Genomic DNA, 52418 nt, shown 5'->3' on the forward strand with positions numbered 1-52418 from the left:
TGATCCACCCGATCGCGATGGACGAAGGCCTGCGCTTCGCGATCCGCGAGGGCGGCCGCACCGTCGGCGCCGGCGTGGTGGCCAAGATCATCAAGTAAGACCTGGGCGGCGGCCTCCCCGAGGCCGCCGCCTTCGCCTCCGTGCTGGCTTTGGCGCGGGGTGGCTGCTACACTAGCCAGCTTGTTGACGGCCCGATGTTGCCCGGGGCCGATACCGCGAAATGAGGTACGGGACGTGCTTCGAGTTCGCAGGCCTGGATGGCCCTCGCAACGCAGCCTTCGGTCGCAGACGACGTTCTGTTGACCTTCGGCGGTCGCGCGACTTATAATTTCCTGTCTAGGCGAGCCGTTTGTGCTCGCCTAGCTTTTTCGCTCGGTGCGCAGGTCGTGCCGGCAGCTTCAAAAACGGTTGTGCGGGGCGGTGAGAAGCCACCCCGGTTCACAGAATTGTTCTTTCGATAACAGGACACGGTTTTATGGCGAACCAGAAGATTCGCATCCGGCTCAAGGCGTTCGATCATCGCCTGATCGACCGCTCCGCCAGCGAGATCGTCGAGACGGCCAAGCGCACCGGCGCTACGGTGCTCGGCCCGATCCCGCTGCCGACCAAGATCGAGCGCTACACCATCCTGGTCTCGCCGCACGTCGACAAGGACGCGCGCGACCAGTACGAGACCCGTACGCACAAGCGCGTGCTCGATATCGTCGACCCCAACGACAAGACCGTGGACGCGCTCATGAAGCTTGACCTCGCCGCTGGCGTGGACGTCCAGATCAAGCTCGGCTGAGCGATAGACAGGATACGAAGATGAGTATCGGACTGGTTGGCCGCAAGTGCGGCATGAGCCGGCTCTTCACTGAAGACGGACGCTCGATTCCGGTGACGCTGATTGAGGCGACCCCGAACCGCGTCACCCAGCTGAAGACCGAAGACAACGACGGCTACAGCGCGATCCAGGTCACCGCGGGCGTCAAGCGCGCCTCGCTGCTGACCCAGCCGCTGAAGGGCCACTACGCCAAGGCCAAGGTCGAGCCGGGGCGTGGCCTGTGGGAATTCCGCGTCGCTGCCGAGGACCTCGGCAAGTACAGCGTCGGCGCCGAGATCAAGGCGGACGAGGTCTTCTCGGTCGGCCAGATCGTCGACGTCGCCGGCGTCTCGAAGGGCAAGGGCTTCCAGGGCACCATCAAGCGCCACAACTTCTCGATGGGCGACGCGACCCACGGTAACTCGCTGTCGCACCGCGCGCCGGGTTCGATCGGTCAGCGCCAGACGCCGGGCCGCGTGTTCCCGGGCAAGAAGATGGCCGGCCACATGGGTGCGGTCAACCGCACGCAGCAGGGTCTGGAAGTGGTCAAGGTCGACGCCGAGCGTCACCTGATCGCGGTCAAGGGCGCGGTGCCGGGTGCGACCGGCGGCGACGTCGTGATCCGCCCGACCACCAAGGGTTGAGGAGAGACGCCATGGAACTCAATGTCATTGGCGCCAAGCCGCTCAGCGTGTCCGACGAAGTGTTCGGCGCCGAGTTCAAGCAGGCCCTGATCCACCAGGTGGTGGTTGCGTACCAGGCCGGCGGTCGCGCCGGCACCAAGGCGCAGCTGTCGCGCGGTGAGATGTCGGGCACCACCAAGAAGTTCAAGAAGCAGAAGGGCGGCGGCGCCCGTCACGGCGACTACCGCGCCCCGATCTTCGTCGGCGGCGGTGTCACGTTCGCTGCCAAGCCCCGCAGCTTCGAGCAGAAGGTCAACCGCAAGGCCTACCGCGTGGCGATCCGCTCGATCCTGTCCGAGCTGAACCGCCAGGGCCGCCTGAAGGTGGTCGAAGGCTTCGGCATCGAGGAGCCCAAGACCAAGGCGATGGTCGCCAAGCTGGCCGAGCTGCAGGTATCCGGCCGGGTGCTGCTGGTCAGCGAGGACGCCTCCGAGGCGCTGTTCCTGGCCGCACGCAACATCCCGTACCTGCACGTGGTCGACGTGATGGCGCTCAACCCGGTCAGCCTGGTCGGTTCCGACCACGTCGTGCTGACCGCCGAGGCGGTGAAGAAGATCGAGGAGTGGCTGGCATGAGCACCGAACGCATTTTGAACACGCTGCGTGCGCCGCACATCTCCGAGAAGTCCGCGCGCCTGGCCGAGAACAACCAGTACGTATTCGTGGTCGCCGCCGAGGCGACCAAGGCCGACGTCCGTGCGGCGGTGGAGCAGATGTTCGACGTCAAGGTCGAGCAGGTGAACATCGTCAACGCCAAGGGCAAGGTCAAGTCCTTCCGTTTCCGCGCTGGCAGCCGCCAGGGCAAGCGCAAGGCCTACGTCCGCCTCGCCGATGGCCAGACCATCGACGTCTCGGCCCAGGCCTGAGCTCAAGGAGTTGAATTGAGATGGCACTGATCACTCACAAGCCGACCTCGCCGGGCCGCCGCGATGCGGTCAGCGTCCGCACCGAGGGCCTGCACAAGGGCGCGCCGTACGCGGCGTTGACCGAGTCGCAGTCCAAGACGGGTGGCCGCAACCACTTCGGTCGCATCACCACGCGTCATCGCGGTGGCGGCCACAAGCAGGCCTACCGCATCATCGACTTCAAGCGCGACAAGGAAGGCATCGCCGCCAAGGTCGAGCGGATCGAGTACGACCCGAACCGCACCGCGCACATCGCACTGCTGTGCTACGCCGACGGCGAGCGCCGCTACATCATCGCGCCCAAGGGCGTGCAGGTGGGGGACCGCCTGGTGTCCGGTTCCGACGCGCCGATCAAGGCCGGCAACAGCCTGCCGCTGCGCAACATCCCGGTCGGCTCGACCATTCACTGCATCGAGATGAAGGCGGGCAAGGGCGCGCAGATCGCGCGCAGCGCCGGCGCCTCGGTACAGCTGGTCGCCCGCGAGTCCGGCTACGCCACGCTGCGTCTGCGCTCCGGCGAGATGCGCCGCGTGCCGGTCGACTGCCGCGCGACGATCGGTGAAGTGGGCAACTCCGAGCACAGCCTGAAGAAGCTGGGCAAGGCCGGCGCCAAGCGCTGGAAGGGCATCCGCCCGACCGTGCGCGGCGTGGTCATGAACCCGGTCGACCATCCGCACGGCGGTGGCGAGGGCCGTACCTCCGGTGGCCGTCACCCGGTCAGCCCGTGGGGCACGCCGACCAAGGGCTACAAGACCCGCAACAACAAGCGCACCCAGCAGTTCATCGTGCGTCGTCGCAAGTAACAGGAAACCGTCATGCCGCGTTCTTTGAAGAAAGGTCCGTTCGTCGACCTTCACCTGATCAAGAAGGTGGAAGCTGCGGTTTCCACCAACAACAAGCGCCCGATCAAGACCTGGTCGCGTCGCTCGATGATCCTGCCGGAAATGGTGGGTCTCACCATCGCCATCCACAACGGTCGCCAGCACGTGCCGGTGCTCGTCAACGAGAACATGGTCGGGCACAAGCTCGGCGAGTTCGCGGTGACCCGCACCTTCAAGGGCCACGGCGGCGACAAGAAGGGCAAGTAAGATGAGCACCGAAGCCAAAGCGATCCTGCGCAGCGCCCGCATCTCGGCGCAGAAGGCACGCCTGGTGGCTGACCTGGTCCGCGGCATGCCCGTCGGCCGCGCCAGCGACGTGCTCCAGTTCACCAACAAGAAGGCCGCCCACCTGGTCCGCAAGGTGCTGCTCTCGGCCGTCGCCAACGCCGAGAACAACCTGGGCGCCGACGTCGACGAACTGAAGGTCTCGCGCATCTTCGTGGACGAAGGTCCGGCGATGAAGCGCATGTATGCCCGCGCCAAGGGCCGCGGTTCGCGCATCCTGAAGCGCACCAGCCACATCACCGTGGTCGTCGGCGACTAAGAGGAAGAAGACGATGGGTCATAAAGTTCATCCCACCGGTATCCGCCTCGGCATCGCCAAGGACTGGAATTCGAAGTGGTACGCCAACAAGGGCGAGTACGCCCAGTACCTCGCGGCCGACCTCAAGGTCCGTGAGATGCTGCGCAAGAAGCTGGCGCAGGCCGGCATCTCCAAGATCCAGATCGAGCGTCCGGCCAAGACCGCCCGCGTGACGATCCACACCGCCCGTCCGGGCGTGGTGATCGGCAAGAAGGGCGAGGACATCGAGAAGCTGCGCAAGGAAGTCTCCGACCTGATGGGCGTCCCGGCGCACATCAACGTCAACGAGGTGCGCAAGCCCGAAATCGACGCGCAGCTGGTGGCCGAGTCGATCGCCCAGCAGCTGGAGCGCCGCATCATGTTCCGCCGCGCCATGAAGCGCGCGGTCGGCAACGCGATGCGCCTGGGTGCCCTGGGCATCAAGATCAACGTGTCCGGCCGCCTCAACGGCGCCGAGATCGCCCGCTCCGAGTGGAGCCGCGAGGGTCGCGTGCCGCTGCACACGCTGCGCGCCGACATCGATTACGGCTTCGCCGAGGCGAACACCACCTACGGTGTCATCGGCATCAAGGTGTGGATCTACAAGGGCGAGATCTTCGACCTGGCGGCCGCTTCCTCGGCCGAGTCGAAGGACGAGCAGTCGCAGCCGCGCCGCGAAGGTGGCGAGGGCCGTCGTGAAGCGCGTCGCGAGGGCGGTGAAGGCCGCCGCGAGCGGACGGCGAAGTAAGGAGAGTTGCCATGCTGCAACCCAAGCGAACCAAGTACCGCAAGCAGTTCAAGGGCCGCAACGACGGCCTGGCGCACAGCGCCAACCTCGTCAGCTTCGGCGAGTACGGCCTGAAGGCGACCACGCACGGCCAGCTGACCGCGCGCCAGATCGAGGCCGCGCGTCGTTGCATCACCCGCTTCGTCAAGCGCGGCGGCAAGCTGTGGATCCGCGTGTTCCCCGACAAGCCGATCACCAAGAAGCCGATCGAAGTGCGTATGGGTGCCGGTAAGGGTGGCGTCGAGTTCTGGGTCGCCCCGATCCAGCCGGGCCGCATGCTGTACGAAATCGAGGGCGTCGACGAGACCACGGCGCGCGAAGCGTTCCGCCTGGCCGCCGCCAAGCTCTCGGTGCAGACCCAATTTGTGACCCGGGCGGTGATGTGATGGCCACCAACGATCTCAACAACAAGTCGGCCGACGAGCTGAAGCAGCACTTGCTGGACCTGCGCAAGGAGCAGTTCAACCTGCGCATGCAGAAGGGCACCGGCCAGCTCAGCCAGCCGCACCAGCTGCGCCGCGTCCGGCGCGACATCGCCCGCACGAAGTTCGTGCTCGGCACGAAGAAGTAAGGGACCGCCGACATGAGCGACAACCAGAAGCAGGCGCGCACCCTCGAGGGTCGCGTCATCAGCAACAAGATGAACAAGACGGTCACCGTCCTGATCGAGCGCCAGGTGCAGCACGGCCTGCTGGGCAAGATCATCCGCCGGTCGACCAAGCTGCACGCGCAGGACGACCTGGGCGCGAACGAGGGCGATGTGGTCCGCATCGCCGAGTGCCGTCCGCTGTCCAAGACCAAGCACCATCGCGTGGTCGAAATCGTCACCCGCGCGGCCGTTTGAGGAGGGTGCAGACATGATCCAGATGCAGAGCACGCTTTCCGCGGCCGACAACAGCGGCGCGAAGGAACTGATGTGCATCAAGGTGCTCGGCGGCTCCAAGCGCCGTTACGCCGCGATCGGTGACGTGATCAAGGTCACCGTGAAGGATGCGATCCCTCGCGGCAAGGTGAAGAAGGGCGAGGTCTACAACGCCGTGGTGGTGCGTACCGCCAAGGGCGTGCGCCGCGCCGACGGCTCGCTGATCCGTTTCGACGGGAACGCGGCCGTGCTCCTCAACAACAAGCTCGAGCCGATCGGCACCCGTATCTTCGGGCCGGTCACGCGTGAGCTGCGCGGCGAGAAGTTCATGAAGATCGTCTCCCTCGCGCCCGAAGTGCTTTGAGCGGAGAAAAGAACCATGAACCGTATCCGCAAGGGTGATCAGGTCATCGTGATCGCCGGCAAGAACAAGGGGCAGCGCGGCGACGTGCTGCGCGTGGATGGCGACCGCGTGTTCGTCTCCAACGTGAACCTGGTCAAGCGCCACACCAAGCCGAATCCGCAGGCCAACCAGGCCGGCGGCATCGTCGAGCGCGAGGCCTCGATCCACATCTCCAATGTGCAGCCGTTCAACCCCGCCACCGGCAAGGGTGAGCGCGTGGGTGCCAAGACGCTCTCCGATGGGCGCAAGGTCCGCGTGTTCCGCTCCAGTGGCGAACAGCTGGACGCGTAAGGAATCCATGTCATGACGCGCCTTGAGAAGATTTACAAAGAGCAAGTCGTTCCGAAGCTCACCGAGCGGTTCGGCTACGAGAACGTGATGCAGGTTCCGCGCATCACCAAGATCACCCTGAACATGGGTGTGGGCGAAGCCGCCGGCAACAAGAAGATCCTTGAGAATGCCGTGGCCGACATGACCAAGATCGCCGGTCAGAAGCCGATCACGACCAAGGCGCGCGTGTCCGTGGCCTCGTTCAAGATCCGCGACGGCTGGCCGATCGGCTGCAAGGTCACCCTGCGCCGCGCCAACATGTGGGAGTTCCTGGATCGCCTGATCAACATCTCGCTGCCGCGCACCCGCGACTTCCGCGGCGTGTCCGGTCGCGCCTTCGATGGCCGGGGCAACTACAACTTCGGCATCAAGGAACAGATCATCTTCCCGGAAATCGACTTCGACGCGATCGACGCGATGCGTGGCATGGACATCTCCATCACCACCACCGCCAAGACCGACGAAGAGGCCAAGGCGCTGCTGGAAGCCTTCAACTTCCCGTTTAGGAACTGAGCGATCATCCTTGATCAACCCGGCCATCCATGGCCGGACTCTTCAAAGAGAGCAGTGAAAAATTATGGCTAAGACCTCGATGGTCAACCGCGACATCAAGCGGACCAAGCTCGTCAAGAAGTACGCCGCCAGGCGCGCCGAACTGAAGGCGATCGTGCTGAGCCCCGCCGCCTCCTACGAGGAGAAGATGGACGCCCAGGCCAAGCTGCAGAAGCTGCCGCGCGACGCCAGTCCGGTGCGCCAGCGCAATCGCTGCGAGCTGTCCGGCCGTCCGCGTGGCGTGTACCGCAAGTTCGGCCTGGGCCGCAACAAGCTGCGCGAAGCGACCATGCGCGGCGACGTGCCGGGCCTGCGCAAGGCCAGCTGGTAAGACCCGAAGGGCGGGCGCCTCGGGCGCCCGTCGCATCCCGGGCAGGCCCACGTGGGCCTGCCGGTGCTTTTTCGGCACGGTATTCGCTACACCCGGAAAAAGCTGCTATAGTCGTCCGTCTGCGCAAAGCAGACCGGCGGTGAAAGGCCGCCTCACAACTTAGAAGATTTCCGGTTACTCGGATATCGGTGCACTCTGAAGGATGTTTTCATGAGCATGACTGATCCCATCGCCGATCTGTTTACGCGCATCCGCAATGCCCAGCTCACGGGCAAGCAGGCCGTAAGCATGCCGTCGTCGAAGCTGAAGTTGGCGATCGCCAACCTCCTCAAGAACGAGGGCTACATCCTCGACGCCAAGACTTCCGACCAGGAAGGCAAGCCGGTGCTCGAGATCAAGCTCAAGTATTTCGAAGGCCGCCCGGCCATCGAGAGCATTTCCCGTGTGTCCCGCTCGGGCCTGCGCGTGTATCGCGGCAAGGACGAGCTGCCGAAGGTGCTCGGCGGCATGGGTATCTCGATCATTTCGACTTCCGCCGGTCTGATGACCGATGCGCAGGCCCGCGCCCGCGGCCTGGGTGGCGAAGTCATCGGCCAAGTGGCGTAAGGAGTTCCCATGTCCCGCGTTGCCAAGAAACCGATCAACCTGCCCAAGGGCGTGGAGCTGAAGTCCGACGCCAACGGCATCTCCGTCAAGGGCCCGAAGGGCACGCTGTCGCTCCATGCCCTGCCGGGCGTGTCGATCGCGGTGGACAATGGCGTGGCCAACATTGCGCTGGCCGACGGCGCCGACGACAAGTTCGGCGGTACCGCGCGCGCGCTGCTGGCGAACATGATCAAGGGCGTGTCCGAGGGCTACGAGCGCAAGCTGGAGCTGGTCGGCGTGGGTTACCGCGCTTCGATGGCCGGCAAGGCGCTGAACCTCAGCCTCGGCTTCTCGCACCCGGTCGTGTTCAACGCGCCGGAAGGCATCACGCTCGAGACGCCGTCGCAGACCGAGATCCTGATCAAGGGCTCGGACAAGCAGCGCGTCGGCGAAGTCGCCGCCAAGATCCGCGCGTTCCGTCCGCCGGAGCCCTACAAGGGCAAGGGCGTGCGCTATGCCGGCGAGAAGATCACCCTGAAGGAAGCCAAGAAGGCCTGAGTACGCTTTCCCTGCGTGTGGAAGCGGCCATCCATGGCCGCACTACTCACAAGAGCACTGCGTAACTACCGCCGATCCGCTTTCGAGGAACAGAGAGATGAACAAGAACGAATCCCGCCTGCGCCGCGCCAAGGCCACGCGCGCCCACATCCGCAAGCTCGCGGTGCCGCGCCTGTCGGTGCACCGCACCGGCCAGCACATCTACGCCCAGGTGTTCGACGCCTCCGGCGACAAGGTGGTGGCGGCTGCGTCCACCGTGCAGAAGTCGGTGGCCGAAGGCCTGAAGGGCACCAAGAACCTGGCTGCCGCCGCGGCGGTGGGCAAGGCGGTGGCCGAGCGTGCGCTCGCCGCCGGCGTCGAGGCGGTCGCCTTCGACCGCTCCGGCTTCCGCTACCACGGTCGCATCAAGGCGCTGGCCGATGCGGCGCGCGAGGCGGGCCTGAAGTTCTGAGAACCGGGAGCCAGGCTCCCGGTCCATTGCAAGCACAACAACAAGCGGCCAAGCCGCAAGCAAAAGTCCCGGATGGTCCGGGCATACGGAAACTAGCTAATGTCTTCTACCGATCGCGAAAATTCCGACGGCCTGCTCGAGAAGCTGATCGCCGTCAACCGCGTGGCCAAGACCGTCAAGGGTGGCCGCCAGATGAGCTTCACCGCGCTGACCGTGGTCGGCGACGGCGAGGGCAAGGTCGGCTTCGGTTACGGCAAGGCGCGCGAAGTGCCGGTCGCCATCTCCAAGGCGATGGACCGTGCCCGCCGCAACATGGTGAGCATCGACCTGAACAACGGCACCCTGTGGTACGCCGTCAAGGCCAACCACGGCGCCGCACGCGTGTTCATGCAGCCGGCCGCCGAAGGTACCGGCGTGATCGCCGGTGGCGCCATGCGTGCCGTGCTGGAAGTGGTCGGCGTCAAGAACGTGCTGGCCAAGGCGGTCGGCTCGCGCAACCCGATCAACCTGGTGCGCGCCACCATCAAGGGCCTGCAGGCGATCGCCTCGCCCAAGCGCATCGCCGCCAAGCGCGGCAAGACCGTCGAAGAGGTGCTCGGCCATGGCTAACAACGAGAAAACCGTGCGCGTGCGCCTGGTCAAGGGCCTGCGCGGCGTGCAGCAGCGTCACCGCCTCAGCGTCAAGGCGCTGGGCCTGAACAAGACCAACGACGTGCGCGAGCTGAAGGACAGCCCGCAGGTGCGTGGCCTGATCAACACGGTCTACTACCTGGTCCGGGTCGAGGAGTAATCATCATGCGTCTCAACGACATCAAGCCGGCTGCCGGTGCGCGCAAGACGCGCCTGCGCGTCGGTCGCGGCATCGGCTCGGGCCTGGGCAAGACGGCCGGCCGTGGTCACAAGGGTCAGCACGCCCGCGCCGGCGGCACCCACAAGTTCGGCTTCGAAGGCGGCCAGATGCCGCTGCAGCGCCGCCTGCCGAAGGTCGGCTTCCGCTCGAAGAAGAAGGCCGAGAGCCAGGAAGTCTTCCTGTACCAGCTCGCCAACCTGAAGGCGGACGTGATCGATCCGATCGCGCTGCACCAGGCCGGCCTGGTCGACAGCCGCGCCAAGAAGATCAAGGTCGTCGCCAAGGGCGAGATCGGCCGCGCGGTCAAGCTCTCCGGCGTGCTCGCCACGGCCGGCGCCAAGGCGGCCATCGAGGCTGCCGGCGGCAGCGTGGAGTAAGACGGTGGCGCAAGCCCAGGGCAATGCGCTCGGCGCGCTCGGCAAGCTGACGGAGCTGCGTCAGCGCATCTTCTTCGTGATCGGTGCGCTGATCGTCTTCCGGCTCGGCTCGTTCATCCCGGTGCCCGGTGTCAACCCGGAAGCCATGGCGCGCCTGATCGAGCAGCAGGGCGGCGGCCTGCTGAGCATGTTCAACATGTTCTCCGGCGGTTCGCTCTCGCGCATGTCGGTGTTCGCGCTCGGCGTGGTGCCGTACATCTCGGCCTCGATCGTGGTGCAGATGATGGGTTCGGTGGTCCCGAGCCTGCAGGCCTTGCGCAAGGAGGGCGAGTCCGGCCGGCGCACGATGACGATGTACACGCGCATCGGCACCGTGGGACTGGCCGCCTTCCAGGCCTTCGGCATCGCGGTGGCGCTGCAGACGCAGACGGCCGCGGCCGGCGTGCCGGTGGTCTACACGCCGGGCTTCGGCTTCATCCTGTCCTCCGTGGTGGGTCTGACGGCCGGCTCGATGTTCCTGATGTGGCTGGGCGAGCAGATCACCGAGCGCGGCATCGGCAACGGCATCTCGCTGCTGATCTTCGCCGGCATCGTGGCCGGTCTGCCGGGCGCGGTGGCCAACACGCTGAACATGGCCAGCAACGGCGAGCTTTCGGTGCTGCGCCTGATCATGGTGGTGGGCCTGGTGCTGGCGGTGACCGCCTTCGTGGTGTTCATGGAGCGCGCCCAGCGGCGCATCACCGTGAACTACGCGCGGCGCTCCGGCGGCCAGCGGGCCTACATGAACCAGACCTCGCACCTGCCGCTGAAGATCAACATGTCGGGCGTGATCCCGCCGATCTTCGCCTCGAGCCTGCTGATGTTCCCGGCCACGGCGATGAGCTGGTTCGGCCAGGGCCACCAGGCGCGCTGGCTGCAGAGCTTCACCCAGGCGCTGAGCCCGGGGAGCCCGCTGTACGAGATCGTCTATGCGGTGCTGGTGATCGTGTTCGCCTTCTTCTACACGGCGATCGTCTTCAACTCGCAGGAAACGGCCGACAACCTCAAGCGGTCGGGCGCGCTGATCCCGGGCATCCGCCCCGGCCGGGCCACCGGCGAGTACATCGACGGTGTGATGACGCGACTGACCGGCGTGGGCGCGATCTACCTGGTGCTGGTGTGCCTGGTGCCCACGTTCATGCAGAACTACTGGCACGTTCCGTTCTATTTCGGCGGCACTTCGCTGCTGATCATCGTGGTGGTGGTCATGGACTTCACGTCCCAGGTGCAGGCGCATCTGGTCAGCCACCAGTACGAAAGTCTGCTCAAGAAGGCCAATCTCCGCCGCAGCTAGAGGCTGCTGGGGCGGCGGAGGCGGGTCAATGGGGGAAAGCGACGGCACGGTGCCGCGGGGCTTTCCTGACAGGGTAATTCAGGTTAAAATTGCGCGTTTACCGCGCAAGAAACGCATCGGAGAAAGTACATCATGGCGCGCATCGCGGGTGTCAATTTGCCGGTCCACAAGCACGTGTGGGTCGGCCTGCAGAGCATCTACGGCATCGGCCGCAGCCGGGCCAAGAAGGTCTGCGCGGATGCCGGGGTGGTTCCGACCACGCCGATCAAGTCCCTCAGCGAGGGCGAGGTGGAGAAGCTCCGCCACGAAATCGGCAAGTACGTCGTCGAAGGCGACCTGCGCCGTGAGGTGGGTATCGCCATCAAGCGCCTGATGGACCTGGGTTGCTATCGCGGCCTGCGCCACCGTCGTGGCCTGCCGGTGCGCGGTCAGCGCACGCGTACCAATGCGCGCACCCGCAAGGGCCCGCGTCGCGCGATCAAGAAGTAACGGATTCCTATCATGGCCAAGCCTGTCAAGACCAAGAAGAAGATCAAGCGCGTCGTCACGGATGCCGTGGCCCACGTGCAGGCCTCCTTCAACAACACCATCGTCACCATCACCGACCGCCAGGGCAACGCGCTGTCGTGGGCGACTGCCGGCGGCGCGGGTTTCCGCGGTTCGCGCAAGTCCACCCCGTTCGCTGCCCAGGTCGCCGCCGAGAAGGCCGGCCGCGCGGCCGGCGACTATGGCGTGAAGACCGTGGAAGTGCGTATCAAGGGCCCCGGCCCGGGCCGCGAGTCGGCCGTGCGTTCGCTGAACGCGCTGGGCTACAAGGTCCTCAACATCATCGACGTCACGCCGATCCCGCATAACGGCTGCCGTCCCCCCAAGAAGCGTCGAGTCTAAGGAGTAACCCCATGGCCCGTTATCGTGGAGCTACCTGCAAGCTCGCCCGCCGCGAGGGTGCGGATCTCAGCCTGAAGAGCCCGGCCCGTGCGCTGGATTCCAAGTGCAAGCTGGAGAACAAGCCCGGCCAGCATGGCGCCAACAAGCGCATGCGCATGTCCGACTATGCCGTCCAGCTGCGCGAGAAGCAGAAGGTCAAGCGCATCTACGGCGTGCTCGAGCGTCAGTTCAGCAACTACTACGCCAAGGCGTCGACCCTCAAGGGCAACACCGGCGAGAACCTGCTGCGCCTGCTCGAGAGCCGCCTGGACAACGTCGTCTACCGCATGGGCTTCGCGGTCACCCGCGCCCAGGCGCGCCAGCTGGTCGCCCACAAGGCGGTGCTGGTGAACGGCAAGAAGGTCAACATCCCGTCCTACCAGGTCAAGCCGGGCGACGAGATCGCGCTGACCGAGCGTGCGCGCACCCAGCTGCGCGTGCAGGAAGCGGCGACCGTGTTCGACACCATGGACCTGCGTCCGATCTGGGTTGAAGTGGATTCCAAGAAGTTCGCCGGCACCTTCAAGTCGGTGCCCGATCGCGGCGATCTGCCCTCGGACATCAACGAAGCCCTGATCGTCGAGCTGTATTCGAAGTAATTACCGGAGCCTTGCATGGCAGTTTCGTCAACTAGCGTGCTGCGGCCTCGTGGCCTCAGCGTCGAGCAGCTCGGCCCGAATCGCGCCAAGGTCGTGGTGGAGCCGCTCGAGCGTGGCTTCGGCCACACCCTGGGCAACGCGCTGCGCCGCGTGCTGCTCTCTTCGATCCCGGGCAGCGCCATCGTCGAGGTGGAAATCGACGGCGTGCTGCACGAGTACACCACCCTCGAGGGCCTGCAGGAGGACATCATCGAAGTCCTGCTCAACCTCAAGGACGTGGCGATCCGCCAGCACTCCGGCGACGAGGTCACCCTGACCCTGTCGAAGAAGGGCAAGGGCGTGGTCACGGCCGGCGACATCGTCGTCGACCACTCGGTGGAGATCGTCAACCCCGAGCACGTGATCTGCCACCTGACCAAGGACATCGCGCTCAACATGCGCCTGAAGGTGCGTCGCGGCGTCGGCTACCAGCCGGCCAGCGCGCGCCAGCACCCGGACGACGAAGCGCGTCCGATCGGCCGCCTGCAGCTCGATGCCTCCTTCGCGCCGGTGCTGCGCGTGGCCTACGAGGTCGACGCCGCCCGCGTGGAGCAGCGCACCAACCTCGACAAGCTGGTGCTCGACATCGAGACCAACGGTACCATCGGTGCAGAAGACGCGGTCCGCAAGGCCGCCGAGATCCTCAACGACCAGCTGTCCGTGTTCGGCGACTTCTCGCGTCGCGAGAGCGCCGCCGACAAGGCGGAGAAGGGCGGGTTCGATCCGCTGCTGCTGCGCCCGATCGACGACCTGGAGCTGACCGTGCGTTCGGCCAACTGCCTGAAGGCCGAGAGCATCTACTACATCGGCGACCTGGTGCAGAAGACCGAGGTCGAGCTGCTCAAGACGCCGAACCTGGGCAAGAAGTCGCTTACCGAGATCAAGGACGTGCTCGGTTCGCGTGGCCTGGCCCTCGGCATGAAGCTGGAGAACTGGCCGCCGCCGGGTCTCTCGCATGGCATGCAGCTGGGCTGATTTGCCAGCGGCGGCGATCCTCGATCGCCGCCGTCCTTCCATGCCGGAAGGCCGCCCGGGTGGCCTTTCGTGCGAGGCGGCCCTAGGCTGCCATGCTTTTTGGAGCGGCCGATTTTGGCTGCCCTCCGTTGACCCGATGGGTCCATCGCGGTCGTTGCGACCGCCACAGCAATAGACGGCCATTGATGGTCGCACTTCTCACGAAGGCCCGTTTCGAAAGGGCCGGAACAGCGGGTAACCGCGGAAAGCCGGACTGAATTGCCGGCTTTTCATAACAACAGACAGAGAGAGTTCCTCCCATGCGCCACCAGAAATCGGGCCGCAAGCTCAACCGCACCAGTTCGCATCGCGAAGCCATGTTCAAGAACATGGCAGCCTCGCTGATCAAGCACGAGCTGATCCGTACCACCCTGCCGAAGGCCAAGGAACTGCGCCGCGTCGCCGAGCCGCTGATCACGCTGGCCAAGGTCGACGGCGTGGCCAACCGCCGCCTCGCCTTCTCGCGCCTGCGCGACAAGGAGGCCGTGGGCAAGCTGTTCGTCGAGCTGGGCCCGCGTTACCGCGAGCGTCCCGGCGGCTACCTGCGCATCCTCAAGTGCGGCTTCCGGCCCGGCGACAACGCGCCGATGGCTTACGTCGAACTGGTGGACCGTCCGCAGACCGCCGCCGCGATCGACGCCGAGTAATCTCACGACGTACGGGCGTCCAGACGTCCAAACGATGAAACCTCGGCCGGGTGACCTGCCGGGGTTTTTCGTTTTTCCGCACCTTGCTGACAGCGGCCCGGCAAGCAGGTAATGTCGGCTTTCCGCAACGCAACATGCCGCCATGAACCCTCTGCACTGGTCGTATCGCGTCAGCTTCCTCGTGGGCTTCCTGGTCTGCGCGGCGCTGCTCGGTTTTGCGCTCTACACCGAGTACGCCTGGGGGCTGGTCCCCTGTCCGCTGTGCATCTTCCAGCGCATCGGCTTCCTGGTGATGGCGGTGTTCTTCCTGGTCGGCGCGCTGCATGCGCCGCGACGCGGCGGACGTTGGGTGTACACCGGCGGCGTGCTGCTGGGCGCCCTGTGGGGTATCGCCGTGGCCGCCCGACACCTGTGGATCCAGTCATTGCCGGCCGACCAGGTACCTTCCTGCGGCCCGCCCCTGGACTACATGTTCGACGCCTTCCCGTTTGCCCAGGTGCTGCGCATGGTGTTCACCGGCTCCGGCGAGTGCGCCAAGGTCGAGCCGGTGCTGGGCTTGCCGATGCCCGCCTGGACCCTGCTGTGGTTCGCCGTGCTGGCGGTGTTTGCCGTGGTGGCGACGCTGCGCCGGCGTCCCTCCTCATCCCCCGGAATGCCATGAACGATCGACCCACCCTCGCGCCCGCCGACTGGACGCCCGCCTCCTGGCAGCGACGCGTGGCGCTGCAGCAGCCCCACTACGAGGACGCCGCCGAACTGGCGCGTGCCACCGCGCAGCTGGCGGCGCTGCCGCCGCTGGTCACCTCCTGGGAGGTGCTCGCGCTGAAGCAGGCCCTGGCCGAGGCGCAGGAAGGCCAGCGTTTCCTGCTCCAGGGCGGCGATTGCGCGGAAAGCTTCGCCGACTGCACCAGCCCGATCATCTCGAACCGGCTCAAGGTGCTGCTGCAGATGAGCCTGGTGCTGGTGCACGGCCTGAAGAAGCCGGTGCTGCGCGTGGGCCGCTTCGCGGGGCAGTACGCCAAGCCCCGGTCGGCCGACACCGAGACGCGCGACGGGGTGACGCTGCCGAGCTTCCGCGGCGACGTGGTCAACGGCCCGGACTTCACCGCCGCCGCACGCCGCGCCGATCCGGGGCGGCTGATCCAGGCGCACGCACATTCGGCGCTGACCATGAACTTCGTGCGCGCCCTGATCGACGGCGGCTTCGCCGATCTGCACCATCCGGAGTACTGGGACCTTGCCTGGGTCGAGCACTCGCCGCTGGCTGCCGAGTACCGCCGCATGGTGGCGGCCATCGGCGACTCGCTGCGTTTCATGGAGACCCTCGCCGGCCCGATCGCCAGCTTTTCGCGGGTCGATTTCTTCACCTCGCACGAGGCGCTGCTGCTGCATTACGAGCAGGCGCTGACCCGGCAGGTGCCGCGCCATCCCGGCTGGTTCAACCTGTCCACGCATTTCCCGTGGATCGGCATGCGGACGGCCGCGCTGGACGGCGCGCACGTGGAGTATTTCCGCGGCATCCGCAATCCCGTCGCGGTGAAGATCGGTCCCTCGGTGACCCCCGAGCAGCTGCTGCCGCTGATCGATGCCCTCAACCCGCAGGACGAGCCCGGGCGGCTGACCCTGATCCATCGGATGGGGCACGCCGGCATCGCGCGCGCGTTGCCGCCGTTGCTGGAGGCGATACGGCGCGAGGGCCGGCGCGTGCTGTGGGTGGCCGACCCGATGCACGGCAATACCGAAAGCACCTCCAACGGCTACAAGACGCGCCGGTTCGACAACATCCGCGGCGAACTGGACCAGGCGTTCGACATTCACGCCGCCGCCGGCACGCGCCTGGGAGGCGTCCACCTGGAGCTGACCGGTGAGGACGTCACCGAATGCATGGGCGGTGCGCGAGATCTTTCGGAAACCGATCTCAAGCGGGCGTACAAGTCGATGGTCGATCCGCGGCTCAATTACGAGCAGTCGCTCGAACTGGCGATGCTGATCGTGCGCAAATCCGAGGGCACGTCAGCCTGAGGCCGGGCGTGGCTGTCTGAATGCGTGCCTGCGCGCGAAGCCCGTGCCGCGCGCAGGCCTCTGCAACCGGTCGGATCGGCCCACCGTCGGATCGCCGTGCTCCAGCGGAGTTCAGTGCAGCGCCAGCCCCCAGCGATCCGCTCGGGGCAGGTGGTGCCGCGCCGGGTCGAGCGACATCGCGACGTAGCGCGCCTTCCCGACGATTTCCGCGCGCGGCACGAATCCGAAAAAGCGCGAGTCGTAGCTGTCGTCACGGTTGTCCCCCATCACCAGGTAGTCACCCGCCGGTACGGTCACCGGGCCGTAGCTGCTGACGGGACTGGGCAGGTAGCGTGCCAGCCGGAGCAGGTGATGCCCGCCGCCGATCGACTCGACCGCATAAGTTGCCGGCTGCACCCGGTCCGCGGTGATGCCGGCGACCGTGACGGGCGTGTAACGGGCGGCGTGGCCATTGACGTAGAGCACGTTGCCCCGCAGCGCGATGTGGTCACCGGGCACGCCGACGACACGCTTGACCAGCCGGTCACCGGTGGCAGTCGAGTCGATGATCACGATGTCGTTGCGCTGCGGGTCGGCGCGGTGCAGCAGCGAGTGATGGGTGAACGGCACGCGCAGGTCATAAGCCATGCGGTCCACCACGATCCGGTCGCCGATGCGGATGGTCGGCTGCATCGAACCGGTGGGCACGGTGTTCCAGTCCGCCAGCGCGCTGCGGAATACCAGCATGCCGAGCAAGAAAAAGAAAAAGCCGCGATTGCGCAGCAGGAAATTCTTCAGGCCGTGCATGGAATCTCCGATTTCTCAAAGCATCGGCTCGGACCACGACCGGCCCGGGCAGTTCAATTCGATCGCCCGCAACCGCCCTGTTGCGCCTGCACGGGCGGGCAAGGCACGTCCCCGAAGGAGCAGAACACACAGCAGTCGCCGGGCCTGGGCTTCAGCAGGACGCCGCAGCCTGGGCAGTCATACAGGAACAGGCAGGCATCGGTCGGCATGGTTTCCTCCGAGCGGTGCCCGCACCGGGGGCATGTCAGCACGCTTTGCAGGCGCGGCGCCATGAGTCAGGGCGACGTCGCGACCGGCTTGCCGCCGACGGTCTCCAGGAAGCGCGGCGGCTGCCACGCCCCGGCATGCTGCTCGAAGCCATAGGCGATCGAGATCAGCGTCGGTTCGCTCCAGCGGGCACCGAACAGCACGATGCCTACCGGCAGGTCGTGTGCGAAGCCGGCAGGGACGGCAATGGACGGGTAGCCTGCCACCGCCGCCGGCTGCGAGGCGCCGCCCACGGTCGGGTCGCCGCTGACGATATGGTCGCCAAGCACCAGGTCGGTGACGAAGGCCGGACCCCAGGAGGGCGCGAGCAGCGCGTCGAGGTGATCCTTCGCCAGCGCCGCGTCGATACCCTCGGGGCCGGCCAGCCGCTTGGCCTTGGCCAGGGCGTCAAGGTAGTTCTTCTCGGTCAGCGGCCCCTTGGCCTGCGCCTGCTCGAACAGCTCCTGCCCGAACCACGGCATTTCCTGCGCGGCGTGCTGCCGATCGAAGGCGATCAGGTCGGTGAGCGTCCTTACCTCGAGCGTCAGCCGGGTGGCGAGATAGGCCTCGATGTCGTGCTTGAACTCGTACAGCAGCACGGTCATCTCCGGCCCGCCCAGGTCCGACAGGTGTGGCACGGTCACCGGGTCGACGATGACTGCGCCCTGCGACTTCATCAGCGCGATCGTCTGCTCGAGAACGCGATCGGCGTTCGGCTCGGCGCCGGCGAGCTGGCGCACCACGCCGATGCGCTTGCCCTTCAGGCCATCCGGGTCGAGGAAGCGGGTGTAGTCGGTGGCGTGCCGGTCGGCCTCGGCGGTGGCCGGATCGCGCGGGTCGCTTCCTGCGATCACGCCGAGCAGCGCGGCGGCGTCGGCCACGCTGCGCGCCATCGGGCCGGCGGTGTCCTGGCTGTGCGCGATCGGCACGATGCCGCTGCGGCTGACCAGGCCCAGCGTTGGCTTGATGCCGACGATGCCGTTGCTGGCCGCCGGGCAGATGATCGAGCCGTCGGTCTCGGTGCCGATCGCCACGGTCGCCAGGCCCGCCGCCACCGCCGCGCCCGAGCCGGCGCTGGAGCCGCAGGGGTTGCGGTCGAGCACGTAGGGATTCCTGGTCTGCCCGCCACGGCCGCTCCAGCCGCTGCTGGCATGGCTGGAGCGGAAGTTGGCCCACTCGCTCAGGTTGGTCTTGCCGAGCACCAGCGCGCCGGCCTTGCGCAATCGCTCCACCAGCCCGGCGTCGCGCGGTGCCGGCGCGTCCACGAGGGCCAGCGAACCGGCGGTGGTGAGCATGCGGTCGCCGGTGTCGATGTTGTCCTTGAGCAGTACGGGAATGCCGTACAGGGGGCCGCGCCCGGCCTTGCCGCGCCGCGCATCCAGCGCCGACGCCAGTGTGAGCGCGTCCGGGTTGGTCTCGATCACTGAACGCAGCGTCGGGCCCGCCTGGTCGATCTGCGCGATGCGGTCGAGGAACTGACGCGCCAGGGTACGGCTGTCCAGCGTGCCCTCCTCCATCTGCCGCTGGATCTCCGCGACCGACGCGTAGGCCATGGACGGCGCCGGCCGCGCGGCGATCGCCGGGCCGGCCGGCAGCAGGGTGACGAGCAGGGCAAGGCGGGCAGGCAACGGTTTCACGGCGGTCTCCGGCAGGCAGGTATGCAATCGGCGCGTGCGGCACGGTGTCGCGTCGCCCAGCATAGCCGCCCGACCTGCCGATCGCGCGGGGATAATCGCGAACATGAACCTGCGCTTCCCGCTCTCCCTCCTCGGCTTGCTCTGGCTTGCGTCGGCCGTGCCCTCCCGCGCCGCCGAGGCTTCCGTCGTGCCGGACACCCTCAAGCAGCGCATCGCGTCCTGCACGGCCTGCCACGGCGAACACGGCGAAGGCACCCCCGAGAGCGGCTTCTTCCCGCGGCTGGCCGGCAAGCCGGCCGGCTACCTGGCGCGGCAGATCAGCAACTTCCAGGTTGGCCTGCGCAAATACGCGCCCATGGAGTACACCGTGCGCGGGCTCTCTCCGGCTTACATGCACGAGATCGCCGGGTACTTCGCCGCCCAGCAGGTGCCCTACGCGCGTTCGCCGGTGCCGGCGGTGTCGACGGCGACGCTGCAACGGGGCGAGGCGCTCGCCACCGCCGGTGACCCGGCCCGCAAGCTGCCGGCGTGCGCCGCCTGCCATGGTGCCCAGCTCACCGGCGTGGAACCCGACATCCCGGGCCTGGTCGGGTTGCCGTACGACTACATCAGCGCCCAGCTGGGCTCGTGGCGTACCCACACGCGCGCCATGGTGGCCCCCGACTGCATGGCGACGATCGCCGCACGCCTGAGCGAGGCGGACATCACCGCGGTGTCGGCCTGGCTCGCCACGCGCGAGGTGCCTGTCGACGCGCATGCCCAGCCGCCCGGCACGGTGACACCGCCGATCGCCTGCGGCGTGCTCGAAGCGAAGGAGGCGGCCCGATGAAAGGCTTGCTGCGCGCCTTCATGGTGCTGCTGGTGCTGGCCGCCGTGGCGGTGGCCTGGTGGCTGTTCCGCCGGCCGGCCGCGCCACTGCCGCCGGCCGCGCCGGACGCGACCGCCCGCCTGCGCGATCCCGCCCTGATCGCCCGCGGTGCCTACCTCGCCACGGTCGGCGACTGCGCCGCCTGCCACACCGCGCAGGGCGGACAGCCGTACGCCGGTGGCCGCTCGCTACCGACCCCGTTCGGCGAGGTGCCCGCGCCCAACCTCACCCCCGACGACGCGACCGGGCTCGGCCAATGGTCGTTCGAGGCGTTCTGGCGGGCCATGCACGAAGGCATCGGCCGCGACGGACGGGCGCTGTACCCGGCCTTCCCCTACACCTCCTACACGCGGGTCAGCCAGGAGGACGCGCGGGCACTGTTCGCCTACCTGCGCTCGCTGCCGCCGGTGCACAACCCGACGCCGCCGCCGTCGCTGCGCTTCCCCTATGACCTCAGCGCGAGCCTGGCGACCTGGCGGGCGTTGTACTTCCGTCCGGGCAGCTTCACGCCGGATCCCAAGCAGACCGCGGAGTGGAACCGCGGCGCCTACCTGGTCGAGGGCCTGGGCCATTGCAACGAGTGCCACGTCGCGCGCGACAACCTCGGAGGTCTGCCTGGCAAGGTCACCCTCACCGGGGGCCAGATCCCCGTGCAGAACTGGTATGCGCCCGACCTCGGCACGCATGCCCACGGTGGCCTGGAAGGGTGGACCGTGGACGACATCGTGGCATTGCTAAAGACCGGCCAATCGGTGCGTGGCGTGGCCTTCGGCCCGATGGCCGACGTGGTGATGCAGAGCACCCAGCACATGCGCGACGACGACCTGCGCGCCATGGCGGTCTACCTGCAGTCGTTGCCGCCGCGTCCTGCGCCGCCGGTCGATGCGGACCGGCTTGGCAGCGACGCGCTGTTCGACCGCGGAGAGAAGCTCTACGCGCAGCGTTGCGCCGGCTGCCACGGCAAGCAGGGCCAAGGCGTGCCGGGTGTCTACCCGCCGCTGGCCGGCAACGGCTCGGTCACCGAGCCGAGCGGCATCAACGCGATCCGCATCGTGCTGCTGGGAGGCTTCGCGCCGTCCACCGCCGCGCAGCCGCGCCCCTATTCCATGCCGCCGTTCGCGCAGCAGCTCAACGACGCCGATGTGGCCGCGGTGGTCAGCTACATCCGCCAAGCCTGGTCGAACAAGGCGGCACCGGTGCTCGATCGCGACGTGGCGGCCTATCGACACACCCCGGTGGAATAGCCGCCGGCGACCGGAGCCGTGCCCGGCCCGGCGCGACCCGCGAGGCGCGTCGCTACCGGCGCCCGCCGGCGGCGACGCGCCGGGCCAGTTCGCGCCAGGGCTCGATGTCCCAATGGCGGCGAGCCTGCCCGGAGGGCGAGGGCAGGGCGAACACGCGCGTGTCGCCGAGGCGTTCGGGCTGCTCGCCGTAGTGGGTAACCGGATGACCGAGGGCCGCGCGGGCGGCGGTCTTGCTGGTGAAGGCGAGCAGGCGTGGGCGGTAGCGCGCGATCTTGGCCAGCAGCGCAGGCACGTCGAAGGCATCGCGCGGCAGGTCGGCGTCGTTGCCGCTGTGGCGCTTGGCCAAGTCGGTCAGCCCGATGCCCAGCTCGAGCAGCCGCGGGTACTCGGCGGGCGCGAAGCGGCGCGGCGTCAGTCCGGCCTCGGCCAGCGCACGCCAGAACAGGTTGCCCGGATGGGCGTAGTAGGCACCCTCGCGGGCCGAGCGCTCGCCGGCGGCGGTGCCGCAGAAGACCAGCGCCAGGCCCGGACGCAGCAGGTCGGGCAGGATGTGCTCAGTCGCCCGGGCCACCGGCGGCGCCCGCGTCGTCGAGCAGGAAATCGGTGAACTGGAAGCGGCCGTCGCGCAACACCGATTCGCCCGGCCGCAGCGGCAGGTCGCGCGCGAACAGCGGACCGCCGAAGCTCAGGGTGTGGAACTCGCCGCGCTCGCCGCACGGATCGACGCCTGCCGGCAGCGCGTCGAGCAGCGCACCGTCGTAGGCGCGGCCGCAGAAGGCGGCATCCAGCTGCTGGGTGTCCACGCAACACAGCACCGCACGATGCCCTTCGCCGACGAAGCGGCGCGAGAGCGCAGCGGTGTCCTCGCCCCAGATCGGGAACACCGCGCGCCACTCGGCGCGACCGAGCTGGCGCACGCGGTAGTCGCGCACGTCCTGCAGGAACAGATCGCCGAAGGCGCAATGGCGGATGCGCGGCCAGCGCATGCGGGCCTCGGCCAGCGCCCGCGCGTGGGCGGCCTCGTAGGCCTCGTTGCTGCCCGGCCAGTCCATCTGCACTTCCAGCAGCGGCAGGCCCAGCGCCACGGCCTGAGCGTGCAGGATGTCGCGGCGCACGCCGTGCATGGCGGTGCGTTGGTAGGTGCGGTTCACCGTGGTGAGCAGCGCGACCACCTGCCACTGCGGGTCGGCGCGCAACCGCTGCAAGGCCATCAGGCAGTCCTTGCCGCCGCTCCAGGCGAGGAGGATCGGGGTCGGGTTCATCCGCCTACTTTACGCGATGGCCCGCGTCGGCTGTCGTCGCGGCGATGGCCTGCCCACGTCACGTGGACACCGGGCCCGGCAGGGTTGGCGAATGACCGACCAACTGCTCGAACTCTGGCACGACCAACCCTGGGTTCGCCTGGGGGTGACCGTGATCGTGGCGTTGCTGCTCGCGATCGTGCTCCACCGGCTTGCACGTGCGTTGCTGTGGCGGCTCAGCGACGGTCACCCGATGGCGCGCGAGATGCTCCGGCGCGCGCGGGCGCCGATGGGCTGGCTGGTGCCGCTGCTGGTCCTCGCGGTCGCCGTGCGCGCGCGGCCCGAAGCCGCAGCGTTGCACCTGGCCGACACGCTGGGCCAGCTGCTGGCGATCCTGCTGGTCGCCGTGGCGACCTGGCTGGGCGTGCGCTGCATCGGCGCGGCCGAGGTGTTCTTCACGCACCGCTTCCCGGTGGACACCAAGGACAACCTGCAGGCGCGGCGGGTGCTCACCCAGGCGCGCGTGCTGGGCCGCACGGCGACGGTGCTGCTGATCCTGATCGGCCTGGCCGCGTGCCTGATGATGATCCCGGGCGTCCGCCAGATCGGTGCCAGCCTGCTCGCGTCGGCGGGCCTGGCCGGCCTGGCGGTGGGCCTGGCCGCCAAGCCGGTGCTGAGCAACCTGATCGCAGGCCTGCAGATCGCCATCACCCAGCCGATCCGCCTGGACGACGTGGTGATCATCGAGGGCGAATGGGGACGCATCGAAGAGATCACCGGCACCTACGTGGTGGTGCGCATCTGGGACGAGCGGCGGCTGGTGGTGCCGCTCAACTGGTTCATCGAGAACCCGTTCCAGAACTGGACGCGCACCAGCGCGCAACTGATCGGCACGGTCTTTCTGTGGGTCGACTACCGCGTGCCGCTGGAGCCCCTGCGCGAGGAGGTCAAGCGCCTGTGCAAGGAGGCGCTGCAGTGGGACGGCCGCGTCTGCGTGCTGCAGGTGACCGACGCCAACGAGCGCGCGATCCAGCTGCGCGTGCTGGCCAGCGCCGCCGACTCGGGCAGCGCCTGGGATCTGCGCTGCCGCGTGCGCGAAGGGATGATCGCGTTCCTGCAGCGGCAGTACCCGGACAGCCTGCCGCGGCTGCGGACGGAGGTGGAGCAACGCCGCGACGCGCGCCTGCAACCCCCCGCCTGACGCGGCGCGATCGTGGCGCCGGGCGCGCCGACGGCGACGATCAGGCCGCGCTCCAGTGCAGGATCGCGTAGACCCGGCCCTCGCGCAGCTCGAAGCGCAGCGCCATGCCCAGTGCCTCGGCGGCGGCGTGGGCGAGGGCCAGGCCCAGGCCGGCATGGCTGGCATGGGAGGGCTGCTTGCGCCAGAACCGCTGGCCGAAGCGTGCCAGATCGGCGGGTTCCAGCTCCGGCGCAGCGTTGTCCACGGACAGTGCCTGTTCGTCCAGCGCGATCCGCACCGTGTCGCCGGCCGGCGCATAGGCGCAGGCGTTGCCCAGCAGGTTGCCGAGCACCACCTCCAGCAGTGCGGGATCGGTGTGCAGGCTCGCCGGTGGCGTACCGGTGACGGCCAGCCCGACCTCGCGCGATCGCGCGCAGGCCTGCTGGCGCTGGAACTGGCGTTCCAGCCACGGGCGCAGTTCCAGCGGCTGGCGCTGCGGCTGCTCCAGGCCGGACTGCAGGCGGGTGAGCAGCAGCAGCGCGGTCACCGTCGCTTCCAGCTCGGCGCCGATCTGGCCGATCTCGCCCAGGATCTGGCCCAGCTCGCGTCCGCTCGGGTAGCGTGACTCCACCTCGGCCAGCGCGCGCAGCTCGGCCAGGCGCGTGCGCGTCTCGTGCGCCAGGCCGCTGGCGAACTGGCGCTCGCGGGCCAGGCCTTCGTCCATCCGGGCGAGCACCTCGTTGAAGCGCGACACCAGCGGATCGAGCTCGCGCGTGCCGCTGGCCGGCAGGCGGCGGCCGGGCGCATGCGGGCCGACGTCCCGCATGCGTTCGACCAGCGCGCGCACCGGCCGCAGCCCACGCCGCACGATCAACGGTACCGCCACCAGCGCGACCAGCAACGCCAGCGCCGGGCCGAGACCGAGAATCCAGTCCAGCGTCGCCAGCAGGCGGTCGAAGGCGCGCCGGTCCTGCGCGAACAGCAGCGCGCAGCTGCGGGTCGGCGGCCCGCGGGTGGACGGCTCCTCGAAGGCGAACATCACCGTGCCCAGGCGCCCTCCGGCGTGCGCCAGGTTGGCGAACGTGGGTGTCGGGCCGGCCGCCCGGGGCCAGTCGTCGGGCACGACCGGCGGCGGCGGCGAGCTGCGCAAGGGCGGCAGGCCGACGCACTGCAGCTCGTACCAGGCATGGGCTTCGCCGGCGAGCAGGCCGGGCGGGAGATGGGATGCGCCTTCGGCCTGCTCGACCTCCACCACCGTGGTCAGCGCCTGCGCCTGCGCCAGCAGGCTGTCACGGAAGCGCGCTTCCATCGCCCGGTCGATCCGCCAGTCCATCGCCAGTGCGCCGCCGCCCAGCGCCAGCAGGCTGGTGACCACCAGCAGCACGGTGATGCGGGCGGAGAGCGAGGCGGGCATCACGGGATGATGTAGCCGGCGCCGCGGCGGGTCTCGATCAGGCCGGCCAGCCCCGCCGCATCCAGCTTGCGGCGCAGCCCGAACACCAGCACCTCGACGCTACGGTCGGACACCTCGGTATCGCTGCCGGCGGTGCGCTCCAGGATTTCCTGTCGCGTGAAGGCGCGGCCGCGATGGCGCAACAGCAGCCCGAGTACGGCGAACTCGCGCGGGGTCAGCGGCAGCGGTCGGCCCTCGACGCTGGCGCGCTGGGCCAGCGGGTCCCAGGCCAGCGGCCCGTGGCGCAGGATCGCCGGTTGCGCCTGCAGCGGGCGGCGGGCGAGCGCGTGCAGCCGGGCAACGAGCTCGTCGAAGGAAAAGGGCTTGGTCAGGTAATCGTCGGCACCGGCGTTGAGCGCCTCGATGCGGTCTGCCACCTGGTCGCGCGCCGACAGGACCAGCACCCGCGGACGCCGTCCGCCCTCGGGCAGGGCATGCAGCACGCCCAGGCCGTCCAGCCGCGGCAGCATCAGGTCCAGCACCACCAGGTCGTAGTCGTAGCCGGCCAGGAAGCCCTTCGCCTCGATCCCGTCCCCGGCGGCGTCCACGGTGAAGCCGGCACCGCGCAGGCCGTGCTGCAGGGTGCCGCGCAGCCGTTCGGAGTCTTCCACCAGCAGGAGTTTCATGCGGGATCCCTCGGCCGGGCAGGCGGGCCAGTCTAGCGGGTCGTCGGGCTTGCTTCAGCCCGTCGTGGCGCCGTGAACGCCTGGCTGCTTTCCGCCGCGTGCGCCACGCATCGACAGTTTGCGCACCCAACCGCTATAAAGACAGGGATGCTTTGAACGACTTCGCGCAGGCGGCATGGCCGTCACGCGTCACGCGCCCCGCACCGTTGCCTGTTCGTGGGGCTTCGGAGCGGCAAGGCGCCGCCCGCCTCGCCTGCGCCGCCGTCGCGCCGGCCGGCCGTGCGCGGATCGGAGTCCCGGAGCATCCCTGGCCAGCGGGGGTGGTTGTGAGCGAAGAGATCCTGATCAACGTGACGCCCCGCGAAACCCGGGTGGGCGTGGTCGAGAACGGCATGCTGCAGGAGGTGCACGTCGAACGCGCTTCCCGGCGCGGCTACGTCGGCAACGTCTACAAGGGGCGCGTGCAGCGGGTGATGCCCGGCATGCAGGCGGTGTTCGTGGAGATCGGGCTGGAGCGGGCAGCGTTCCTGCACGCCTCCGACATCGTGCGTCCGCCGCTGCCCGAAGGCGCGGAGCCGCACGGCAACGGGCACACGCCCTCGATCAGCGAGCTGGTGCACGAGGGCCAGGAGATCGTGGTGCAGGTGGTCAAGGATCCGATTGGCACCAAGGGCGCGCGGCTGTCCACCCACCTGTCGATCCCTTCTCGCTACCTGGTGCTGCTGCCGCACGCGCGCACGCTGGGCATCTCCGCGCGCATCGAGGACGAGGCCGAGCGCGCCCGGCTGAAGGAGGTGCTCGGTTCGCTGATCGGCGACGAAGGAACGAACCGGCTCGGCTACATCGTGCGCACCAACGCCGAAGGCCAGTCGGCCGAATCGCTGGCCTTCGACGTGACCTACCTCAGCAAGGTCTGGCGGGTGGTGCAGGAGAACATCGCCAGGGCCAGGGTGGGCGAGCGCGTCTACGAGGAGCTCTCGCTGCCGCTGCGCAGTCTTCGCGACATGCTCACCGACGACATCGAGAAGGTGCGCGTGGACTCGCGCGAGACCTACGAAAAGGTCGTCAGGTTCGTGCACAAGTTCATGCCCAGCCTGGACGACCGCATCGAGCACTACGCCGGCGAGCGGCCGATCTTCGACCTCTACGGCGTGGAGGACGAGATCCAGCGCGCGTTGAAGAAGGAGGTGCCGCTGAAGTCGGGCGGGTATCTCATCGTCGACCAGACCGAGGCGATGACCACCATCGACGTCAACACCGGCGGCTACCTGGGCACGCGCAACCTGGAGGAGACGGTCTACCGCACCAACCTGGAGGCCGCGCAGGCGGCCGCGCGGCAGCTGCGGCTGCGCAACCTGGGCGGGATCATCATCATCGACTTCATCGACATGAACGACGAGGAGCACCGCCGCCAGGTGATCCGCATGCTCGAAAAGGGCCTGGCCCGCGACCACGCCAAGACCACGGTCTACCCGATGTCGGCGCTGGGTCTGGTCGAGATGACCCGCAAGCGCACCACCGAGAGTCTGGAACGCCAGCTGTGCGAGCCGTGCCCGGCCTGCGGCGGCCGCGGCACGATCAAGACCGCCGAGACGGTGACCTACGAGATTTTCCGCGAGATCACCCGCGCGGTGCGCCAGTTCAACGCCGAGAAGCTGCTGGTGATGGCCAGTCCCAAGGTGGTCTCGCGCATCCTGGAGGAGGAGTCCGCCGCGGTCGCCGAACTGGAGGAATTCATCTCCAAGAGCATACGCTTCCAGCCGGAAGAGCATTATTCGCAGGAACAATTCGATGTGGTCTTGCTGTAAGCGGCACGCCGCCTCGGGCACCGGCCGGGACGGCCTGCGTTGAACGCGCGCTGGCAACGGCGCCTGCACATGCTGACGCGCGCCCTGGGCTGGGGCGCCGGCGTCACGCTGGTCGCGCTGGCGGTGCTGGTGGCGCTGGCGCAACTGTTGTTGCCGCTGCTGGCGCGCCACCCGCAATGGGTCGCGGCGCAGCTGAGCGAGCGGCTGCAGCGTCCGGTCGCGTTCGCCTCGATGGAGGGGCGCTGGCAGGGATCAGGGCCGTTGTTCGTGATGCGGGACGTCGCGATCGGCCCAGGAGCGGCCGGCGGCGCCCCGCTGCGGCTGCCCGAGTCGGAGCTGAAGATCGACTTCGGCGGCTGGTTGCTGCCCTCACGCCATCTGCTGAACCTGCGTGCGCGCGGGCTCGAGCTGGACCTCGGTCACGACGCACAGGGCCGCTGGCACGTCAACGGCATCGGCGCGCCCGGCGGCGCCGGGCGGCAGAACTTCTCGATGGGGCCGGTTTCGGTGGGGCTCTGGTTGCGCGACCTGCGGCTGGCGATCACCGACGAGGCGAGTGGCCGCCGCTACCTGCTGCTGGCCGACCAGTTGCGGCTCAGCCGGCAGGGCAGCCGCATCCGCTTCGGCGTCGCCATGCACCGGGAGGGCACGCGTGGGCGCTGGCGCGGCGCCGGCAGCTTCCGCGAGGACGGCAGCGAGGGGCGCCTGTGGCTCGCCGGCGACCAGCTGGACCTGCGCACGCTGGCGGGGGACATCGCCGTGGATGGCTACGCGGCCACGAGCGGCAGCGGCAACCTGGCTGCCTGGCTGGACTGGCAGGAGGGCAAGGTGGTGCGCGCCACCTTGCGCCTCGACCTCACCGGCCTGGCGGTACAAGGGCCGGCCGGCGTCGCGCAGGTAGCCGCGCTGCGCGGCCTGGCCGGCGTGGTGCGGCAGGATGACGGCTACCTACTGCGCTACGCCACCGACGGGGGCGGTGCGCTGGCGCTGGCGCTGCGCGGGTCCGGCGCCGACGCGCGGGCGGCGATGGTGGCGCGCGGCCTCGATCTGGCGCCGCTGCTGCCCTGGCTGGCCTTGAAGCGGGACCTGTCGCCCGCGCTGGGCGCGTGGCTGGGTGGCGGGCATCCGCACGCGATCGTGGAGCGCGCCGACGTGCAGTGGTCGCGGGCCGGCGGGCTGGCCATGCTGGACGTTGCGTTCACCCATGCAGGCATCGACGCGATCGGCAAGCTCCCGGGCATCGACGCCCTGGCCGGCGAGCTGCGCGGCGACGCCGCGGGCTTCGCGCTGGAGCTGCCCGCGCAGGCCACCGTGCTCAGCCTGCCGCACAGCTTCCGCCGGCCGTTCGTGCTGTCGCGGCTGGCCGGCACCATTGCCGCCTGGCGCGAGGACGGCGCCTGGCATCTCGGCCTCGACCCGCTCGGCTTCGAGGGCGAGGGCTTCGGTGGCAGCGCGCGGGGCACGGTGGCGCTGCCTGACGACGGCGGCCGGCCGTTCCTCGACCTGTACGCGCACGTGGACCACGCGCAGGTGCCGGCGGCGAAGCTGTTCTGGCCGATCGATTCGATGTCGCCCCACGCGGTCGAGTGGCTGGACCGTGCGCTGGTGTCCGGGACCGTCGACGAAGGGTGGCTGGTGGTGCGCGGCAGCCTCGCCGACTGGCCGTTCCGCCACAACGAAGGCCGCTTCGAGGCGCGTGCCCGCATCAGCGGGCTCACCTTCGACTACGGCAAGGACTGGCCGCGCGCCGAGGGCCTGGCGGTGGACGCCAGCTTCGTCGACAACGGCATGCTGGCGCAGGCCACCGGCGGCAACTCGCTCGGCGTGAAGCTGGACCGTGCGGTCGCGCTGATCCCCGATTTCGCCGACACCACGCTCGATCTCAACGTCGATGGCAACGGCAGCGGCGCCAGCCTGCTGCAGTTCATCCGGCAGAGCCCGATCGCGCGCCGCCAGGCCGACACCCTCGCCAAGCTGCGCCTGGGGGGCAGCGGCACGTTCGCCTTCCACCTGTCGCTGCCGGTGAAGGACGTGGCGTCCCTGCGCCTGGACGGCAGCGCGCAACTGAAGAAGGTCGACGCGAACGCGCCGGAATGGAAGCTGGCGCTCGACGGGCTCAGCGGCCCGGTGAGCTTCGATGCCGACGGCGTGCACGCCGGGCCGCTCGCCGGCAGCTTCCGGGGCCAGTCGTCCTCGCTGGATCTTCGCATCGCCGGCGCCACCGGCCAGCCGGACACCGTGCTGTCGGCCCGCCTGCAGGGCCGCTACGCGATCGGGGAACTGGTGCGCGACTACCCGCAGCTGGCCTGGCTCGGTGCGGCGTCCGAAGGACGCAGCGACTACATCTTCGGCTTCGACATCGCGCACGGCAGCGCCGACACGCTGGTACAGACCTTCAGTGCGGACAGCACGCTGGCCGGAACCGCGCTGAAGCTGCCGGTGCCGTTGGCCAAGCCGGCGGCCGCGCAGCTGCCGCTGCACCTGACCCTCGGCGTGCCGGTGGACGGCGCGGAGCTGCGGCTGGCCCTGGGCGACGTGCTGCGCGCGCGCTTCCGGCTGCCGGCCGGCGAGGCCCAGCCGCTGGCGGCGGCGATCGCCTTCGGCACCGGCATGCCCGATGCGCTGCCGGCCAAGGGGCTGCGGATCCGCGGCCACGCTGCGGCGCTCGACGTCTCCGGCTGGGTGCAGCATGCTGTCGCCGGCAGCGGCGAGGACGGCCCGGGGCTGGAGAGCATCGACGCCACCGCCGACCGCGGGCTGGTATTCGAGCACGACTTTCCGGACATGCACATCCAGGCGGTGCCGGAGGCCGACGCGCTGGCCATCGACGTGGACAGCCCGGCGATGGCCGGCCACGTGAGCGTGCCCGCGACGGACCTGCGCAAGCGCGGCATCACCGCGCGCCTGCAGCGCCTGTACTGGCCGCAGACCGCCCCGGCGGCGGCCAGCACCCAGCCGCGCGCCGGCACGCCGGCGCCGGCCGCGCAGGCGTCCACCGCACAGGCGCCGAATGCGCCCACGGCTTCCGCCGAGCCGGCCGATCCCGCGGCCACCGGCATCGACCCGGCGTCGTTGCCGCCGCTGCACCTGTGGATCGGCGACCTGCGCATGGGCACGGCCAGGCTGGGCGAGGCGCGCCTGGAAACCTGGCCCACCGCGCAGGGCATGCACATCGACCAGCTGCGCGCCCTGTCCCGCAGCGTGCAGCTCAGCGCCGGCGGCGACTGGACCGGCAACGCGCAGGACAGCCACACCCACATGCGCATCGACTTCGCGGCGGAGAACCTGGGCAGCATGCTCACGGCGTTCGGCTACGAGGGGTTGTTCAGCGGCGGCAAGACGCATGCCGTGCTCGACGCCAGCTGGCCCGGCGCGCCCACGTCGTTCGCGCTGGCGACGATGGACGGCACGCTCGGCGTCGACGTCAGCCACGGGCGCATTCCGGAGGTCGGGCCGGGCGTCGGCCGGCTGTTCGGCCTGGTTTCGGTGGCCGAGCTGCCGCGCCGGCTCACGCTGGACTTCGGCGACGTGTTCGGCAAGGGCCTGGCGTTCGATTCGATCAAGGGCGATTTCCGCTTTGCCGGGGGCAACGCCACCACCGACAACCTGAAGATGCGCGGCCCGGCCGCCGACATCGACATCCGTGGGCGCACCGGCCTGCGCGCGCGCGACTACGACCAGCAGGTGCTGGTGGTGCCGCACGTGGGCAACAGCCTGCCGGTGGTCGGCGCGGTGGTGGCGGGGCCGGTCGGCGCCGCCGCCGGCTTCGCGGTGCAGGGGCTGCTCGGCAAGGGCCTCAACAAGGCCGCCAGCGCGCGCTACCGCATCACCGGCAGCTGGGACAAACCCGTGTTCACGCTGATCGAGAAGCACGAAGCGCCCGCCCCGGCGGCTGCGTCCTCGGCGGCTGCGCCGGCCGGCAGCGCGCCGGCCCCCGCGGCCACGGTGCCGGCGCATCGCTAGCCGAACCGCCCGCGCCGGTTGGCCGCGGACAGGACATCGCGGGCAGGCTCGCGCGTACGCGGCGGGTTTAAACGCCGCCTTCGGCCCCCATGTGGGATAGTCCCGTTTTCGCCCGCTTCCGGATCGCCCATGGATTCCCTCATCGCCCACGTCGAGAACAAGCTGCTGACCCCCGGCGGCCTGGCCACCCGTGACCTGGAGCGCGTGTTCGCCCAGCTGATGGGGCCGTCGGTCGACGCGGCGGACCTGTATTTCCAGCACTCGCGCAGCGAGTCCTGGTTGCTGGAGGAAGGCATCGTCAAGGACGGCAGCCATTCGATCGAGCAGGGCGTGGGCGTGCGCGCGATCAGCGGCGAGAAGACCGGCTTCGCCTACTCCGACGAGATCGTGCTGCCGCAGTTGCTGGAGGCGTCCAGGGCCGCCCGCGCGATCGCCCATGGCGGGCAGGGCAGCGGCCGGCCGCTGGCGGTCAACGGCGCGCGCCAGCTGTACCCGGCGCTCGACCCGGTCGAGAGCCTGCCCAATGCCGAGAAGATCGCGCTGCTGCGCGAGGTCGACGCCTATGCGCGCTCGCGCGACCCGCGTGTCAAGCAGGTGATCGTGAGCCTGGCCGCGACCATGGACACCGTGCTGGTGGCCGGTGCCGATGGCACGCTGGCGGCGGACGTGCGTCCACTGGTGCGCCTGAACGTGCAGGTGATCGCCGAGGCCAACGGCCGCCGCGAGCAGGGCAGCGCCGGCGGCGGCGGCCGCTACGGCTACCGCGAGCTGATCGAGAACGGACGCGCGCTGGGCTTCGCCGCCGAGGCGGTGCGCCAGGCGCTGGTGAACCTGGAGTCGGTCGACGCCCCGGCCGGGCAGATGACGGTGGTGCTCGGCCCCGGCTGGCCGGGCGTGCTGCTCCACGAGGCGATCGGCCACGGCCTGGAGGGCGATTTCAACCGCAAGGGCAGTTCCGCCTTCGCCGGCCGCATCGGCCAGCGCGTCGCCGCGCCGGGCGTCACCGTGGTGGACGACGGCACGCTGCCGGGCCGCCGTGGCTCGCTGAGCGTGGACGACGAGGGCACGCCGACCGAATGCACCACGCTGATCGAGGACGGCATCCTGGTCGGCTACATGCAGGACAAGCTCAACGCGCGGCTGATGGGCATGGCGCCCACCGGCAACGGCCGCCGCGAGTCGTTCGCGCAGTTGCCGATGCCGCGCATGACCAACACCTACATGCGCGCCGGCTCGCACGATCCGGCCGAGATCATTGCCTCGGTGAAGCGTGGACTCTATGCCGTGAACTTCGGCGGCGGCCAGGTCGACATCACCAGCGGCAAGTTCGTGTTCTCGGCCAGCGAGGCCTACCTGATCGAGGACGGCCGGATCACCGCGCCGGTCAAGGGCGCGACGCTGATCGGCGCGGGACCGGAGGTGCTGACCCGCGTTTCGATGATCGGCAACGATCTCAAGCTCGACGAGGGCATCGGCGTGTGCGGCAAGGACGGGCAGAGCGTGCCGGTCGGGGTGGGGCAGCCCACGCTGAAGATCGACGGGATGACAGTCGGCGGCACCGCCGCCTGAGGCGTGCGTGCCTTTTGCGAGGGGCGGAAGCCGGGACAAAAAAACACCGGCGCGAGGCCGGTGTTTTTCAATTCATGGCAGCCGGCGGATCAGATCAGCAGATCCTTTTCCTTCTTGCCCGCCTTCAGCGCATCGTTGAACCAGCGCGGGCGCTTGCCGCGGCCGGACCAGGTCTGTTCCGGGTTGGCCGGGTTGCGGTACTTGGGCGGCACCGAGCCGGTGCTGCGGCGGGCCTTGCGGGCGCCACCGAAGATATCCTCGAAGGTATAGCCCTCGGCCTTGATCATGGCGTGGATCTTCTCGCGCAGCTTGCCGACCTTTTCCTTGCGCAGCTCGTTCTGGCGCGCCTGCGCCTTGCTGATCAGTTCATTGAGCTGATTGTGATTGAGGTTCTTGATATCGACTGCCATGCGTGGCTCCCGGATAAGTCTTTGGATTATGTGTCTGCGTCTCGTCAGTGAGAGCGGTGCCGTCCTGTTGCCCGGGATTCTCGCCCATTGCCCGGGCAATTGCAAAAAGACGGCAGCCTCGGTGATTATTCCAACTCCGGTTAATCCTTCGGGTATTCCCGTCCGGGCCTGGCAATTACCGCGGTGGTGTAATTCCCGAACCGGGCTGCTCAGCAATCAGCGGTGCAGCCCGTCTACTTTCAGGCAAGCAGCGTGAACAGTTCGTCCCGGGTAATGGATCGGTTTTCCGCCTCGCCGCGGCGGCGATATTCCAGCGTGCCCGCCGCCAGTCCGCGCTCGCTTACCACCACGCGGTGCGGAATGCCGATCAGCTCCAGATCCGCGAACATCTGGCCGGGGCGCAGGCCGCGGTCGTCGAGCACGGTCTCGACACCGCGCCGTTCCAGTTCGCGGTAGAGCGATTCGGCCGCTTCGCGCACTTCGGGCACGTTCTTGGGATTGATGATGCACACGGCCACCCGCCACGGCGCCATCGCTTCCGGCCAGATGATGCCGGCCTCGTCGTGCGACTGCTCGATGGCCGCGGCCACCACCCGGCTGACGCCGATGCCGTAGCAGCCCATGGTCATCACCTGCGCCTTGCCCTGATCGTCCAGCACCGTGGCACCGAGGGCCTGCGCGTACTTCTGGCCGAGCTGGAAAATGTGGCCGACTTCGATGCCGCGGGCGATGTGCAGGGTGCCGTGGCCGTCCGGCGAGGGGTCACCCTCCACCACCTGGCGGATGTCCTCCACGCGGGTGATGCGGGCGTCGCGCTCCCAATTGGCGCCGGTGTAATGGGTGCCGTCGGCATTGCCGCCGCAGACGAAGTCCGCGAGCGCCGCGGCGCTGCGGTCGACGATCACGGGAATCCGTGCCGGCAGGTCGACCGGGCCGATGAAGCCGGGCCGCGTGCCGGTAGCGGCGAGGATCTCCTCCTCCGAGGCGAGCACCGACTCGCCCGGCAGTTCGACCAGCTTGCCGGCCTTGACCTCGTTGACCTCGTGGTCGCCGCGCAGGCACAGCGCGACCAGGCCTTCGCGCCCGCGCACCAGCAGCGTCTTGACGCACTGCCGCGGCGACACCCCGAGGAAGGCGCTGACCTCCTCGATGGTCTTCTGGCGCGGCGTGTCCACGCGCACCAGCGGCGCCTGCGGGGCGGGGCGCGGTGCATCGGGCGCGAGCGCCTCGGCCTTTTCGATATTGGCCGCGTAGTCGGAGCCGTCGGAAAACGCGATCGCGTCCTCGCCCGAATCGGCCAAAACCTGGAATTCGTGGCTCGCGTTGCCGCCGATCGCGCCGGTATCGGCCTGCACCGCGCGGAACTTCAGCCCCAGCCGGGTGAAAATGCGCGTGTAGGCCTCGTACATCAGCGCATAGGTGTCACCCAGCGAGGCGGCATCCAGGTGGAAGGAATAGGCGTCCTTCATCAGGAATTCGCGCGCGCGCATCACGCCGAAACGCGGCCGGATCTCGTCGCGGAACTTGGTCTGGATCTGGTAGAAGCTGACCGGCAGCTGCTTGTAGCTTTTCAGCTCGTTGCGCGCGAAATCGGTAATCACTTCCTCGTGGGTCGGGCCGAAGCAGAATTCCTGCTCCTTGCGGTCCCTGATCTTCAGCAACTGGCCGCCGAACTTCTCCCAGCGGCCGGTTTCCTCCCACAGCTCCTTCGGCTGCACCGCGGGCATCAGCAATTCGATTGCGCCGGCGCGGTCCATTTCCTCGCGCACGATGTTCTCCACCTTGCGCAGCACGCGCAGACCCAGCGGCGCCCAGGTGTAGAGGCCGGAGGCCAGCTTGCGGATCATGCCGGCGCGCAGCATCAGCCGGTGGCTGGCGATTTCGGCGTCGGCGGGAACTTCCTTGACGGTGGCCAGGTGGAATCGGCTGAGGCGCATGGCGGGTAATCCGGGGTAAAGAGGCCGATTATACGTTGGCCACCCCGGCTTACGCGGCGAGGCTAGTGGCTGCAGAACTGCCTGTACTGCTGCTCGGCCAGGGCGATCTGCTGGTTGCGCTGGGTCTCGTCCAGCGGAACGGACTTGCCGTCCTGCTCCAGCACCACGCCTTCCTTGCCCTTGAGCAGATCGAGGTTCGCCTTCTGGGCGCTGCAGAACTTGGCGAGGTTCTCGGGCGTGTTGGGCATCGTGCCTTCGCCCGCGGCCGGCTTCGCCTGCGGCGCGGGCGAGGGCTGGGCATCGGCGGCGGTGCCGCCCGGCTGCTCGGTACCCGCCATCGTGATGCGCTTGTACGGCGTGCCCTGCGGCGGCGGCGACTCGGAGTAGTGCACGGTGCCGTGGGTGTCGGTCCACTTGTAGACCTGGGCCACGACCGGAGAGGCGAGCAGCAGCGACAGTAGGGCGAGGGACAGGCGGCGCATGGGCTTCTCCGAGGGCGTCAGGCCCGGACCTGCTAGTTAGCACTCCGGCCGGTCGGACTCAAGCCTGGCGCGGCCGTTGACGGGCGATGGTTTACACTCTCGCGCATTCCGTCACGGATCGTTGCATGAGCGAGAACGCGCCAGTCCGCACGCCCCGCCACCGGGGCATCTACCTGCTGCCGAACCTGTTCACCACGGCGGCCATGTTCGCCGGCTACTACGCGATCGTGGCGAGCATCGGCGGGCGTTTCACCGAAGCGGCGATCGCCGTGTTCGTGGCGGCCCTGCTCGACGGCATGGACGGGCGCGTGGCGCGGCTGACCGGCACCCAGAGCGAGTTCGGCGTGCAGTACGACTCGCTGTCTGACCTGGTCAGCTTCGGCCTGGCGCCGTCGCTGGTGATGTACAACTGGTCGCTCTCCGCGCTGAGGGACTTCGGGCCGGTGTGGGGCAAGATCGGCTGGGCCGCCGCCTTCCTCTACGCCGCCTGCGCCGCGCTGCGCCTGGCTCGCTTCAACACCCAGGTGGGCGTGATCGACAAGCGCTACTTCCAGGGCCTGGCCAGCCCGGCCGGTGCCGCCGTGTGCATGTCCTTCGTGTGGAGCATGGAGAAGTTCCAGGTGCCGGGCGCCGAGCTGTGCTTCCTCACGCTCGGCATCGCCGTAGTGGTGGGCCTGCTGATGGTCAGCCGCTTCCGCTACTACAGCTTCAAGTCGCTGCCGATGGGCGACCGCGACCGCGTGCCGTTCCTGTGGGTGCTGGCCGGCGTGCTGGTGCTGGTGCCGTTCCTGATCGACCCGCCGCGGGTGCTGTTCGTGGTGTTCACGCTGTACCTGCTCTCCGGCCCGGTGGTGACCCTGTGGGGCCGCGCCGCGCACCGCCGGCGGACCCGCCGCGCCCGGCCATGACCCCGGCGCCGGCCAGCAGCGGACCGCTCGCCCGTCGCACGCGGGTGCTGCGCGCGCTGGGCGTCACGCCGTGGGTGCGGCGTGCTCCGGCAGTGACCGCAGCGCCGGCGCCGGCGGAACCTGCGTCCGCCATACCGCAGGCGGCCGTGCGGGCCGCCTGCGTGGTGCTGCTGCCTGATGGCTGCAGTCCGCGCGAACTGGACCTGCTCGGCCGCGCGCTGGCCGCCTACGGGCCCGAGCTGGCACGCGCCGGGCGCATCACGGTGCGCGAGGGGCGGCCCACCGCCGCCGTGCCGCCGGTGGGCGCCTACCTGGTGTTCGGCCAGACGCAGGCCCACGCGCTGGGCCGTGAACTGCCCGCCGCGGTGATGAACCGGGCGCAGATCGTGCTCGCCGACGAACCGGCCCAGGTGCTCGCCAGCGGCGCGGGCAAGCGCCGGCTGTGGACCGCATTGCGCCAATTGCGGCGCGCGCTGGCGGCGCCGGGAGGTGCGTGATGGTCGCCGTGGCGCGTCCGCGCATCGAGGTCCGTGCCATGCGGCGGGAAGATCTGGCCGCGGTCAGCGCGCTGGAGAACGCGTCCTACGAGTTTCCCTGGTCGGCCGGCATCTTCGGTGACTGCCTCAAGGCCGGGCATCCGTGCTGGGTGCTGTGCAGCGAGGGCGAGGTGGCCGGCTATGGCATCCTGTCCGTCGCGGCCGGCGAGGCGCATGTGCTCAACCTCTGCATCGGTCCGGCCTGGCGCGGACGGGGCCTGGGCCGGCACCTGCTCGGCCGGCTGCTGGACGTGGCGCGCTGGAGCGGCGCCGAGCGGGTGTTCCTCGAGGTGCGCCCGTCCAACCCGGTGGCGCAGCAGCTGTACGCCTCGGTCGGCTTCCGCGAGATCGGCCGGCGCCCGCGCTACTACCCCGCCAGGGACGGGCGCGAGGATGCCATCGTGATGGCGCTGGAGCGGGAGTCACTGGGCTCCCAGGGAGCGGCGTAGCCCGGGCTCTTCGGCCGGCGCCGCCCGAGCAGGTCGATGACCGGCGCGTACGAGCCGTTACCCGAGCTTGCGCGCCTGTTCGCGCAGCGCGTCCAGCTGGAGGCCCCAATCGACGATGCGCTGGCGCTCCTGCGCCACCACCTCGGCCGGGGCATTGGCCACGAAGTTGGCGTTGCCGAGCTTGCCTTCGCATTTCCTGATCTCGCCCTCGATACGGGCGATCTCCTTGGCCAGGCGCGCCTTCTCCGCACCGAGGTCGATCAGTCCGGCCAGCGGGATCAGTACGCGCAGGCTGCCGACCACGGCCGCGGCCGCCGCCGGCTCCTCGGCGCCCGGCTCGATCCACTGCGGCGCCTCGGTGCGCGCGAGGAAGGCGATCTGCGCGTCGAACTTGGCCACCCGCGCGCGATCGGCCGCTTCGCCGCCGGCCAGCAGCAGCGGAATGGTCTTGCCCGGGGCGATGTTCATCTCCGAACGAATGCGCCGGATACCCGAGAGCACCGCCTTGACCCATTCGATCTCGGCGCTCGCAGCCCCGTCGGACGGAAGTTCTGCGGTCTTCGGCCACGGCCGCGCCATGATGCTGGACGCCTGGATGCCCAGTCGCGGCGCTACCGACTGCCAGATCTCCTCGGTGATGAACGGAATGATCGGATGGAGCGCACGCAGCACCGTCTCCAGCACCACCAGCAGCGTGTGCCGGGTCGATGCGGCCGCCGCCGCGTCGTCGCCGTTGAGCGCGGGCTTGGAAAGCTCGAGGAACCAGTCGCAGTACTCGTTCCAGACGAACTCGTAGAGCGCCTGCGCCAGCAGGTCGAAGCGGTAGGTGGCGAAGTGCTCGTCGACCTCGGTCAGCGTCTGCTTGAGCCGGGTGAGGATCCAGCGTTCCGCCTCGGTGGCCGGGACGCCCGAAGGCGCCACCACCGCGCCCTCGGGCAGGTTCATCAGCACGAACCGCGCCGCGTTCCAAAGCTTGTTGCAGAACGCCTTGTAGCCCTCGGCGCGCTTGATGTCGAAGTTGATCGTGCGGCTGTAGCTGGCCAGCGCGGCGAAGGTGAAGCGCAGCGCGTCGGTGCCGATCGCGGGAATGCCGTGGGGGTAGTCCTTGCGGATGCGCTTCTCGACCTTCTCGCGCACCTGCGGTATCAGCAGCGAGCGGGTGGACTTCTCCACCAGCGGCTCGAGGCCGATACCGTCGATGAGATCCAGCGGGTCCAGCGTGTTGCCCTTGGACTTGGACATCTTCTGGCCTTCGGCGTCGCGCACGATGGCGTTGATGTAGACCTCGCGGAAGGGCACCTGCCTGGTGAAGTACAGGGTAGCCATCACCATGCGGGCGACCCAGAAGAAGATGATGTCGAAGCCGGTGACCAGCACCGCACTGGGCAGGAACAGCTTGTCCTGCGCCCAGTTGGCGACCACCTCGCCGCGCTCGTTCTTCACCGGTCCCTGCATCGGCCAGCCCAGCGTGGAGAACGGCCACAGCGCCGCGGAGAACCAGGTGTCGAGCACGTCGTCCTCCTGGCGCAGGACGCCGACGGGCTCGGTGGCGGCGTGTCGGCGCGCGTCCTGCTCGTCCTCGCCGACGAAGAGGTTGCCGGCCTCGTCGTACCACGCCGGAATGCGGTGGCCCCACCAAAGCTGGCGGCTGATGCACCAGTCCTGGATGTTGTCCAGCCATTGCGTATAGGTGGTGGTCCAGTTCTCCGGCACGAAGCGGATCGCGCCCGAGCGCACCGCTTCCAATGCCGGCTCGGTGATCGCCGTGCGGCCGCCGGGGCGGCCATCGGCCAGCACCTCGGACGTGAGGTCGACGAACCACTGGTCGGTCAGCATCGGCTCGATCACCGCGTCCGAGCGCTGGCTCACCGGCACCTGCAGCTTGTGCGGCTTGGTCTCGACCAAGAGGCCGATCGCCTCGAGGTCCGCGAGCACCGCCTTGCGTGCCTCGTAGCGGTCCAGGCCGCGGTACTTCTCCGGCGCGTTCTCGTTGACCTTGGCGTCGAGGGTAAAGATGTTGATCGGCTCCAGCTTGTGGCGCTGGCCGATGGCGTAGTCGTTGAAGTCGTGCGCCGGCGTGATCTTCACGCAACCGGTGCCGAACTCGCGGTCGACGTAGTCGTCGGCGATCACCGGGATCTCGCGACCGGTCAGCGGCAGATGCAACTTGCTGCCGATCAAGTGCGCGTAGCGTTCGTCCTCCGGATGCACCGCCACCGCCACGTCGCCCAGCATGGTTTCCGGGCGCGTGGTGGCGACCACCACGGAGCCCGCGCCGTCGGCCGTCATGTAGCGGATCGACCACAGGTGGCCGTCACGCTCGACGTTGTTCACTTCCAGGTCGGACACCGCCGTGCCCAGCGCCGGGTCCCAGTTCACCAGCCGGTTGCCGCGGTAGATCAGCCCGGCGCGGTACCACTCCACGAACACCTTGCGCACCGCGGCCGAGAGCCCCTCGTCCATGGTGAAGCGCTCGCGCGACCAGTCGGCGGCCACGCCCAGGCGTCGCATCTGGTTCGTGATGGTCGACCCGGATTCTTCCTTCCACTGCCACACGCGCTCGACGAAGGGCCCGCGGCCCAGGTCGTGGCGGCTCTTGCCCTCGGCAGCGAGCTGGTTCTCCACGATCTTCTGCGTGGCGATGCCGGCGTGGTCCGTGCCGACCTGCCACAGCGTGTTCATGCCGCGCATGCGCTGGTAGCGGATCAGCATGTCCATCACGGTCTGCTGGAACGCATGGCCCATGTGCAGCGTGCCGGTCACGTTCGGCGGCGGCAGCAGGATGCAGTAGGGCTCGCCCTGGCCGCTCGGCCGGAACGCGCCCGCTGCTTCCCAGCGGGCGTACCACTTCGATTCGATCTGGCCGGGCTCGAAACTCTTTTCCATCGGAGGCTCGCGATGGCGCGCCGGGTCGGGCACGCGCGTCTGACAAAGGGGTGAGCGGGCGATTGTACGGGGGCGGCCGCGCCACCCCAAGCGCGCGGGCGACACCGTGCAGCGCCGCGGCGCCGTCGCCCGGCCGCCAGGATCCCGCGCTCCCGGATCTGCATCGGTGCCAGCCGCCACGCCGTCGAGGGATCGCCGCGCGCGCCGCACCGGCCAGACGGCCGAGCTGCCAGGCGGTACCCGGGCCGGGTTCAGCGAGTCGGCGCGTGTCGCACGGGCGTCTCGCTCGCCAGGGCGAAGGCGCTTGCACGCCGTGCCTCGATGGGGCGGATCTCGTACGCCAGGCCGTAGTCCAGGCAGGGATTGGCGGCGGCAAGCCGGGCCGCTTCCTCGAGGCTGTCCGCCAGGATGAACCAGTAGCCGCCGACGACCTCCTTGGACTCGGCGAACGGCCCGTCGACGATCCGTTGCCGGGTCACCAGCCTGCCTTCACGGGCGAGCCGTTGGCCGGGCCGCATCCGGCCCGCGGCCACCTGCTCGTCGTGCCACGCGTAGAAGCGGTCGATCGCGTCCTGGATCTCGGCGGGCGAGCGGTCCGGATCCCACTGGCCACGCGAGATGACGAGGTACTCGGAAAGCGGCGAGGCGGTCTTCATGGATGCAGCGCCCATGCGGTCGAAGGCGCCGGGGCCGTCGCAGGCGCCGACCGCCGGGTACCGGAGGGACAAGCGTAGAGGAGCGCCCTCCGGCGGTCCACCGCTGCGAAGCCGCCGATGGTGTCGGCGCGGCAGCCCGCGACGGGCGGTCGCCGGATGGCCGTCCCGGCTAGAGCGCCACGCCCTGGCCTTCGGGCCAGGGCGCTACAAGGTGGCCGCTGCGGGCGGCTACCCGGTCAGGCGACGAAGGCATCCGCCAGCGAACGGCCGGAGGCGGCCGGCATCGCCTGCTGGCGCTCGTGCTCCTGCAGCTGCATGCGGGTGAGGCGCGTCACCAGGAGCAGGAACAGCACCGCGGCCGCCACGTTCAGCAGTTGTCCTGCGAGCAGCAGTAGCTGCTGCGTGTGCAGGCCGCGGAAGGTGTGCGCCATCTGCACGTACCGGGCCAGGAACCAGTAGGACAGGTTGCCGGCGATCCAGCAGCCCCACCATGCGGCCAGCAGCCGGGGCGTGGGCAGCTTCTGCCAGCGCGCCGGCGCGAGCGTGCCCAGCCAGATCTGCGCCAGGGCGCGCATCGGCCGCACCAGGTTCATGACCGGCACCGCATACCAGCCGACCGCCCAACCGGGCGAGTCGTCCAGGCCCTTGGCCCCGAGCGCGCGCACGTTGCAGGCCACGCGGTAGATCCAGCAGCCGGCCCAGGCGTAGCAGGCCAGCGTGAGCAGCCACTGCAGGCGGAACAGGTTGAGCTGCAGCCTGCCGGCACCGGCCAGCGCGTCCTGCAGCGTCGGGTTGGTCCCGCCGTCGATGCCCTGCTGCAGCAACTGCAGCCCGTAGAGCATGACGCCCACAGTGGCAAGAGTGAGCACGATGTAGGCGGCCAGCACACCGCGGACCCCGTTGCCCAGGGCGGCCGGTGAGCGGAAGACCTCGTGCTGTCCGGAATGCAGGCGGACACCGCCTGCGGCCGGTGCGGATGCACCAGAAGGATGGAATCGCGACATACGGCACCCCCATGCCTTTGTCGGGCCGGCCGGTTGCCGGCGCCCCCATCATGCGCCCCGGGTGTGGACGGGGCAAGCCCGCGTGTGCTAGGGGGGGGGCTGCTAGAGCAGTTCGATCCCGAAGCGCCGCACCGCCAGCGCGAACAGCGCGAAGCAGGCCACCGTGATCGCGGCGCACGCGATCAGGGTGAACCAGAAGCCCAGGCGCGGGAGCAAGGCGGGAAAGACCAGGAACATCGGCAGCGTCGGCACCACGTACCAGAACGTGTACCAGGCGTGGTTTGCGATCTTCTGCTGCGACTGGTGTTCCACGTAGAGCCAGATCAGCGCCAGGATGGTCACCATCGGCAGGGCGCCGAGCAGGCCGCCCAGCCGGTCGCTGCGCTTGGCCGCCTCGGACACCAGCACCACCACGGCGGCGGTGATCAGGTACTTGGTGATCAGCCAGGCCATGTCAGCCTTCGCGCAGGGTACGGCCGTAGGCGTGCACCTCGTCGACCAGCACCCGTACGTGTGCGGGGTCGACCTCGGGCGTGATGCCGTGGCCGAGGTTGAAGACGTGCCCCGGATGGTTGCCGTAGCTGTCCATGACGGCGCGCGCCTCGCGGCGGATCACCTCAGGGCTGGAACGCAGCACGGCCGGGTCGAGGTTGCCCTGCAGCGCCACCTTGCCCGCCACCGCACGGCGCGCCTGGTCCAGGTCGATGGTCCAGTCCACGCCGAGCGCCTGGCAGCCGCTGTCGGCCATCTCGGCTAGATGCAGGTGGGCGCCCTTGGAGAACAGGATCACCGGCAGCTCGCGCGCCTGCGGGTCGGACTTCAGCGCGGCGACCACCTGGCGCATGTAGCGCAGCGAAAACTCGCGGAACGGCGCCGGCCCGAGCAGTCCGCCCCAGGTGTCGAACACCATCAGCGCCTGCGCGCCGGCGGCGGCCTGCGCGGCCAGGTAGGCGGCGACCGCACGGGCCAGCGTGTCGAGCAGCCGGTGGGCGAGCGCCGGATCGCTCCAGCACATCGCCTTGAGCGTGGCGAAGTCGCGCGAACCCTGGCCCTCGACCATGTAGCAGGCCAGCGTCCACGGGCTGCCGGCGAAGCCGATCAGCGGCACGCGGCCGTCCAGTTCCCTGCGGATCAGGCGCACCGCGTCCATCACGTAGCGCAGCTCGCCGTCCATGTCGGGCACGGCCAGGCGCGCCACGTCGGCGGCGCTGCGCACGGGACGGGCGAACTGCGGACCCTCGCCCTGGGCGAAGGACAGCCCGAGGCCCATGGCGTCGGGGATGGTGAGGATGTCCGAGAACAGGATCGCCGCGTCCAGCTCGAAGCGCTGCAGTGGCTGCAGCGTCACTTCGCAGGCGAACTCGGGGTTCTGCGCCAGGCCCATGAAGCTGCCGGCGCGCTCGCGCGTGGCGCGGTACTCGGGCAGGTAGCGGCCGGCCTGGCGCATCACCCAGACCGGCGTGGTGTCGGTGGGTTCCCGGCGCAGCGCGCGCAGGAAGCGGTCGTTCTTGAGCGGGACAGTCATCTCAGCGTCCGTGCGGGCCGTCCAGGCCCTGGGCGAACATCACGCGGAAGCCGCGCTTCAACTGCGCGTCGCGCGCCTTCTCGAACGCGGCGATGGCGGCCTCGCGCTCGAGGAACTGCTCGCGCTTGAGCGTGGCCTTGCCGCCCTGCGTGCCGCTTTCGCGGTACAGCGTCCAGCCGCCGAGCAGGTCCTGCTCGAGCACGATCTGCACGTAGCGCGGCGCCTCGGACGAGGCGGGCATGGTTTGCAGGTAGAGGCGCATGGTGTCCGTGATGGTGCGGCAGGGGCGCCGCAAGAGGCACATTCTAGAGGCCCGTCGCGGCACTGGCGAGGCATCCGCGCCACGCACGACCGGGCATTGTGGGGGCGTGCCTGTCCGCGACGCCCTACGATCGACGCGTTGCCCTGCCCGCGAACGCCGAGGGCATCGCGAGCGAGCGCGCTCCGGCCCTGTCTCCGCTCAGGCGGAACGCTGTCCGGCGCGGCACGCTTCCTCGAGCGTGGCGAGCACGGCCGGTTCCGGCACGCCGGCCACGATCTCGGCGCGGCCGATGCCGCGCCACAGGATCAGCCGCAGCGCGCCGGCGGTGTTCTTCTTGTCCAGTCGCATCCGGTCGAGCAAGTGCTGCGGATCGGACCCCGCCGGCACCCCGGTGGGCAGCCCCAGGCGTACGAGCAGGCGACGCAGCCGCGCGGTGTCGGCGGCGGGGCCCATGCCCAGCCGTTCGGACAGCCGCGCCGCCAGCAGCATGCCGATGGCGACCGCCTCGCCGTGCAGCAGGGTGGTGTAGCGCCCGGCGGTCTCCAGCGCATGGCCGAAGGTGTGGCCGAGGTTGAGCAGGGCGCGCTCGCCCTGTTCGGTCTCGTCGCGGGCGACCACGCCGGCCTTGTAGCGCACCTTGCGCGCGATCGCCTCGGCCAGCGGGGCGTCCGCGCGCGCGGCGAGCGCGTCCGCATTGGCTTCCAGCCAGGCGAAGAAGTCCTCGTCGCCGATCGCCGCGCCCTTGATCACTTCGGCCAGGCCGGCGCGGTACTCGCGGTCGGGCAGGGTGGCCAGCGTGTCGATGTCGGCGACGACCGCACGCGGCTGGTGGAACGCGCCGGCCAGGTTCTTGCCGGCCGGCAGGTTCACGCCGGTCTTGCCGCCGACCGAGGAGTCGACCATCGCCAGCAGCGTGGTCGGCATCTGCACGAAGTCGACGCCGCGCATCCAGCAGGCCGCGGCGAAGCCGGCCAGGTCGCCGACCACGCCGCCGCCCAGCGCGATCACGCAGGCGTCGCGGGTGGCGCCGAGCGCAGCCAGCGCCTCCAGCACGCGGCCCACGTTGGCGAAGCTCTTGTGCGCCTCGCCGTCCTCGAGCAGGAAGCTGGACCAGTGCAGGCCCTCCAGGCCCTGCGCCACGCGCTCCAGGTAGAGCGGCGCGACGGTGGTGTTGCTCACCACCAGCGCGTGGCGCCCGCGCAGCCGCGCGCGCCAGCGGGCCGCATCGCCCAGCAGTCCACGGCCGATCCAGACCGGATAGCGACGGGCGCCGAGCGCGACCTCGACGGTGCGGATGCCGTCCGTGCTCATGCGGCCTGTTGCCGTCGCCAGTGCTGGTCGAGCAGCACCAGGCAGCGTTCGCTGGCGGCCGCCACGCCCTGGCTGGTGCCGGGGACGCGCAGATCGGCGATCTCGCGGTACAGCGGCGTGCGGATCCGCGCCATGCTCTCGAGCCGGCCGCGCCGGTCGTCGCCGGCGAGCAGGGGACGCCGGGTGTCGCGCGCCAGGCGCTCCAGTTGCTGTTCGATGCCGGTGTCGAGCCACAGCACGAAGCCGCGTTCGGCGAGCCGGCGGCGGTTGTCCGCGTCCAGTACGGCGCCGGCGCCGGTCGCCAGCAGCACCCCCGTGCGCGCGGTCAGCGCGTCGAGCAGGGTGCGCTCGCGCTGGCGGAAGCCGGCCTCGCCCTCGACCTCGAACACCCGGCTCAGCTCCACCCCGCAGTGCTGCTCGATCTCCTGGTCGAGGTCCAGGAACGGCAGGCCATAATGCGCGGCGAGGCGTCGACCGATCGACGTCTTGCCGGCACCGGTCGGGCCGATCAGGAACAGATTGCACGAGGGGTTCATGCGCGCATGCTAGCAACCACGGGCGAACGCGTCTTGCTGGCCGGCTGCGGCGACGTCGGCCTGCGCGCGGCGCGGCGGCTGCGGGCGCAGGGGCACACGGTGTTCGCGCTGCGCCGGCGGCCGCCGGCGGACGCACGCGAAGGCATCGCGTGGCTGGCCGGCGACCTCGCCGAACCCGCCTCGCTCGCCGGGCTGCCCGAGGGCATCAGGCGGCTGGTCTACCTGCCGGCGCCGGATGCGCGCGACCACGCTACCTACCGCGCCGTGTTCCTGCACGGCCTGCGCGGCCTGCTGATGCGGCTGGACACGACGGCGCTGCGGCGGGTGCTGCTGGTCTCCTCGAGCGCCGTCTACGGCGAGCACGGCGAGGACTGGGTGGACGAGGACACCCCGCCCGATCCGCCCGGGTTCAACGGTGCGGTGCTGCTGGAGGCCGAGCGCTGGCTGGCCGCCCAGCCCTGGCCCTCGACGGTGCTGCGGCTGGCCGGGCTGTACGGCCCGGGCCGCCTGCAACTGCTCGACCGCCTGCGCTTGGGCACGGCGGCAGTGCCGCGGGAGCGGCGGCACTGGGCCAACCGCATCCACGTCGACGACGCGGCCGCGGCGATCGCCCACCTGCTGCTGCTCCCCGATGCCCAGGGGCTGTACCTGGGCGTGGACGACACGCCGCTGCCGCTGGACGTGCTGTACGACCATCTGGCGAGGCTGGCCGGCGCCCCGGTGCCGCCGGCCGGGCCGGCGCCGGCCGGCGTCGGCAGCAAGCGGCTGAGCAACGCCCGGCTGCGTGCGAGCGGGTTCACGCCCCGGTGGCCGGATGCGCTCGCGGGTTATGCCGCGGTGCTCGCCGGAGGGAGTTGGACGCCGCGGCGGCGCGCCCGCGGGACTAGCCGTGCGCGAGACCGGTGACGTGGCGGTCGTCGTCGTACTCGACCACGCTGTCGGCCAGCGCCGGCAGGGTGGCCAGCGCATGTCGGCTGAGCCGTTCGAAGTGCGCCAGGAAGCGCGCCATCGCCTCGGGGTCCATCGCCAGTGGCGCGCGCCGGGCGAGCAGCGCCTCCTCCTGCTCGCCGCGCCAGCGTCGCACCACGTCCCAGTTCGGCGCCTGCAGCACGATCAGGGCGTCGAGCTTTCTCCACAGCGGCTGGTAGGCGCGCAACTGCTTGTTGACCCAGTGGCGCCAGCGAGCGTCCGGGTCTTCCTCGCGTTCGAGCGCGTTCACCGGCGTGTCCAGCGCCGACTGCAGCTGCGGGCGCAGGCCCAGCGCCCAGCCCTCGAGGATCACCAGCTTCGGCGCGCGGGTGACCTTCGCCCAGCGCGACGGCGGCACGCGCGTGTCGCGGCCCTTGTCGAAGCGCGGCCAGGTGACCGGCAGCTTCTCCGACGCCTGCGGCAGCGCCGCCAGCACCGACAGCAGCAACTCGATCTCGTGCGTGCCCGGCACGCCGCGCGTGCGCAGCAGCGGATGGACCTCGCGGGCGAGTGTCTCGCGTTCGCTGCGCGGGTAGTAGAAATCGTCCAGCGCGAGTACGTCGGTCGGCCAGCCGCGGGCTTCCGCTTCGGCTTTCATCACCCGTGCGAGCGTGCTCTTGCCGCTGCCCTGCAGGCCGGAGAGTCCCAGGATGTAGGGGCGGCGTGAACGTGCGATGCGCCCGGCATAATGGTCGAGCAGATGGCCGGCGAGGGCGACGTTCTGCATGCTAGGATCGTTGGTCATCCGCGCATGATGGCGCGGCGCCGCCACGATGCAAGAGTCATGCTCAAACGCGAGATCCTAGACACCTTCCTGGGCCTGCTGGACGAGGCCACGGCCGGCGGCGATCCCGAACCCACCGCGATGAACCTGGCGACCGCCGACGCGGCCGGCCGGGTCAGCTCGCGCATCGTGCTGCTGAAGGGGGCCGACGAGCGCGGCTTCCGCTTCTACACCAACTACCAGAGCGACAAGGGCGTGCAGCTGGAGGCGCATCCGCAGGTGGCGCTGTGCTTCCACTGGAAGCAGCTGCGCGAGGGCGTGCAGGTGCGGGTGGAGGGCATCGCGCGCAAGCTGCTGCCGGAGGAATCGGACGCCTATTTCGCCAGCCGGCCCCGCGGCAGCCAGATCGGTGCGTGGGCCTCGCTGCAGTCGCAGACCCTGCCCGACCGCGAAACCTTCGAGCAGCGCGTGGCCCGTTGCGAGAAGGAGTTCGAGGGGCGCGAGGTGCCGCGTCCGCCGCACTGGGGCGGCTTCGTGGTGGAACCGGACCTGGTCGAGTTCTGGTACGGCGCGCAGTACCGCCTGCACGAGCGCGTGCGCTGGAGCCGGCACGGGCAGACCTGGACCAGCCGGCTGCTCTATCCATGAGCCACGCGCAGCCCGCGCCGCACGTCGCCCAGGGCGGTTTCGTCGTACACACGCGCGGGCGCGGTTTCAGCGAGATCACCGCGAAGGTGGCCGAGGCCGTGGCGGCCAGCCACGTGCAGACCGGCATCGCCCACGTGTTCACCGCGCACACCAGCTGTTCCCTGCTGATCGGCGAGAACGCCGACCCGTCGGTGCGCGCCGACCTGGAGCGCTGGTTCGCGCGCGCCGTGCCGGACGGCGACCCGATGTTCGAGCACGATGCCGAAGGCCCGGACGACATGCCGGCCCACGTGCGCTCGATCCTCACCGGCGTCAGCCTCACCGTGCCGGTGCACGTCGGGAAGCCGCAGCTGGGCACCTGGCAGGGCATCTACCTGTGGGAGCACCGCCACGAGCCGCACCAGCGCCGGGTCACGGTGACCGTGCTCGGGCATTGAGCGCCGCCTGACGGCGCGGACAGGCGGGAGCGCAGCCTGCATACTTGCGCCTTCCCTGATGGCACGCGTTCCGTCCGATGACCGACGACTTCCCGCAGCGCATCGTCTGCCTCACCGAGGAGCCGACCGAGGTACTCTACGCGCTCGGCGAGGAGCGCCGCATCGTCGGCATCTCCGGCTTCACCGTGCGCCCGCCGCGCGCGCGCAAGGAGAAGCCCAAGGTCTCGGCGTTCACCAGCGCCAGGATCGGCGAGATCCTGAAGCTGGAGCCGGACCTGGCGATCGGCTTCTCCGACATCCAGGCCGACATCGCGCGCGAGCTGATCAAGGCCGGCGTGGAGGTGTGGATCAGCAACCACCGTAGCGTGGCCGGCATCCTGGCCTACATCCGCCGGCTGGGCGCGATGGTCGGCGCCTCAGCCAGGGCCGAGGCGTACGCGCGCCAGGCCGAGGCACACCTGGGCGAGGTGCGCGCGCTGGCCGCGGCGCTGCCACGCCGGCCCAAGGTGTACTTCGAGGAGTGGGACGAGCCGATCATCACCGGCATCCGCTGGGTCGCCGAGCTGATCGGCGTCGCCGGCGGCGAGGACGCGTTTCCCGAACTGGCGCGCCAGCCGCTGGCCAAGCGGCGCATCCTGGCCGACGGCGGGGAGGTGGTGCGCCGCGCGCCGGACATCATCCTGGGATCCTGGTGCGGCAAGCGCTTCCGGCCGGAGAAGGTCGCCGCGCGTCCGGGTTGGGCGGCCATTCCGGCGGTACGCGACGGCGAGCTGCACGAGGTCAAGTCGCCGATCATCCTGCAGCCCGGCCCGGCGGCGCTGTTCGACGGGCTGGCCGAACTTCACCGCATCATCGCCGCCTGGGCGCATCGCGCACCGGGGTAGGAGCTCGCTCCTACAAAGGGGCGGTCAGAGGCCGCCGGCCAGGCGCGAGCCCCAGTCGAACAGCGGCGCCGCGACCAGGATGCGGGCGAGCAGCAGGCCGATCATCACCACGGCGGGCGCGAAGTCCAGCACGCCGACCACCATTTTGCCGCGCAGCGGGCGCAGCAACGGCGCGACGATCGCCTCGACCAGGCGCAGCACCGGGTGGTAGCCGTCGGCGCCGAACATGCTGAGCAGCGACCAGCCGAACACCAGCACCAGGTAGAACACGAGCACGAAGTCGAGCAGCTCGGCGAGCGCGAGCACCAGCAATCCGGCCACGTGGGGCGCCGCGCCGGCCAGCGCGAACAGCACCACGCGTTTGAGCAGCATGATCAGGTAGCACACCAGCAACGCGGCCAGGTTGATCCGGCGCCAGTTCGGCAGCACGCGCCGGATCGGCGCCAGCAACGGGTTGGTGTAGCGGTAGACGAACTGGCTGACCGGGTTGCGGAAGTCGGCCCGCCCGGCCTCCGCCAGCAGGCGCAGCACGAACAGCGTGGCCAGGGCGTCGAAGGCAATCTCGATCAGCAGGGAAAACGCGTTGAGCAGGTAGATCACGATTCAGCTCCTGGCATCGAGCTCGGCGGCGAGGTCGGCGCCGCGGCGGGTGGCGGCCTGCACGGCGCGGGCGACGATGCCCGCCAGGCCGTCGGCGGCGAAACTTTCCAGCGCCGCCTGGGTGGTGCCGTTGGGCGAGGTGACCCGACGGCGCAGCTCGCCCGGCGCCTCGCCGCCCTCGACCAGCATGCGGCCGGCGCCCAGGCAGGTCTGCGCGGCCAGCGCCCGGGCGGTGTCGCGCGGCATGCCTTGCGCGACGGCGGCGTCCTCCAGCGCCTCGACCAGCGCGAAGAAATACGCCGGGCCGGAGCCGGACAGGGCGGTGACCGTATCCATCAGGGCTTCGTCGTCGATCCAGCGGGTCAGGCCCACCGCGTCCAGGATGTGCTGGGCCTGCGCCTTCTGCGGCGGGCTGACCCGCGCGTTGGCGACGAGGCCGGTGGCGCCGGCGCCGATCAGCGCCGGCGTGTTGGGCATGCAGCGCACTACGGCCAGGTGCGCGCCGAACCAGCGTTCGAGCTGGTCCAGCCGCACGCCGGCGGCGATCGAGATCAGCAGCGGGCGGTGACGCTGCAGCGGTTCGCGCAGTTCGGCCTGCAGCGCCGGCATGATCTGCGGCTTGACCGCCAGCACCAGTACCTGCGCGTCCTCGGCGGCCAGCCGGTTCTCGGCGAAGGTCGCCACGCCGAACTCGCGGGCCAGCGCCTCGCGGGCCTGCGCGTGCGGCTCGGCCACGCGGATCGAGGACGCCGCCGCGCCGGTCTTGAGCAGGCCGCCGATCAGGCTGCGCGCCATGTTGCCGCCGCCGATGAAGGCTAGTCGTGTCATGCCGTTCCCTTGGGTGTGCGTGGGGCCCGTTACCTTAACGCGAAGCGCGCCGGCGGCGGGTGGAGGCGGCGCGTTGCCGGTTCGCGGCCGGTCGAGCCCGGGCGGGGAGGGGCCCGGCAGCGGGAGCGGGTCGCAGTTTCGCGGGGCGGGCGCCGTAACCCACTGGCCCGGCGGGCATTCGCGCGAGTAGTATCGGTCGCGCTGCCAAGGGGGATGTCGGATGGCCGGCTCGACGGCGACGGGGCGTGCGCGAAGGCGCCACGGCCGGGCGGTTCCCTGTGCAGTCCGCTCATCCTGACGAACGCTTCAAGGGGAATCCATGGACATCGCCGAACTGCTGGCCTTCTCGGTGAAGAACAAGGCCTCGGACCTGCACCTGTCGGCCGGCCTGCCACCGATGATCCGCGTGGACGGCGACGTGCGCCGCATCAACATCCCGCCGCTGGAACACAAGCAGGTGCACGCGCTGATCTACGACATCATGTCGGACAAGCAGCGGCGCGACTACGAGGAATTCTTCGAGACCGACTTCTCGTTCGAGATCCCCGGCCTGGCGCGCTTCCGCGTCAACGCGTTCAACCAGAACCGCGGCGCGGGCGCGGTGTTCCGCACCATTCCCTCCGAGGTGCTGACGCTGGAGGACCTGGCGGCGCCGCGCATCTTCCGCGAGCTGATCGAGCAGCCGCAGGGCCTGATCCTGGTGACCGGGCCGACCGGCTCGGGCAAGTCGACCACGCTGGCGGCGATGATCGACCACATCAACAAGAACGAGTACGGCCACATCCTCACCGTCGAGGACCCGATCGAGTTCGTGCACACCTCGCAGAAGTGCCTGATCAACCAGCGCGAGGTGCACCGCGACACGCACGGCTTCAACGAGGCGCTGCGTTCGGCGCTGCGCGAGGACCCAGACATCATCCTGGTCGGCGAGTTGCGCGACCTGGAAACCATCCGCCTGGCACTGACCGCGGCGGAGACCGGTCACCTGGTGTTCGGTACCCTGCACACCAGCTCGGCGGCCAAGACCATCGACCGCATCATCGACGTGTTCCCCGCCGGCGAGAAGCCGATGGTGCGCTCGATGCTTTCCGAGTCGCTGCGCGCGGTGATCTCGCAGTCGCTGCTGAAGAAGGTCGGCGGCGGACGCATCGCGGCGCACGAGATCATGGTCGGCATCCCGGCCATCCGCAACCTGATCCGCGAGGACAAGGTCGCGCAGATGTACTCGTCGATCCAGACCGGCCAGCAGTACGGCATGCAGACGCTGGACCAGAACCTGCAGGACCTGGTCAAGCGTGGCCTG

The 52418-nt window shown here is 69.6% G+C and carries 65 protein-coding genes (1 of these 65 cut by a window edge); 44 read left to right on the forward strand and 21 right to left on the reverse strand.

All coding sequences use genetic code 11. The features are described 5' to 3' along the window. The 30 genes from WAT24_RS04595 to WAT24_RS04740 form a co-directional block, all read left to right on the forward strand. A partial coding sequence (locus WAT24_RS04595) for an EF-Tu C-terminal domain-related protein (protein ID WP_486620470.1) occupies positions 1–98 on the forward strand: 98 nt, incomplete at its 5' end. A gap of 377 nt (positions 99–475) precedes the next feature. Further along, positions 476–787 carry a 30S ribosomal protein S10 gene (gene rpsJ, locus WAT24_RS04600; RefSeq protein ID WP_014402136.1) on the forward strand — a complete coding sequence of 104 codons (312 nt, stop codon included), beginning with the start codon at positions 476–478 and terminating at the stop codon, positions 785–787. A 20-nt stretch (positions 788–807) separates the two neighbouring features. Then, positions 808–1449: a 50S ribosomal protein L3 gene (gene rplC / locus WAT24_RS04605; protein WP_336806649.1), complete on the forward strand. Its 642-nt coding sequence runs from the start codon at positions 808–810 to the stop codon at positions 1447–1449. Positions 1450–1460: 11 nt separating this feature from the next. Further along, entirely contained in the window at positions 1461–2063 is a 603-nt protein-coding gene (gene rplD, locus WAT24_RS04610; protein ID WP_336806650.1) for a 50S ribosomal protein L4, read from the forward strand. Continuing rightward, positions 2060–2353 (forward strand): 50S ribosomal protein L23, encoded by a 294-nt coding sequence (gene rplW, locus WAT24_RS04615; RefSeq protein ID WP_336806651.1) that lies wholly within the window; start codon positions 2060–2062, stop codon positions 2351–2353. Before rplD ends, rplW begins: the two co-directional genes overlap by 4 nt. A 20-nt stretch (positions 2354–2373) precedes the next feature. Continuing rightward, complete coding sequence (rplB, locus tag WAT24_RS04620) at positions 2374–3195, forward strand: 50S ribosomal protein L2 (RefSeq protein WP_336806652.1); 822 nt, start codon at positions 2374–2376, stop codon at positions 3193–3195. Positions 3196–3207: 12 nt separating this feature from the next. Beyond that, the gene (gene rpsS / locus WAT24_RS04625) at positions 3208–3480 is read left to right on the forward strand and encodes a 30S ribosomal protein S19 (RefSeq protein WP_336806653.1); all 273 of its coding nucleotides are present in this window, start codon (positions 3208–3210) and stop codon (positions 3478–3480) included. A gap of 1 nt (position 3481) precedes the next feature. Beyond that, positions 3482–3817 carry a 50S ribosomal protein L22 gene (rplV, locus tag WAT24_RS04630; protein ID WP_302073401.1) on the forward strand — a complete coding sequence of 112 codons (336 nt, stop codon included), beginning with the start codon at positions 3482–3484 and terminating at the stop codon, positions 3815–3817. Positions 3818–3830: 13 nt separating this feature from the next. Beyond that, complete coding sequence (gene rpsC / locus WAT24_RS04635; protein WP_336806654.1) at positions 3831–4583, forward strand: 30S ribosomal protein S3; 753 nt, start codon at positions 3831–3833, stop codon at positions 4581–4583. Positions 4584–4594: 11 nt separating this feature from the next. Then, complete coding sequence (gene rplP, locus WAT24_RS04640; protein WP_336806655.1) at positions 4595–5008, forward strand: 50S ribosomal protein L16; 414 nt, start codon at positions 4595–4597, stop codon at positions 5006–5008. Beyond that, positions 5008–5193, forward strand: a complete 186-nt coding sequence (gene rpmC / locus WAT24_RS04645; protein ID WP_336806656.1) for a 50S ribosomal protein L29 — start codon at positions 5008–5010, stop codon at positions 5191–5193. Before rplP ends, rpmC begins: the two co-directional genes overlap by 1 nt. Positions 5194–5205: 12 nt before the next feature. After that, the gene (gene rpsQ, locus WAT24_RS04650) at positions 5206–5466 is read left to right on the forward strand and encodes a 30S ribosomal protein S17 (RefSeq protein WP_336806657.1); all 261 of its coding nucleotides are present in this window, start codon (positions 5206–5208) and stop codon (positions 5464–5466) included. 13 nt (positions 5467–5479) lie between these two features. Next, positions 5480–5848: a 50S ribosomal protein L14 gene (rplN, locus tag WAT24_RS04655; RefSeq protein WP_115477106.1), complete on the forward strand. Its 369-nt coding sequence runs from the start codon at positions 5480–5482 to the stop codon at positions 5846–5848. Between the two features lie 15 nt (positions 5849–5863). Continuing rightward, positions 5864–6178: a 50S ribosomal protein L24 gene (rplX, locus tag WAT24_RS04660; protein ID WP_336806658.1), complete on the forward strand. Its 315-nt coding sequence runs from the start codon at positions 5864–5866 to the stop codon at positions 6176–6178. A 12-nt stretch (positions 6179–6190) separates the two neighbouring features. Then, complete coding sequence (rplE, locus tag WAT24_RS04665; protein ID WP_336806659.1) at positions 6191–6730, forward strand: 50S ribosomal protein L5; 540 nt, start codon at positions 6191–6193, stop codon at positions 6728–6730. Between the two features lie 64 nt (positions 6731–6794). Continuing rightward, on the forward strand, positions 6795–7100 hold the full coding sequence (gene rpsN / locus WAT24_RS04670) for a 30S ribosomal protein S14 (protein ID WP_336806660.1): 306 nt from the start codon (positions 6795–6797) through the stop codon (positions 7098–7100). 210 nt (positions 7101–7310) lie between these two features. Then, the gene (gene rpsH / locus WAT24_RS04675) at positions 7311–7706 is read left to right on the forward strand and encodes a 30S ribosomal protein S8 (RefSeq protein ID WP_336806661.1); all 396 of its coding nucleotides are present in this window, start codon (positions 7311–7313) and stop codon (positions 7704–7706) included. 9 nt (positions 7707–7715) lie between these two features. Continuing rightward, the gene (gene rplF, locus WAT24_RS04680) at positions 7716–8243 is read left to right on the forward strand and encodes a 50S ribosomal protein L6 (RefSeq protein ID WP_336806662.1); all 528 of its coding nucleotides are present in this window, start codon (positions 7716–7718) and stop codon (positions 8241–8243) included. A 97-nt stretch (positions 8244–8340) separates the two neighbouring features. Continuing rightward, positions 8341–8694: a 50S ribosomal protein L18 gene (gene rplR / locus WAT24_RS04685; RefSeq protein ID WP_336806663.1), complete on the forward strand. Its 354-nt coding sequence runs from the start codon at positions 8341–8343 to the stop codon at positions 8692–8694. 99 nt (positions 8695–8793) lie between these two features. After that, positions 8794–9303, forward strand: coding sequence for a 30S ribosomal protein S5 (gene rpsE / locus WAT24_RS04690; RefSeq protein ID WP_336806664.1), 510 nt, complete (start codon positions 8794–8796; stop codon positions 9301–9303). Next, positions 9296–9484 (forward strand): 50S ribosomal protein L30, encoded by a 189-nt coding sequence (gene rpmD / locus WAT24_RS04695; protein ID WP_336806665.1) that lies wholly within the window; start codon positions 9296–9298, stop codon positions 9482–9484. The genes rpsE and rpmD overlap by 8 nt, the downstream gene beginning before the upstream one ends. Further along, a complete protein-coding gene (gene rplO, locus WAT24_RS04700) occupies positions 9484–9921 on the forward strand; it encodes a 50S ribosomal protein L15 (RefSeq protein ID WP_336806873.1) in 438 nt (145 codons plus the stop codon). Before rpmD ends, rplO begins: the two co-directional genes overlap by 1 nt. Before the next feature lie 4 nt (positions 9922–9925). Beyond that, positions 9926–11254, forward strand: a complete 1329-nt coding sequence (secY, locus tag WAT24_RS04705) for a preprotein translocase subunit SecY (RefSeq protein ID WP_336806666.1) — start codon at positions 9926–9928, stop codon at positions 11252–11254. A gap of 132 nt (positions 11255–11386) precedes the next feature. Then, a complete protein-coding gene (rpsM, locus tag WAT24_RS04710) occupies positions 11387–11743 on the forward strand; it encodes a 30S ribosomal protein S13 (RefSeq protein ID WP_209619614.1) in 357 nt (118 codons plus the stop codon). A gap of 12 nt (positions 11744–11755) precedes the next feature. Beyond that, a complete protein-coding gene (gene rpsK, locus WAT24_RS04715) occupies positions 11756–12142 on the forward strand; it encodes a 30S ribosomal protein S11 (RefSeq protein ID WP_007513384.1) in 387 nt (128 codons plus the stop codon). Positions 12143–12153: 11 nt separating this feature from the next. Further along, on the forward strand, positions 12154–12780 hold the full coding sequence (rpsD, locus tag WAT24_RS04720) for a 30S ribosomal protein S4 (protein ID WP_336806667.1): 627 nt from the start codon (positions 12154–12156) through the stop codon (positions 12778–12780). A 15-nt stretch (positions 12781–12795) separates the two neighbouring features. Next, entirely contained in the window at positions 12796–13794 is a 999-nt protein-coding gene (locus WAT24_RS04725; protein ID WP_336806668.1) for a DNA-directed RNA polymerase subunit alpha, read from the forward strand. Between the two features lie 299 nt (positions 13795–14093). Then, a complete protein-coding gene (gene rplQ / locus WAT24_RS04730) occupies positions 14094–14480 on the forward strand; it encodes a 50S ribosomal protein L17 (protein ID WP_336806669.1) in 387 nt (128 codons plus the stop codon). Positions 14481–14622: 142 nt separating this feature from the next. Beyond that, on the forward strand, positions 14623–15141 hold the full coding sequence (locus WAT24_RS04735) for a disulfide bond formation protein B (RefSeq protein ID WP_336806670.1): 519 nt from the start codon (positions 14623–14625) through the stop codon (positions 15139–15141). After that, entirely contained in the window at positions 15138–16502 is a 1365-nt protein-coding gene (locus WAT24_RS04740; RefSeq protein WP_336806671.1) for a class II 3-deoxy-7-phosphoheptulonate synthase, read from the forward strand. The genes WAT24_RS04735 and WAT24_RS04740 overlap by 4 nt, the downstream gene beginning before the upstream one ends. 111 nt (positions 16503–16613) lie before the next feature. Here the strand turns inward: WAT24_RS04740 and lepB are convergent, their stop codons facing one another. The 3 genes from lepB to WAT24_RS04755 are packed head-to-tail and all read right to left on the reverse strand — an operon-like array spanning position 16614 to position 19171. After that, a complete protein-coding gene (lepB, locus tag WAT24_RS04745) occupies positions 16614–17288 on the reverse strand; it encodes a signal peptidase I (RefSeq protein ID WP_336806672.1) in 675 nt (224 codons plus the stop codon). A gap of 53 nt (positions 17289–17341) precedes the next feature. Further along, positions 17342–17560 (reverse strand): GDCCVxC domain-containing (seleno)protein, encoded by a 219-nt coding sequence (locus WAT24_RS04750; protein WP_336806673.1) that lies wholly within the window; start codon positions 17558–17560, stop codon positions 17342–17344. A 3-nt stretch (positions 17561–17563) separates the two neighbouring features. After that, positions 17564–19171, reverse strand: coding sequence for an amidase (locus WAT24_RS04755; RefSeq protein ID WP_336806674.1), 1608 nt, complete (start codon positions 19169–19171; stop codon positions 17564–17566). Positions 19172–19274: 103 nt separating this feature from the next. Here WAT24_RS04755 and WAT24_RS04760 point away from each other — a divergent pair, with 103 nt between their 5' ends. Both WAT24_RS04760 and WAT24_RS04765 read left to right on the forward strand, forming a co-directional pair. Next, the gene (locus WAT24_RS04760; protein ID WP_336806675.1) at positions 19275–20000 is read left to right on the forward strand and encodes a c-type cytochrome; all 726 of its coding nucleotides are present in this window, start codon (positions 19275–19277) and stop codon (positions 19998–20000) included. Further along, positions 19997–21283 (forward strand): cytochrome c, encoded by a 1287-nt coding sequence (locus WAT24_RS04765; protein ID WP_336806676.1) that lies wholly within the window; start codon positions 19997–19999, stop codon positions 21281–21283. Before WAT24_RS04760 ends, WAT24_RS04765 begins: the two co-directional genes overlap by 4 nt. 52 nt (positions 21284–21335) lie before the next feature. Here WAT24_RS04765 and WAT24_RS04770 read toward each other — a convergent pair whose 3' ends face one another. Together WAT24_RS04770 and WAT24_RS04775 are read right to left on the reverse strand one after the other, a co-directional pair. Continuing rightward, positions 21336–21854, reverse strand: a complete 519-nt coding sequence (locus tag WAT24_RS04770) for a mismatch-specific DNA-glycosylase (RefSeq protein ID WP_336806677.1) — start codon at positions 21852–21854, stop codon at positions 21336–21338. Then, on the reverse strand, positions 21838–22545 hold the full coding sequence (locus WAT24_RS04775) for a Dph6-related ATP pyrophosphatase (RefSeq protein ID WP_336806678.1): 708 nt from the start codon (positions 22543–22545) through the stop codon (positions 21838–21840). The genes WAT24_RS04770 and WAT24_RS04775 overlap by 17 nt, the downstream gene beginning before the upstream one ends. 91 nt (positions 22546–22636) lie before the next feature. On the opposite strand from WAT24_RS04775, the gene WAT24_RS04780 reads away from it, so the two are divergent. Further along, positions 22637–23725: a mechanosensitive ion channel family protein gene (locus WAT24_RS04780; RefSeq protein ID WP_336806679.1), complete on the forward strand. Its 1089-nt coding sequence runs from the start codon at positions 22637–22639 to the stop codon at positions 23723–23725. Between the two features lie 40 nt (positions 23726–23765). Here WAT24_RS04780 and WAT24_RS04785 read toward each other — a convergent pair whose 3' ends face one another. Both WAT24_RS04785 and WAT24_RS04790 read right to left on the reverse strand, forming a co-directional pair. Beyond that, the gene (locus WAT24_RS04785; RefSeq protein ID WP_336806680.1) at positions 23766–25118 is read right to left on the reverse strand and encodes a sensor histidine kinase; all 1353 of its coding nucleotides are present in this window, start codon (positions 25116–25118) and stop codon (positions 23766–23768) included. Next, a complete protein-coding gene (locus tag WAT24_RS04790) occupies positions 25118–25783 on the reverse strand; it encodes a response regulator transcription factor (protein ID WP_336806681.1) in 666 nt (221 codons plus the stop codon). The genes WAT24_RS04785 and WAT24_RS04790 overlap by 1 nt, the downstream gene beginning before the upstream one ends. A 326-nt stretch (positions 25784–26109) precedes the next feature. Between WAT24_RS04790 and rng the strand changes: the two genes are divergently transcribed. The 3 genes from rng to tldD all read left to right on the forward strand — a co-directional run bounded on the left by rng (position 26110) and on the right by tldD (position 33123). After that, positions 26110–27591 carry a ribonuclease G gene (gene rng / locus WAT24_RS04795; RefSeq protein ID WP_336806682.1) on the forward strand — a complete coding sequence of 494 codons (1482 nt, stop codon included), beginning with the start codon at positions 26110–26112 and terminating at the stop codon, positions 27589–27591. Positions 27592–27660: 69 nt separating this feature from the next. Continuing rightward, complete coding sequence (locus WAT24_RS04800; RefSeq protein WP_336806683.1) at positions 27661–31554, forward strand: YhdP family protein; 3894 nt, start codon at positions 27661–27663, stop codon at positions 31552–31554. A 129-nt stretch (positions 31555–31683) separates the two neighbouring features. After that, complete coding sequence (gene tldD, locus WAT24_RS04805) at positions 31684–33123, forward strand: metalloprotease TldD (protein WP_336806684.1); 1440 nt, start codon at positions 31684–31686, stop codon at positions 33121–33123. A gap of 89 nt (positions 33124–33212) precedes the next feature. Here the strand turns inward: tldD and WAT24_RS04810 are convergent, their stop codons facing one another. The 3 genes from WAT24_RS04810 to WAT24_RS04820 all read right to left on the reverse strand — a co-directional run bounded on the left by WAT24_RS04810 (position 33213) and on the right by WAT24_RS04820 (position 35952). Then, on the reverse strand, positions 33213–33533 hold the full coding sequence (locus tag WAT24_RS04810; RefSeq protein WP_336806685.1) for an H-NS histone family protein: 321 nt from the start codon (positions 33531–33533) through the stop codon (positions 33213–33215). A gap of 239 nt (positions 33534–33772) precedes the next feature. Beyond that, positions 33773–35470: a proline--tRNA ligase gene (locus WAT24_RS04815; protein WP_336806686.1), complete on the reverse strand. Its 1698-nt coding sequence runs from the start codon at positions 35468–35470 to the stop codon at positions 33773–33775. Positions 35471–35532: 62 nt separating this feature from the next. Beyond that, complete coding sequence (locus tag WAT24_RS04820) at positions 35533–35952, reverse strand: DUF4124 domain-containing protein (RefSeq protein ID WP_336806687.1); 420 nt, start codon at positions 35950–35952, stop codon at positions 35533–35535. Positions 35953–36077: 125 nt separating this feature from the next. Between WAT24_RS04820 and WAT24_RS04825 the strand changes: the two genes are divergently transcribed. From WAT24_RS04825 to rimI, 3 genes are read left to right on the forward strand one after another with little or no spacing between them, the layout of a single operon-like run. Next, positions 36078–36860: a CDP-alcohol phosphatidyltransferase family protein gene (locus WAT24_RS04825; protein WP_336806688.1), complete on the forward strand. Its 783-nt coding sequence runs from the start codon at positions 36078–36080 to the stop codon at positions 36858–36860. Next, the gene (locus tag WAT24_RS04830) at positions 36857–37357 is read left to right on the forward strand and encodes a hypothetical protein (RefSeq protein ID WP_336806689.1); all 501 of its coding nucleotides are present in this window, start codon (positions 36857–36859) and stop codon (positions 37355–37357) included. Before WAT24_RS04825 ends, WAT24_RS04830 begins: the two co-directional genes overlap by 4 nt. Then, the gene (rimI, locus tag WAT24_RS04835) at positions 37357–37845 is read left to right on the forward strand and encodes a ribosomal protein S18-alanine N-acetyltransferase (RefSeq protein WP_336806690.1); all 489 of its coding nucleotides are present in this window, start codon (positions 37357–37359) and stop codon (positions 37843–37845) included. The genes WAT24_RS04830 and rimI overlap by 1 nt, the downstream gene beginning before the upstream one ends. 57 nt (positions 37846–37902) lie before the next feature. Here the strand turns inward: rimI and WAT24_RS04840 are convergent, their stop codons facing one another. From WAT24_RS04840 to WAT24_RS04875, 8 genes are all read right to left on the reverse strand, one after another. Continuing rightward, positions 37903–40731 (reverse strand): valine--tRNA ligase, encoded by a 2829-nt coding sequence (locus tag WAT24_RS04840; RefSeq protein WP_336806691.1) that lies wholly within the window; start codon positions 40729–40731, stop codon positions 37903–37905. Positions 40732–40982: 251 nt separating this feature from the next. Next, entirely contained in the window at positions 40983–41387 is a 405-nt protein-coding gene (locus WAT24_RS04845; RefSeq protein ID WP_336806692.1) for a YciI family protein, read from the reverse strand. A gap of 236 nt (positions 41388–41623) precedes the next feature. Beyond that, on the reverse strand, positions 41624–42274 hold the full coding sequence (locus WAT24_RS04850) for a DUF4328 domain-containing protein (RefSeq protein WP_336806693.1): 651 nt from the start codon (positions 42272–42274) through the stop codon (positions 41624–41626). Between the two features lie 219 nt (positions 42275–42493). Further along, complete coding sequence (locus WAT24_RS04855) at positions 42494–42844, reverse strand: DUF3147 family protein (protein WP_336806694.1); 351 nt, start codon at positions 42842–42844, stop codon at positions 42494–42496. A 1-nt stretch (position 42845) separates the two neighbouring features. Then, complete coding sequence (gene hemE, locus WAT24_RS04860) at positions 42846–43916, reverse strand: uroporphyrinogen decarboxylase (RefSeq protein ID WP_336806695.1); 1071 nt, start codon at positions 43914–43916, stop codon at positions 42846–42848. 1 nt (position 43917) lies between these two features. Further along, positions 43918–44178 carry a WGR domain-containing protein gene (locus tag WAT24_RS04865; RefSeq protein WP_336806696.1) on the reverse strand — a complete coding sequence of 87 codons (261 nt, stop codon included), beginning with the start codon at positions 44176–44178 and terminating at the stop codon, positions 43918–43920. Positions 44179–44376: 198 nt separating this feature from the next. Next, positions 44377–45489: a 3-dehydroquinate synthase gene (aroB, locus tag WAT24_RS04870; RefSeq protein WP_336806697.1), complete on the reverse strand. Its 1113-nt coding sequence runs from the start codon at positions 45487–45489 to the stop codon at positions 44377–44379. Next, positions 45486–46025: a shikimate kinase gene (locus WAT24_RS04875; RefSeq protein WP_336806698.1), complete on the reverse strand. Its 540-nt coding sequence runs from the start codon at positions 46023–46025 to the stop codon at positions 45486–45488. The genes aroB and WAT24_RS04875 overlap by 4 nt, the downstream gene beginning before the upstream one ends. A 6-nt stretch (positions 46026–46031) precedes the next feature. Between WAT24_RS04875 and WAT24_RS04880 the strand changes: the two genes are divergently transcribed. After that, positions 46032–46931 carry an NAD-dependent epimerase/dehydratase family protein gene (locus WAT24_RS04880; RefSeq protein WP_336806699.1) on the forward strand — a complete coding sequence of 300 codons (900 nt, stop codon included), beginning with the start codon at positions 46032–46034 and terminating at the stop codon, positions 46929–46931. Here WAT24_RS04880 and WAT24_RS04885 read toward each other — a convergent pair. Further along, on the reverse strand, positions 46909–47721 hold the full coding sequence (locus WAT24_RS04885; protein WP_425605241.1) for a kinase: 813 nt from the start codon (positions 47719–47721) through the stop codon (positions 46909–46911). The two genes, WAT24_RS04880 and WAT24_RS04885, sit on opposite strands and share 23 nt — an antisense overlap. A gap of 57 nt (positions 47722–47778) precedes the next feature. Here WAT24_RS04885 and pdxH point away from each other — a divergent pair, with 57 nt between their 5' ends. From pdxH to WAT24_RS04900, 3 genes are all read left to right on the forward strand, one after another. Continuing rightward, positions 47779–48366, forward strand: coding sequence for a pyridoxamine 5'-phosphate oxidase (gene pdxH, locus WAT24_RS04890; RefSeq protein WP_336806701.1), 588 nt, complete (start codon positions 47779–47781; stop codon positions 48364–48366). After that, on the forward strand, positions 48363–48803 hold the full coding sequence (locus WAT24_RS04895) for a secondary thiamine-phosphate synthase enzyme YjbQ (RefSeq protein ID WP_336806702.1): 441 nt from the start codon (positions 48363–48365) through the stop codon (positions 48801–48803). Before pdxH ends, WAT24_RS04895 begins: the two co-directional genes overlap by 4 nt. Positions 48804–48880: 77 nt before the next feature. Further along, entirely contained in the window at positions 48881–49687 is an 807-nt protein-coding gene (locus WAT24_RS04900; protein WP_336806703.1) for an ABC transporter substrate-binding protein, read from the forward strand. A gap of 24 nt (positions 49688–49711) precedes the next feature. Here WAT24_RS04900 and WAT24_RS04905 read toward each other — a convergent pair whose 3' ends face one another. Next, complete coding sequence (locus WAT24_RS04905; RefSeq protein ID WP_336806704.1) at positions 49712–50287, reverse strand: YggT family protein; 576 nt, start codon at positions 50285–50287, stop codon at positions 49712–49714. Between the two features lie 3 nt (positions 50288–50290). Then, positions 50291–51115, reverse strand: coding sequence for a pyrroline-5-carboxylate reductase (gene proC / locus WAT24_RS04910; protein WP_336806705.1), 825 nt, complete (start codon positions 51113–51115; stop codon positions 50291–50293). Positions 51116–51434: 319 nt separating this feature from the next. Between proC and WAT24_RS04915 the strand changes: the two genes are divergently transcribed. Next, positions 51435–52418, forward strand: partial view of a type IV pilus twitching motility protein PilT gene (locus WAT24_RS04915; RefSeq protein WP_336806706.1) — the 5' portion only. Its footprint extends 54 nt past the window's final position; the window shows 984 of its 1038 coding nt (coding positions 1–984); it begins with the start codon at positions 51435–51437; its stop codon lies beyond the right edge, outside the window.

The sequence above is a fragment of the Fulvimonas yonginensis genome (assembly GCF_037137055.1).
Classification (GTDB): Bacteria; Pseudomonadota; Gammaproteobacteria; order Xanthomonadales; family Rhodanobacteraceae; genus Frateuria_A; species Frateuria_A yonginensis.

Excerpts from the sequence above, each read along its gene's own strand:
- rpsJ (WP_014402136.1), top strand. The coding sequence starts at position 476 with ATGGCGAACCAGAAGATTCGCATCCGGCTCAAGGCGTTCGATCATCGC.
- rplC (WP_336806649.1), top strand. The coding sequence starts at position 808 with ATGAGTATCGGACTGGTTGGCCGCAAGTGCGGCATGAGCCGGCTCTTC.
- rplD (WP_336806650.1), top strand. The coding sequence starts at position 1,461 with ATGGAACTCAATGTCATTGGCGCCAAGCCGCTCAGCGTGTCCGACGAA.
- rplW (WP_336806651.1), top strand. The coding sequence starts at position 2,060 with ATGAGCACCGAACGCATTTTGAACACGCTGCGTGCGCCGCACATCTCC.
- rplB (WP_336806652.1), top strand. The coding sequence starts at position 2,374 with ATGGCACTGATCACTCACAAGCCGACCTCGCCGGGCCGCCGCGATGCG.
- rpsS (WP_336806653.1), top strand. The coding sequence starts at position 3,208 with ATGCCGCGTTCTTTGAAGAAAGGTCCGTTCGTCGACCTTCACCTGATC.
- rplV (WP_302073401.1), top strand. The coding sequence starts at position 3,482 with ATGAGCACCGAAGCCAAAGCGATCCTGCGCAGCGCCCGCATCTCGGCG.
- rpsC (WP_336806654.1), top strand. The coding sequence starts at position 3,831 with ATGGGTCATAAAGTTCATCCCACCGGTATCCGCCTCGGCATCGCCAAG.
- rplP (WP_336806655.1), top strand. The coding sequence starts at position 4,595 with ATGCTGCAACCCAAGCGAACCAAGTACCGCAAGCAGTTCAAGGGCCGC.
- rpmC (WP_336806656.1), top strand. The coding sequence starts at position 5,008 with ATGGCCACCAACGATCTCAACAACAAGTCGGCCGACGAGCTGAAGCAG.
- rpsQ (WP_336806657.1), top strand. The coding sequence starts at position 5,206 with ATGAGCGACAACCAGAAGCAGGCGCGCACCCTCGAGGGTCGCGTCATC.
- rplN (WP_115477106.1), top strand. The coding sequence starts at position 5,480 with ATGATCCAGATGCAGAGCACGCTTTCCGCGGCCGACAACAGCGGCGCG.
- rplX (WP_336806658.1), top strand. The coding sequence starts at position 5,864 with ATGAACCGTATCCGCAAGGGTGATCAGGTCATCGTGATCGCCGGCAAG.
- rplE (WP_336806659.1), top strand. The coding sequence starts at position 6,191 with ATGACGCGCCTTGAGAAGATTTACAAAGAGCAAGTCGTTCCGAAGCTC.
- rpsN (WP_336806660.1), top strand. The coding sequence starts at position 6,795 with ATGGCTAAGACCTCGATGGTCAACCGCGACATCAAGCGGACCAAGCTC.
- rpsH (WP_336806661.1), top strand. The coding sequence starts at position 7,311 with ATGAGCATGACTGATCCCATCGCCGATCTGTTTACGCGCATCCGCAAT.
- rplF (WP_336806662.1), top strand. The coding sequence starts at position 7,716 with ATGTCCCGCGTTGCCAAGAAACCGATCAACCTGCCCAAGGGCGTGGAG.
- rplR (WP_336806663.1), top strand. The coding sequence starts at position 8,341 with ATGAACAAGAACGAATCCCGCCTGCGCCGCGCCAAGGCCACGCGCGCC.
- rpsE (WP_336806664.1), top strand. The coding sequence starts at position 8,794 with ATGTCTTCTACCGATCGCGAAAATTCCGACGGCCTGCTCGAGAAGCTG.
- rpmD (WP_336806665.1), top strand. The coding sequence starts at position 9,296 with ATGGCTAACAACGAGAAAACCGTGCGCGTGCGCCTGGTCAAGGGCCTG.
- rpsM (WP_209619614.1), top strand. The coding sequence starts at position 11,387 with ATGGCGCGCATCGCGGGTGTCAATTTGCCGGTCCACAAGCACGTGTGG.
- rpsK (WP_007513384.1), top strand. The coding sequence starts at position 11,756 with ATGGCCAAGCCTGTCAAGACCAAGAAGAAGATCAAGCGCGTCGTCACG.
- rpsD (WP_336806667.1), top strand. The coding sequence starts at position 12,154 with ATGGCCCGTTATCGTGGAGCTACCTGCAAGCTCGCCCGCCGCGAGGGT.
- WAT24_RS04725 (WP_336806668.1), top strand. The coding sequence starts at position 12,796 with ATGGCAGTTTCGTCAACTAGCGTGCTGCGGCCTCGTGGCCTCAGCGTC.
- rplQ (WP_336806669.1), top strand. The coding sequence starts at position 14,094 with ATGCGCCACCAGAAATCGGGCCGCAAGCTCAACCGCACCAGTTCGCAT.
- WAT24_RS04735 (WP_336806670.1), top strand. The coding sequence starts at position 14,623 with ATGAACCCTCTGCACTGGTCGTATCGCGTCAGCTTCCTCGTGGGCTTC.
- WAT24_RS04740 (WP_336806671.1), top strand. The coding sequence starts at position 15,138 with ATGAACGATCGACCCACCCTCGCGCCCGCCGACTGGACGCCCGCCTCC.
- lepB (WP_336806672.1), bottom strand. The coding sequence starts at position 17,288 with ATGCACGGCCTGAAGAATTTCCTGCTGCGCAATCGCGGCTTTTTCTTT.
- WAT24_RS04750 (WP_336806673.1), bottom strand. The coding sequence starts at position 17,560 with ATGGCGCCGCGCCTGCAAAGCGTGCTGACATGCCCCCGGTGCGGGCAC.
- WAT24_RS04760 (WP_336806675.1), top strand. The coding sequence starts at position 19,275 with ATGAACCTGCGCTTCCCGCTCTCCCTCCTCGGCTTGCTCTGGCTTGCG.
- WAT24_RS04765 (WP_336806676.1), top strand. The coding sequence starts at position 19,997 with ATGAAAGGCTTGCTGCGCGCCTTCATGGTGCTGCTGGTGCTGGCCGCC.
- WAT24_RS04775 (WP_336806678.1), bottom strand. The coding sequence starts at position 22,545 with ATGAACCCGACCCCGATCCTCCTCGCCTGGAGCGGCGGCAAGGACTGC.
- WAT24_RS04780 (WP_336806679.1), top strand. The coding sequence starts at position 22,637 with ATGACCGACCAACTGCTCGAACTCTGGCACGACCAACCCTGGGTTCGC.
- WAT24_RS04785 (WP_336806680.1), bottom strand. The coding sequence starts at position 25,118 with ATGCCCGCCTCGCTCTCCGCCCGCATCACCGTGCTGCTGGTGGTCACC.
- WAT24_RS04790 (WP_336806681.1), bottom strand. The coding sequence starts at position 25,783 with ATGAAACTCCTGCTGGTGGAAGACTCCGAACGGCTGCGCGGCACCCTG.
- WAT24_RS04800 (WP_336806683.1), top strand. The coding sequence starts at position 27,661 with ATGCTGACGCGCGCCCTGGGCTGGGGCGCCGGCGTCACGCTGGTCGCG.
- tldD (WP_336806684.1), top strand. The coding sequence starts at position 31,684 with ATGGATTCCCTCATCGCCCACGTCGAGAACAAGCTGCTGACCCCCGGC.
- WAT24_RS04810 (WP_336806685.1), bottom strand. The coding sequence starts at position 33,533 with ATGGCAGTCGATATCAAGAACCTCAATCACAATCAGCTCAATGAACTG.
- WAT24_RS04815 (WP_336806686.1), bottom strand. The coding sequence starts at position 35,470 with ATGCGCCTCAGCCGATTCCACCTGGCCACCGTCAAGGAAGTTCCCGCC.
- WAT24_RS04820 (WP_336806687.1), bottom strand. The coding sequence starts at position 35,952 with ATGCGCCGCCTGTCCCTCGCCCTACTGTCGCTGCTGCTCGCCTCTCCG.
- WAT24_RS04825 (WP_336806688.1), top strand. The coding sequence starts at position 36,078 with ATGAGCGAGAACGCGCCAGTCCGCACGCCCCGCCACCGGGGCATCTAC.
- WAT24_RS04830 (WP_336806689.1), top strand. The coding sequence starts at position 36,857 with ATGACCCCGGCGCCGGCCAGCAGCGGACCGCTCGCCCGTCGCACGCGG.
- rimI (WP_336806690.1), top strand. The coding sequence starts at position 37,357 with ATGGTCGCCGTGGCGCGTCCGCGCATCGAGGTCCGTGCCATGCGGCGG.
- WAT24_RS04840 (WP_336806691.1), bottom strand. The coding sequence starts at position 40,731 with ATGGAAAAGAGTTTCGAGCCCGGCCAGATCGAATCGAAGTGGTACGCC.
- WAT24_RS04845 (WP_336806692.1), bottom strand. The coding sequence starts at position 41,387 with ATGAAGACCGCCTCGCCGCTTTCCGAGTACCTCGTCATCTCGCGTGGC.
- WAT24_RS04855 (WP_336806694.1), bottom strand. The coding sequence starts at position 42,844 with ATGGCCTGGCTGATCACCAAGTACCTGATCACCGCCGCCGTGGTGGTG.
- hemE (WP_336806695.1), bottom strand. The coding sequence starts at position 43,916 with ATGACTGTCCCGCTCAAGAACGACCGCTTCCTGCGCGCGCTGCGCCGG.
- WAT24_RS04865 (WP_336806696.1), bottom strand. The coding sequence starts at position 44,178 with ATGCGCCTCTACCTGCAAACCATGCCCGCCTCGTCCGAGGCGCCGCGC.
- aroB (WP_336806697.1), bottom strand. The coding sequence starts at position 45,489 with ATGAGCACGGACGGCATCCGCACCGTCGAGGTCGCGCTCGGCGCCCGT.
- WAT24_RS04875 (WP_336806698.1), bottom strand. The coding sequence starts at position 46,025 with ATGAACCCCTCGTGCAATCTGTTCCTGATCGGCCCGACCGGTGCCGGC.
- WAT24_RS04880 (WP_336806699.1), top strand. The coding sequence starts at position 46,032 with ATGCTAGCAACCACGGGCGAACGCGTCTTGCTGGCCGGCTGCGGCGAC.
- WAT24_RS04885 (WP_425605241.1), bottom strand. The coding sequence starts at position 47,721 with ATGCAGAACGTCGCCCTCGCCGGCCATCTGCTCGACCATTATGCCGGG.
- pdxH (WP_336806701.1), top strand. The coding sequence starts at position 47,779 with ATGCTCAAACGCGAGATCCTAGACACCTTCCTGGGCCTGCTGGACGAG.
- WAT24_RS04895 (WP_336806702.1), top strand. The coding sequence starts at position 48,363 with ATGAGCCACGCGCAGCCCGCGCCGCACGTCGCCCAGGGCGGTTTCGTC.
- WAT24_RS04900 (WP_336806703.1), top strand. The coding sequence starts at position 48,881 with ATGACCGACGACTTCCCGCAGCGCATCGTCTGCCTCACCGAGGAGCCG.
- proC (WP_336806705.1), bottom strand. The coding sequence starts at position 51,115 with ATGACACGACTAGCCTTCATCGGCGGCGGCAACATGGCGCGCAGCCTG.